This window comes from Hyphomicrobium sp., assembly GCF_003987855.1.
Taxonomy (GTDB): domain Bacteria; phylum Pseudomonadota; class Alphaproteobacteria; order Rhizobiales; family Hyphomicrobiaceae; genus Hyphomicrobium_B.
In genome coordinates, this window is record NZ_RXIZ01000022.1 from 101,939 (window position 1) to 142,601 (window position 40,663).

General features: G+C 59.1%; 37 protein-coding genes. 14 read left to right on the plus strand and 23 right to left on the minus strand.

The genetic code is table 11. The features are described 5' to 3' along the window. From EKK30_RS17830 to coxB, 12 genes are all read right to left on the minus strand, one after another. Positions 1–2,982: EAL domain-containing protein (locus EKK30_RS17830; protein WP_290987044.1), on the minus strand; the 2,982-nt coding region annotated here is incomplete at its 3' end. After that, positions 2,982–3,590 carry a GNAT family protein gene (locus tag EKK30_RS17835; protein ID WP_290987046.1) on the minus strand — a complete coding sequence of 203 codons (609 nt, stop codon included), beginning with the start codon at positions 3,588–3,590 and terminating at the stop codon, positions 2,982–2,984. The genes EKK30_RS17830 and EKK30_RS17835, both read right to left, overlap by 1 nt. Positions 3,591–3,598: 8 nt before the next feature. Beyond that, the gene (locus EKK30_RS17840; RefSeq protein WP_290987048.1) at positions 3,599–4,900 is read right to left on the minus strand and encodes a pitrilysin family protein; all 1,302 of its coding nucleotides are present in this window, start codon (positions 4,898–4,900) and stop codon (positions 3,599–3,601) included. Beyond that, positions 4,897–6,300: a threonine synthase gene (thrC, locus tag EKK30_RS17845; RefSeq protein ID WP_290987049.1), complete on the minus strand. Its 1,404-nt coding sequence runs from the start codon at positions 6,298–6,300 to the stop codon at positions 4,897–4,899. Before thrC ends, EKK30_RS17840 begins: the two co-directional genes overlap by 4 nt. An 86-nt stretch (positions 6,301–6,386) precedes the next feature. Next, the gene (locus EKK30_RS17850; RefSeq protein WP_290987050.1) at positions 6,387–7,181 is read right to left on the minus strand and encodes an SURF1 family protein; all 795 of its coding nucleotides are present in this window, start codon (positions 7,179–7,181) and stop codon (positions 6,387–6,389) included. A gap of 2 nt (positions 7,182–7,183) precedes the next feature. Beyond that, the gene (locus tag EKK30_RS17855; protein ID WP_290987052.1) at positions 7,184–7,558 is read right to left on the minus strand and encodes a DUF983 domain-containing protein; all 375 of its coding nucleotides are present in this window, start codon (positions 7,556–7,558) and stop codon (positions 7,184–7,186) included. Between the two features lie 125 nt (positions 7,559–7,683). After that, on the minus strand, positions 7,684–8,622 hold the full coding sequence (locus tag EKK30_RS17860; RefSeq protein WP_290987054.1) for a cytochrome c oxidase subunit 3: 939 nt from the start codon (positions 8,620–8,622) through the stop codon (positions 7,684–7,686). Positions 8,623–8,736: 114 nt separating this feature from the next. Further along, positions 8,737–9,357: a cytochrome c oxidase assembly protein gene (locus tag EKK30_RS17865; RefSeq protein WP_290987057.1), complete on the minus strand. Its 621-nt coding sequence runs from the start codon at positions 9,355–9,357 to the stop codon at positions 8,737–8,739. Continuing rightward, a complete protein-coding gene (locus tag EKK30_RS17870) occupies positions 9,357–9,521 on the minus strand; it encodes a protein CoxF (RefSeq protein WP_290987060.1) in 165 nt (54 codons plus the stop codon). The genes EKK30_RS17865 and EKK30_RS17870 overlap by 1 nt, the downstream gene beginning before the upstream one ends. A 6-nt stretch (positions 9,522–9,527) precedes the next feature. After that, on the minus strand, positions 9,528–10,451 hold the full coding sequence (locus EKK30_RS17875) for a heme o synthase (RefSeq protein WP_290987062.1): 924 nt from the start codon (positions 10,449–10,451) through the stop codon (positions 9,528–9,530). An 84-nt stretch (positions 10,452–10,535) separates the two neighbouring features. Beyond that, complete coding sequence (ctaD, locus tag EKK30_RS17880; RefSeq protein ID WP_290987063.1) at positions 10,536–12,161, minus strand: cytochrome c oxidase subunit I; 1,626 nt, start codon at positions 12,159–12,161, stop codon at positions 10,536–10,538. Between the two features lie 81 nt (positions 12,162–12,242). Beyond that, entirely contained in the window at positions 12,243–13,226 is a 984-nt protein-coding gene (gene coxB / locus EKK30_RS17885) for a cytochrome c oxidase subunit II (protein ID WP_290987065.1), read from the minus strand. Between the two features lie 384 nt (positions 13,227–13,610). Here coxB and EKK30_RS17890 point away from each other — a divergent pair, with 384 nt between their 5' ends. Further along, entirely contained in the window at positions 13,611–14,219 is a 609-nt protein-coding gene (locus tag EKK30_RS17890) for an invasion associated locus B family protein (RefSeq protein WP_290987066.1), read from the plus strand. A gap of 11 nt (positions 14,220–14,230) precedes the next feature. On the opposite strand, the gene EKK30_RS17895 is transcribed toward EKK30_RS17890, so the two are convergent. Then, positions 14,231–14,653, minus strand: coding sequence for a hypothetical protein (locus EKK30_RS17895; protein WP_290987068.1), 423 nt, complete (start codon positions 14,651–14,653; stop codon positions 14,231–14,233). Positions 14,654–15,018: 365 nt separating this feature from the next. Between EKK30_RS17895 and bcsS the strand changes: the two genes are divergently transcribed. From bcsS to EKK30_RS17920, 5 genes are all read left to right on the plus strand, one after another. Then, positions 15,019–15,816: a cellulose biosynthesis protein BcsS gene (gene bcsS / locus EKK30_RS17900; protein WP_290987069.1), complete on the plus strand. Its 798-nt coding sequence runs from the start codon at positions 15,019–15,021 to the stop codon at positions 15,814–15,816. Positions 15,817–16,579: 763 nt separating this feature from the next. Next, positions 16,580–17,242, plus strand: coding sequence for a TetR/AcrR family transcriptional regulator (locus EKK30_RS17905; protein WP_290987072.1), 663 nt, complete (start codon positions 16,580–16,582; stop codon positions 17,240–17,242). After that, the gene (locus EKK30_RS17910) at positions 17,239–18,453 is read left to right on the plus strand and encodes an efflux RND transporter periplasmic adaptor subunit (protein WP_290987074.1); all 1,215 of its coding nucleotides are present in this window, start codon (positions 17,239–17,241) and stop codon (positions 18,451–18,453) included. The genes EKK30_RS17905 and EKK30_RS17910 overlap by 4 nt, the downstream gene beginning before the upstream one ends. After that, positions 18,453–21,581: an efflux RND transporter permease subunit gene (locus EKK30_RS17915; RefSeq protein ID WP_290987076.1), complete on the plus strand. Its 3,129-nt coding sequence runs from the start codon at positions 18,453–18,455 to the stop codon at positions 21,579–21,581. Before EKK30_RS17910 ends, EKK30_RS17915 begins: the two co-directional genes overlap by 1 nt. A 90-nt stretch (positions 21,582–21,671) precedes the next feature. Next, positions 21,672–22,745 (plus strand): tellurite resistance TerB family protein, encoded by a 1,074-nt coding sequence (locus EKK30_RS17920; protein ID WP_290987078.1) that lies wholly within the window; start codon positions 21,672–21,674, stop codon positions 22,743–22,745. A gap of 77 nt (positions 22,746–22,822) precedes the next feature. Here EKK30_RS17920 and EKK30_RS17925 read toward each other — a convergent pair whose 3' ends face one another. The 3 genes from EKK30_RS17925 to EKK30_RS17935 are packed head-to-tail and all read right to left on the minus strand — an operon-like array spanning position 22,823 to position 25,804. Continuing rightward, positions 22,823–23,932, minus strand: a complete 1,110-nt coding sequence (locus EKK30_RS17925; protein WP_290987080.1) for an efflux RND transporter periplasmic adaptor subunit — start codon at positions 23,930–23,932, stop codon at positions 22,823–22,825. After that, a complete protein-coding gene (locus EKK30_RS17930) occupies positions 23,925–24,677 on the minus strand; it encodes an ABC transporter ATP-binding protein (protein ID WP_290987082.1) in 753 nt (250 codons plus the stop codon). The genes EKK30_RS17925 and EKK30_RS17930 overlap by 8 nt, the downstream gene beginning before the upstream one ends. Then, complete coding sequence (locus tag EKK30_RS17935; protein WP_290987085.1) at positions 24,674–25,804, minus strand: ABC transporter permease; 1,131 nt, start codon at positions 25,802–25,804, stop codon at positions 24,674–24,676. The genes EKK30_RS17930 and EKK30_RS17935 overlap by 4 nt, the downstream gene beginning before the upstream one ends. A gap of 273 nt (positions 25,805–26,077) precedes the next feature. On the opposite strand from EKK30_RS17935, the gene EKK30_RS17940 reads away from it, so the two are divergent. Further along, a complete protein-coding gene (locus tag EKK30_RS17940; protein ID WP_290987087.1) occupies positions 26,078–26,803 on the plus strand; it encodes a DUF2147 domain-containing protein in 726 nt (241 codons plus the stop codon). On the opposite strand, the gene EKK30_RS17945 is transcribed toward EKK30_RS17940, so the two are convergent. Continuing rightward, the gene (locus tag EKK30_RS17945; protein WP_290987089.1) at positions 26,772–27,662 is read right to left on the minus strand and encodes an alpha/beta fold hydrolase; all 891 of its coding nucleotides are present in this window, start codon (positions 27,660–27,662) and stop codon (positions 26,772–26,774) included. The genes EKK30_RS17940 and EKK30_RS17945 overlap by 32 nt on opposite strands. Positions 27,663–28,118: 456 nt before the next feature. Between EKK30_RS17945 and EKK30_RS17950 the strand changes: the two genes are divergently transcribed. The 3 genes from EKK30_RS17950 to EKK30_RS17960 all read left to right on the plus strand — a co-directional run bounded on the left by EKK30_RS17950 (position 28,119) and on the right by EKK30_RS17960 (position 30,600). After that, positions 28,119–29,930 (plus strand): hypothetical protein, encoded by a 1,812-nt coding sequence (locus EKK30_RS17950; protein ID WP_290987091.1) that lies wholly within the window; start codon positions 28,119–28,121, stop codon positions 29,928–29,930. 150 nt (positions 29,931–30,080) lie between these two features. Continuing rightward, complete coding sequence (locus EKK30_RS17955) at positions 30,081–30,257, plus strand: hypothetical protein (protein ID WP_290987094.1); 177 nt, start codon at positions 30,081–30,083, stop codon at positions 30,255–30,257. A 130-nt stretch (positions 30,258–30,387) separates the two neighbouring features. Continuing rightward, the gene (locus tag EKK30_RS17960) at positions 30,388–30,600 is read left to right on the plus strand and encodes a hypothetical protein (RefSeq protein WP_290987097.1); all 213 of its coding nucleotides are present in this window, start codon (positions 30,388–30,390) and stop codon (positions 30,598–30,600) included. On the opposite strand, the gene pabB is transcribed toward EKK30_RS17960, so the two are convergent. Further along, on the minus strand, positions 30,571–32,478 hold the full coding sequence (pabB, locus tag EKK30_RS17965; protein WP_290987099.1) for an aminodeoxychorismate synthase component I: 1,908 nt from the start codon (positions 32,476–32,478) through the stop codon (positions 30,571–30,573). The genes EKK30_RS17960 and pabB overlap by 30 nt on opposite strands. Positions 32,479–32,589: 111 nt before the next feature. Continuing rightward, positions 32,590–32,814, minus strand: a complete 225-nt coding sequence (locus EKK30_RS17970; protein ID WP_290987101.1) for a 2TM domain-containing protein — start codon at positions 32,812–32,814, stop codon at positions 32,590–32,592. 209 nt (positions 32,815–33,023) lie between these two features. Between EKK30_RS17970 and EKK30_RS17975 the strand changes: the two genes are divergently transcribed. Then, positions 33,024–33,221 (plus strand): hypothetical protein, encoded by a 198-nt coding sequence (locus tag EKK30_RS17975; protein WP_290987104.1) that lies wholly within the window; start codon positions 33,024–33,026, stop codon positions 33,219–33,221. Between the two features lie 393 nt (positions 33,222–33,614). Here EKK30_RS17975 and EKK30_RS17980 read toward each other — a convergent pair whose 3' ends face one another. Further along, the gene (locus tag EKK30_RS17980; RefSeq protein ID WP_290987107.1) at positions 33,615–34,862 is read right to left on the minus strand and encodes a DUF763 domain-containing protein; all 1,248 of its coding nucleotides are present in this window, start codon (positions 34,860–34,862) and stop codon (positions 33,615–33,617) included. Positions 34,863–36,450: 1,588 nt separating this feature from the next. Here EKK30_RS17980 and EKK30_RS17985 point away from each other — a divergent pair. Next, a complete protein-coding gene (locus EKK30_RS17985; RefSeq protein WP_290987110.1) occupies positions 36,451–36,993 on the plus strand; it encodes a hypothetical protein in 543 nt (180 codons plus the stop codon). Positions 36,994–37,017: 24 nt separating this feature from the next. On the opposite strand, the gene EKK30_RS17990 is transcribed toward EKK30_RS17985, so the two are convergent. After that, positions 37,018–37,245 carry a hypothetical protein gene (locus EKK30_RS17990; RefSeq protein ID WP_290987113.1) on the minus strand — a complete coding sequence of 76 codons (228 nt, stop codon included), beginning with the start codon at positions 37,243–37,245 and terminating at the stop codon, positions 37,018–37,020. A gap of 269 nt (positions 37,246–37,514) precedes the next feature. On the opposite strand from EKK30_RS17990, the gene EKK30_RS17995 reads away from it, so the two are divergent. After that, positions 37,515–37,772, plus strand: coding sequence for a hypothetical protein (locus tag EKK30_RS17995; RefSeq protein ID WP_290987116.1), 258 nt, complete (start codon positions 37,515–37,517; stop codon positions 37,770–37,772). Positions 37,773–37,860: 88 nt separating this feature from the next. On the opposite strand, the gene EKK30_RS18000 is transcribed toward EKK30_RS17995, so the two are convergent. Further along, positions 37,861–38,103, minus strand: coding sequence for a hypothetical protein (locus tag EKK30_RS18000; RefSeq protein ID WP_290987118.1), 243 nt, complete (start codon positions 38,101–38,103; stop codon positions 37,861–37,863). 698 nt (positions 38,104–38,801) lie between these two features. Between EKK30_RS18000 and EKK30_RS18005 the strand changes: the two genes are divergently transcribed. After that, positions 38,802–39,002, plus strand: a complete 201-nt coding sequence (locus tag EKK30_RS18005) for a hypothetical protein (RefSeq protein WP_290987120.1) — start codon at positions 38,802–38,804, stop codon at positions 39,000–39,002. 579 nt (positions 39,003–39,581) lie between these two features. Here EKK30_RS18005 and chrA read toward each other — a convergent pair. Next, positions 39,582–40,663 (minus strand): chromate efflux transporter (chrA, locus tag EKK30_RS18010; protein ID WP_290987123.1); only part of this gene is annotated, 1,082 nt, incomplete at its 5' end.

Genomic DNA, 40,663 nt, shown 5'->3' on the forward strand with positions numbered 1-40,663 from the left:
TGCGGGCTTCTTTGGGTCCTTCGAAATTGACTTGGGTTTTGGCCGGAAAAAGCCGCGCGGCTGAAGCTTGCGCTCGGACCGGCGAACCATTTTCAGAAGCTGCGAGACGGCACGTTCGGGAATGGGCTCGCCGAAGTGATAGCCCTGCGCGTATTCGCAACCGATAGAACGCAGAAAAACGGCTTCATCAGCTCGTTCGACCCCTTCGGCCGTAATGGTCATCGAAAGCTCGTGGGCGAGCGCCACCATGGAGCGCATGATCGCGGCGCCGCTTCCGGTCCCGCAACCGCGCACAAGTCCACCATTGATCTTGATCGTATCGAATGGAAACCGGTGCAGATAGGCGAGGGATGAAAAGCCGGTGCCAAAATCGTCAAGGGTCAGTTCGACGCCCGACCCGCTGAGGACCTTCAAAACCTCGACCGCCTGTTCGGGATTATCCATCAGCAAGCTCTCGGAAATTTCCAAGCGCATCGTGCCTTGCGGAGCAATATTGCGGCCAAGAACGTGGCGCACTTCCTGAACGGATTCCGGACGGAAGAACTGTCGGCCCGAGACGTTGACGGAGACAAAGATGGGTCGCTCTGAGCGGGGAAGCTCCAAAGCCCACCGAGCGACGTCCTTGGCAGCTTTTACCAAGAGATAAGAGCAGAGCTTGATCAGCAGCTCGGTGTCGGCGGTTTCGCCCAGTTGGGCCAGCGGATTTATGAGACCAAGATTTGGATGCTCCCAGCGCAGCTGCGCCTCGAAACCGGCGAGTTCCTTGGTCGGGAGGTAGACGATCGGTTGGTATAAGACCTTAAGGTGGTTCTTCTCGATCGCGCGCGCGAGATCCGCTTCAATCTGTTCGTCAGCTTCACGATCACGCCGCATCGACGGATCGAAGACTTCAATGCGATCGGAACCGCTCTGCTTGGCCCGATACATCGCGAGTTCTGCATCCTTCAGGAGATCGCTATCGGCGGCTTGGGTTCCTTCCCAGACCGCGACTCCCATCGAGCCCGTCAAAATCACTTCCTGATTGGCGAGCGGGATCGGCGCACGGAGCGACCGGCGTACGCGCTCGGCAAGGGCCGGCAGGTTGCGGGCTTCTCGCTCTCCAGTGAATAGCATTGCAAACTGGTCGCCGCCTACGCGGGCAACGGTATCCTGTGGGCCAAGATGGCGCTGGAGGCGACGCGCGACCGTCAACAATAGGCTGTCGCCACGGACGAGCCCGAAGGAAGCATTCACGCTCTTGAACTTATCAAGGTCGATGAAGATGACAGCGGGCTTCACGGTGTTGTCGGACTTGGCCCGAACGACAACATTCTTCAGGCGGTCGATGAAGAGTTCGCGATTGGGAAGACCGGTCAGGCGGCAATGGACGGCGTCGTGCAGCAGACGCTCGTGTGCACGCTTCGAGTCCGACACGTCGCGCATCAGTCCGACGCAGCGAAGGGTCCGGCCATCGGCATTCGGGACGCTTGCGGCTTCCAGCTCGAACCAACGCCAGCTGTTATCGGAATGCCGCAAGCGGAAATCGCTCTTGATGCGAATGCCGGAGCGCTCCTGCGCCGACATCAGCGTTACCCGGAAGCGTTCCTTATCCGTTGGGTGGACATGCTTGAGGAAGTCCTCGACCTTCGACGACAACTCACCCGGCATCAACGAAAGCGCCATCTCGACTTCGGATCCGACCTTGATCTCGTCGCGGCGGATGTTCCATTCCCAAATTGTCGATCCGGAAGCGGCAAGAGCAAGTGATCGGCTTTGCAGCTCGTTCGGGGCGCCGGAATAAACCGCGTCGGCGGATCGGAACGCGAACTGGGTGACGGTGAAACCCATCAGGATGACTACGAGGACCAAGCCCGCAACGAGACTTGCAACCACGACGTCGCCCGACATGCGGCCGGTAAGCGTCATGCCGGTCGCGAATACCCAGACGAGAAACAGCAGCCACGTGGGCACCAGTGACAAAGCACGATCCTGGCCCTTGAACGCCAGGAACACGATAAACAGCCCACCCACGCTACCGATCGCCAGAAAAGACAGGCGCGCGAACGTCGCTGCGAGACGCGGGTCGATGACGGCCACGGCGATCAACGTCAGCTGCGCAACGATCCAAACGCCGATCATCATGCGAACGATGCCGTGCCAAAGGCCCAGCCGCAGGAATGTCGAAAGGAAGATGACGAAGCTCGACGCCATGGCAGCTTCGCCCGCGGCGCGATAGACCGCGTTGTCCTCGGGCCGCAAATTGAAAAGTTTATGGAAGAAGCCGAAATCTACGCAGAGATAGTTCAGCACCGTCCAGGCGACGAGGGCCGCAGCAGGAAAAATGAGCTTGTGGTTTGCCGCGAAAATGGACGTCAAAAAAATCGCAAGCAGGCCTGTCAACCCAAGCATCGCGCCATTGAAGAGCTGGCGGTCGCGACTTTTAATTTCGTAGTCGATCGGCTGCCATAGGTACATGCGCGCATAGCGATCGCCAGCCAGCTCGGCCACATACGTAATCGTCTGCCCGGGCTCCAGCGTGATGCGGAAAACGTCTGCCTTATCGCTCTTAATGCGTTCCGGAACGAACCCCACGGAAGGCGTCACGCTTTCGATGCGGCGCGCGTCCAAGTCGGGCCAGACGGTGCCGGACCCCACAATCGTATAGCGATCGGCCGTTAAAAGGCGTTCGAGCGATTTGTCCGTCTTGTTGGTTAGCGCGAAGACCATCCAATTCGGGCTGGTGCCGGGAACAGAGGCCCGAACTGTCATACGGCCAGAGACGCCATCCGATCCGGCCGCGGTCTCAACCTGCAAGCTGTCGCCTCGGCCTTCATAGGCTTCGCCAAGGGTGGTGATTTCAATGCGTTCTTGGTCAGCGCCAACGGGGATCGGCGTCAACGCCTCGGCACGGCCCGCGAGTGACACGAGGCAAGCCGCGACGATACCCACAAGCCCTAGCCAGGCTCGTGTTCGCGTCCCCCTGCCCTTCCCCCAGGCTGCCATCAGCCCCCCTGTTCCAACCTCACTGCGGCCAGCCCCTCGGCCAAGCACGCGTAGAGGATGTGGTCCTCCCATCGGCCGTTGATCTTCAGGTATCCCCGGGCCATGCCTTCGCGCTCGAACCCGACGGTCTCGAGTACCCGCATAGAAGCGAAGTTGTTCAACATCGTGGCGGCCTCGATGCGGTGGAGCCGCAGGGCGTTGAAGGCCATTGGCAGAAGCATACCGACAGCCTCCCGCATGTGCCCACGGCCAGCATAGGGTGCACCCATCCAATAGCCTAAAGACGCCGTCTGCGCCGATCCACGCCGCACGTTCGAGAGGGTAATTCCGCCAATCAGTGCCCCAGTGGCGTTCTCGAAGATGAAGTAGGGGTAAGAGACATCGTTGTGGATATCTTTGGCATAGGCTCTCAGGCGGCGGCGGTACATGGTGCGGGATAAATCGTCCGGCGACCACGTCGGCTCCCACGGCGTCAGATGGGCGCGACTCAGCGCTCGGAGTTCAGCCCAGGCGGTGTAATCCGCGACCACAGGCTGGCGTAAAGTCAGCGCGCGACCGCTTACGACCTCGAAATCCTCGTCGGGACGGATTGAGCGGAGAAATGCCATACCGCCGCTTACCTCGCTGCCTTGCCAACGGCGACCGGGGCTTCAATCGGCGCGAACCGCGAGGCTATGCGCGAGGCTTGTGCCGAGGACTTGCGGCCTGAGCCAATGACCGCGACCGAGGGCGCCTCCGTGGTCAACTGTCGTGCAAACGCTTTGATCCTTGCGGCGTCGACAGCGTCGACCTGTTCGATCAACTCGGCGATGGGAATGAGGCGGTCATGGGTGAGAAGCTGACGGGCCATTTGCTCGGCATTTGCTGCAGAGCTTTCGAGGGCCATCAGGAGCCCGGCCTTCAGCTGCGCCTTGGAGCGTTGCAGTTCTGGCTCGGTCGGCCCCGCTTCTGCGATTTCAGTCAATTGCGCTGCAACGACCTCGGCCAGTTCGTCGACAAGTTCCGGGGATGTGGCTGCATGGACCGACAGCATTCCAGTGTCCCTTAATCCCCAGATGGAAGAGTCGATCGAGTAACAAAGGCCTCGTTCTTCTCTGATCTCTTGAAACAGCCGCGACGACATTCCGCCGCCAAACAATCCCGAAAAGACCTGCGCAGTGTAGAAATCCGGTTCAAGATAGGACGGTCCCGGAAACCCGATGAGTAAATGACTTTGCTCAAAGGGCTTGTTCGAACCGGCAAAGCCTCCCCGGTAATACGCAGCCGATTCACTTCCCCGTTCACGATGAGTGAGCCCACCGAATAGGGCCTCAACGTGGCGAACTATGGATTGATGGTGTACTGCGCCCGCAGCGGAAACGACAATTGCATCAGGGAGATAGTGCTGATCGAGGTACCACTTGAAGTCGGCCGCCTGAAAGCTTCCAACGCTCGCCTTGGTACCTAGGATGGGGCGGCCAAGAGACTGGCCTGGAAATGCGACACCCTGCATGAGATCGAAAGCCATGTCGTCCGGGTTGTCATCCGAGGCGGCAATCTCTTGCTGAATGACTACCCGCTCGCGCTCGATATCGTCGGCGGCAAACTTCGAATTCAGTAGGATGTCGGCGATGAGTTCCAAAGCAACCTGATCATCGCCTTTCAAAACGCGAGCGAAATAGGCGGTGGTATCCAAGCCGGTCGAAGCGTTGAGGTCGCCGCCGACGCTTTCGATTTCGTCGGCAATCTGACGGGCGGAGCGCTCCTTTGTGCCCTTGAACGCCATGTGCTCGAGAAAGTGAGCGAGACCGTGCTGGTCATCGCGTTCATGACGCGCGCCTACCGCCACCCAGACGCCGAGCGATACCGTTTCGAGACGCGGGATGTGCTGGGTAACGACGCGGATCCCATTCCGAAGAGTCGTGATCTCCGTCGTCATCGCGACACCCCCGAAGCAGCGCGAGTGTGATGAAGGACGAACTCTTCAACCGCGGCGAGGCTGTTGGGTAGCACATCGAAACGCTCGTTATCCGTCATCAGGTGCTCGAACCCTGGCGGCAGAGGAGGACGCTTATTGGTGATCGCTTCGATGGCGTCCGGGAATTTCGCCGGATGGGCGGTAGAAAGGACGACGGTATGCTCGTCTGCCACCTGTTCAGCGGCGACGAATGCGCAGGCGGTATGGGGATCGAGTTGATAGCCGTATCGCTCCTCGGTGGATCGAATGCAATCGGCTACGTCCGGTTCGGTGGCGCAGACAGCTGCAAAATCCTTTTGGAGGACCTGCGTGAGGTCACCCAGTTCAAAAGACCCCTTGGTGGCGAGTGCCCCCATCAAGTCGCAGACGCGACCTGCATCGCGGCCGGACGCTTCGAACAGATAGCGTTCGAAGTTCGATGAAATTTGAATGTCCATGGATGGAGACGACGTCGCGATAACGTCGCGCATGGCGTACACGCCGGTCGATACGGCGCGAGGCAAAATATCGTTTTCATTCGATGCGATGATGAGCTTGTGGACCGGAAGCCCCATGCGCTTGGCGACGTAGCCTGCGAAGATGTCGCCGAAGTTTCCGGTCGGAACGGCGAAAGACAACTGTTTCGATGCGGCGACGCCAAGCCGGGATACGGCATAGAAATAGTATGTCACTTGCGCGACGATGCGCGCCCAATTGATCGAATTGACGCCCGATAGTTCGACGCGATCGCGAAAGCCATGGTCGTTGAACATCCCTTTGACCAGCGCCTGGCAATCGTCAAAGGTGCCTCGGATCGCGAGGGCGTGGACGTTCTTCTCGGCCGGCGTCGTCATCATCTTCCGCTGCACATCGGACACTCTGCCTTCCGGATACAGGATGAAGACGTCCACTCGCTTCGAGGTGCGGAAAGCTTCGATCGCAGCTCCGCCCGTGTCGCCGGACGTCGCGCCGACTATCGTCGCCCGTCGGCCTCTCTTGGTGAGTACGTGATCCATCAAACGGGCGAGCAATTGCATCGCCACGTCCTTGAATGCGAGCGTCGGACCGTGGAAAAGCTCGAGGATCGTCAGTCCCGGCTTCAGCGTCTTGAGCGGTGTGACCTCGGGCGTGTTGAATACGGCGTAGGCATCGCTCGCCATTCGCGCGAGCTCTGCGCGCGAAATTTCATCGCCCGTGAAAGGGTGGATGACGTCGACGGCGATTTCGGCGAACGATTTCGTCGAAAACGAAGCGATCGTCTCTGGCGAGAGAACGGGCCAGATGTCGGGGACGTAGAGGCCGCCGTCCCGCGCCAGCCCCGCGAGCACAACATCCTCAAATCCATGTCTTTCGGCTTCGCCACGCGTTGAGATGTAGTTCAAATTCGTTCTCGATCCTAAAGCCCGAGCATGGCGGGCCCTCAAGTTGTTCTGACGAAACTAATACCAACGCAGGGAGTATCGTCCAATTACTCGTCAACGGATGGAGTTTCGCCATCCCTCAAGGCCGCTAACCGCTGTCGAGCGAAGACGACGAAAACGCCAATCAGGGTCAACGCAAGCCCATACCATGTTACAACGTACTGAAGATGGTTATTGGGCAAATTGATTTCCGTAGTCCCGCCCTTCGGCCAGCCCCCGGGGTTGGGGGGTGAGGCGTCAGCGTCAAGCGAGAAAGGCGCGAAAGCCTGGCCCTTTTCAGCGTTGAACTGGAGTTCGGAAGGTGGCCCTTGAGGTCCCCACTGCATGGCGTCCAGGTCGCGCCAATACAGCCGATTTCCGGCGAAATCGTTCTCGGGCAAGAACCAGGTCTTCTGAGGCGGCAGCCGGACCAATCCCGTGACCGTCACCACCCCGGGCACCTGCCCCTCTGTCCGCTTGGACGGGTCCTTCAGCGCGTCAGGGACCCAACCGCGATTGACAAATATCGGCGGCAGACCGCCTTGCGGTATCAGGAGGGTGTAAATATCCCACCCCTGGGACGTGTCCTTTGGATCGTAAACGTGCCGTTCGCGGCCGTAGTCGAAGGTGCCCGTGACGCGCATGTGGGTGTATTCTACGTCACCTGATTTGACGTACTCGGACAGAACGGCGGGGTAGGACACCGGCTCGGCATTTCGGCGCGTTTCAATCCGGGCGATGAGGCCCTCTTTCCACTCCTTGCGGTGCCACTGCCAATTGCCGAGAGCAATCAGGACCGGCAGCAGGGCAATCGTCATGAGCCCTGGGAAGATGAGCCCGGCGGCGCGCCAGCGCGCAAACATGATTACTCCTTGGAGAGACGGGCTTCCTCAGCCTTGTTCTTGTACTGCAGAGCGATCAGCAGCGCCTTCAGGAAACGCAAGAGAAAAACCGCAAGAAGCGGGGTGAGAATGCCCCAAAGCATCACGTGCACCCACCATGGCACGCCGAACTCGAATTCCGCGACCAGAGCGCCACCGATGCAGAGAAAGCCTAGAATGAAGATGGCGAACACTGCCGGTCCGTCACCGGTATCGACGAACTTGTAATCGAGGCCGCAGGCGTCGCATCGATCGCGCATATTGAGCACGTTGACGAAGAGCTTTCCCTGACCGCAGCGCGGGCATCGGCACCGAAGTCCGGCAATGAGCGGCGAGACGGTTTGAGCTGATGACTGCAAGGCGATCTCGATCTCATGTGGCGCCAGCGACGGCGGTCTAGAAAACTTCAAAAGTCGTGATGGTCAAACAGCAAGAGGCGGCTCTAGGCCGCCCCTTGCGTAAATCATCGTTGCGCACCTGCGCGTCACTCTGCGCCCGGAACGATCGGACCTGCGCCCCACACGTAGATGCAAGCGAAAAGGAACAACCAGACGACGTCGACGAAGTGCCAGTACCAGGCGGCAGCTTCGAAGCCGAAGTGCTGCTGTGGCGTGAACGCACCGCGCATTGCGCGCACAAGGCAGACCAAGAGGAAGATCGTGCCGATCATCACGTGCGCGCCGTGGAAGCCGGTCGCCATGAAGAACGTCGATCCGTAAGAGTGCCCAGCGAAGCTGAAGCCGGCGTGGCTGTACTCAAGTGCCTGGCAGAACGTGAATGTCATGCCGAGAAGCACCGTCAGCACGAGGCCGATAACGAGGCCACGACGGTCGTTCTTCAGAAGCGCGTGATGCGCCCAGGTCACCGTGCAGCCGGACGTCAACAGGATCAGCGTGTTGACGAGCGGCAGCCCCCAAGGATTGAAGGTGTGTTTGAAGAAGCCCGGGATCGTAGCGTCGGTCGCTTCGACGGGCACCGGAGGCCACTTACCACCGAACACCTGATCGCGCGTCGTCGTGCCAACCACCGATGCCGCGTTGTTCATCAAATCGTGGACGCCGGCGGGGAACAGGGCGAAGTCGAAGTAGGCCCAGAACCAAGCGACGAAAAACATCACTTCCGACGCGATGAAGAGGATCATGCCATAGCGGAGATGAAGCTGGACGACCGGGGTCTGATAGCCCTGGTTTGCTTCGCGGATGACGTCGATCCACCAGGCCCAAGCGGTTGCTACGACGGCCGTTGCGCCGATGGCGAAGAGCCAGGGGCCCTTCATTCCAAGTACGCCCAAGCCGTCGACATGCGTGCGCATCCAGACGATGGCGCCGACCGCCATGATAAGCGCCGACAATGACGCCGCCAGGGGCCAGGGACTCGGATTCAAAAGGTGATAGTCATGGTGCTTTGCGTGCGTATCCGCCATTTCCGTCTCCGTCCCCTTCAGGCCCGTTCTTGCTTGATTTCCAGCTCGGCTTATCGGTGCTAGCCGCGTCTGCCACGCCTTCCATTCGGTGTTTGAACCATCTTCCTATTAATTTCAGCCCCCGCTCTTCGCCGGCTTATCGGTCACGTCCGCGGTCGCGGCCGGCCGGTCTACCGGGTAGAAGATGTAAGACAATGTAACCTCGGTCAGCGGCGCGGTATCCTGATCATCGACCATCTTGGGATCGATGAAAAACGTCACAGGCATTTCCACCGTCTGGTGCGGTTTGAGCGTCTGCTCGGTGAAGCAGAAGCACTGAATCTTATTGAAGTAGGCGCCGAACACTTCCGGCGTCACATTGAACGACGCGTGGCCCGTTACGGACTTATCCGAATTGTTCGTAGCTCTAAAAAACGCCAGGCCCGTCTCGCCGATCTTGACGTCCATCTTGGTGACATCAGGCTCGAATGTCCAAGGCAGGCCTTGCGCCACGTTGGAGTCGAAACGGACCGTGATCGTCCGATCAAGAACCTTATGCGACGCGGCGCTCGCTCGCTGCGTGGTTCCGCCGTAGCCTGTGGCCTTGCAGAACATCGTGTAGAGGGTCGGAGACGCTGCGGTGATCGCCGTCATCACGCCGAGACCGAAGAGGCACGCAAAAACCGCGCGCCGGTTGTTGCGAGAGGATTGCGATCGTCTGGCCTCGTCGGGTTGCACGGTGCGATCCTTATCCATCAGCCCATGCCGTTCACGACGTTACCGCCAAGCCGTACAAACGTGGCGATGTAGAATGCGATGACCATGAAGCCCAGCGCCAAACCGATGGCAATCGACCGCCGCCGCCGGATCCGCTCGGCGCGATGATCGATGCGCTCTGGATGTCTAGGTTCTTCCGTCACGCTGCCTCACGCAAGAATTCGGCTGATAACGGCTTCGCCCAGAAGGACCGCGAACAGCAAATAGAGATAAAGGATCGAAAACCAGAAGAGCTGCCGCGCAGCCGTATCAGCTTCCCGTCCTTCGGTCGTAATGTAGACGCGCACGGCGAGGGCGAGGAAAGCTGCCCCCAAGACTGCCGAGCAAATGAGGTAGGTCACGCCACCAAGGCCAACGAAATAGGGCGCCACAGCGAGCGGTACGAGCAGCACAGAATAAATGAGGATCTGGCGCCGCGTCTCCTTGAGACCAGAGACGACCGGTAGCATCGGGACGCCGACGCGTTCGTAGTCGCGGCAGCGATACAGAGACAGCGCCCAGAAATGCGGTGGCGTCCACATGAAGATAATGAGGAAGAGCAACAGGCTGTCCAAGCTGACATCGCCAGTCACCGCCGCCCAGCCGATCATCGGAGGGAACGCACCGGCGGCGCCGCCGATGACGATGTTGTAGGGCGTTCGCCGCTTGAGCCACATCGTGTAGACGAAAAGATAGAAGGCGATCGTAATGGCAAGAAGGACGCCGGCCGTCCAATTGACCAACACGCCGAGGGTCAGCACGGAACAAACAGCGAGAACCCCGCCGAAGCTGAGGGCTTCTTCACCGGTAACCCGACCGCGCGGAAGCGGGCGGGCTGCCGTCCGTGCCATACGGGCGTCAATGTCAGCGTCGTACCACATGTTGAGCGCACCGGAGGCGCCTGCGCCAATGGCGATCGTGATGATCGCGATCGTTCCGAGGATAGGATTGATGGGCCCCGGAGCAGCGAACATGGCTGCGAGCGCGGTGAAGACGACAAGCGTCATCACCCGCGGCTTCATGAGCTGAATGAAATCGCCGACGCTCGGTTCGAACGTCAGGTCGCTTTCGCTGATTTCACTCTGGATGCTCATGTGCCCGATGCCGGTTTGTATTTGATTTTATTGTTGTGGAAGCTGCGGACCGAAAAGGCTCGGTCCGCAGTAGGGCATTGCCGATCAGTGATGATCCGTCGAGGCGATGCGCGGCAGCGTCTCATAGGAATGGAAAGCTGGCGGTGACGGCAGCGTCCACTCGAGGGTCGTTGCACCCACGCCCCAAGGATTGCTCGCAGCCTTCTCCTTACGGATGAAGTAGGCGTAGAACATTCCGAAGAGGAACACGAGCAAGCCGGCCGTCGTGATGTACGACCCGATCGTCGAAACACGGTTCCAGTAGGTGAAAGCCTCCGGATAATCGGCGTAATGGCGCGGCATGCCGGCAAGACCGAGGAAGTGCTGCGGGAAGAACAGCACGTTGGCGCCGATGAAGGTCAGCCAGAAGTGCAGCTTGCCCAGGAACTCACTGTACATGTAGCCGGACATCTTCGGGAACCAGTAGTACCAGCCCGCGAAAATGGAGAACACGGCGCCGAGTGACAGCACGTAGTGGAAGTGAGCCACGACGTAGTAGGTGTTGTGCAGCTCGCGATCGATGCCGGCGTTCGAACACATGACGCCGGTGACGCCGCCGATCGTGAACAGGAAGATGAAGCCCAAGGCCCAGATCATCGGCGTGCGGAACTGGATCGAACCACCCCACATCGTCGCGATCCACGAGAAGATCTTGATGCCGGTGGGCACCGCGATGACCATCGTCGCGAACATGAAGTAGGCCTGCGTATCGACGCTAAGACCCGCCGTGTACATGTGGTGCGCCCAGACGACGAAGCCGACGAGACCAATGGCGACCATAGCGTAGGCCATCCCAAGATAGCCGAAGATGGGCTTGCGCGAGAAGGTCGACACGATGTGGCTGATCATGCCGAAGCCCGGCAGGATCAGAATGTACACTTCCGGGTGACCGAAGAACCAGAACAGATGGGCGTAGAGCAGCGGATCACCGCCACCGGCCGGATCATAGAAGGTGGTGCCGAAGTTGCGGTCCGTCAGCAACATCGTGATGGCGCCGGCAAGAACCGGAAGCGACAGAAGAAGAAGGAACGCCGTCACCAAAACTGACCAGGCGAAAAGCGGCATCTTATGCAGCGTCATGCCCGGAGCGCGCATGTTGAAAATGGTCGTGATGAAGTTGATCGCGCCAAGGATCGAGGATGCGCCCGCGATGTGCAGTGAGAGGATGGCGAAATCGACGGCAGGCCCTGGATGGCCAATCTTACTCGATAGCGGGGCGACAACGATCCAGCCCGTGCCCACACCATTCGCGTCAGCCGTACCGGGCACGAACAGCGAGATGATCAGAAGCGTGAACGCGATCGGCAGAAGCCAGAACGAGATGTTGTTCATGCGTGGGAACGCCATATCCGGCGCACCGATCATTAGAGGCACGAACCAGTTGCCGAAGCCGCCGACCATCGCGGGCATAACCATGAAGAACACCATGATCAGGCCGTGCGCGGTGACGAATACGTTGTAGACGCCTTCGTTCGCGAAATACTGCAGACCCGGCTCACGGAGCTCAAGCCGCATCATCAGCGAGAGGAAGGCGCCGACACAGCCCGCGAAAATCGCGAACAGCAGATAAAGAGTTCCGATGTCCTTGTGGTTGGTCGAAAAGAACCAGCGCTTGAAGAATGGCGGGGCGTGATCGTGGTCGTCCCCCGCTACATGTGCCGTGCTTCCCATATCGTAAAGCCCTTGTCCCGGTAGTTTTTCCGATGTTCTTTTTTTGTCGCTTTTACTGCGTGAGGCAGCAGGCGCCGTGATTTACTGCGCCTGCGCTACCGACTGCTCAATGACGGCTTGGCTTGCGGTGTCGGCGTCGAGAATTTCCTGCGCCTTCTTTCCGTCCTTAGCCTTCAGAGCGCCCATCCATACATCATACACAGGCTGCTCGACGACGCGGACAACGATCGGCATCGCAGAATGCAGCTTACCGCATAAGACCATGCACTGACCAAAGAAAGAGCCGATTTTGGTAGGCTTGAACCACACGGCTGCCGTGCGGCCTGGAACGGCCTGCTGCTTGGCCCCGAACGACGGCACAGCCCATTGGTGGATGACGTCGTTGGATGTGACGAGAACCACAACGTTCTTGTTAACAGGAACCGCGATTTCGCGATCGACCGACAGTCGGCGGATCTTCTTGTCCTCCTTCCAGAGGGGAAGAGAGTCGGTATAGAGCGCGTTGTGAAGCTCGGCACCCTCGAGAGCGCCATACTTTTTATCGAAAGCTTCCTCGCCCAACTTAGCGCGCAGCAAATCCTCGTCGTTGATGATGTTCGAGGTGACCGTCACCTTATCATCGACGTACTCGTGCTCCCAGAACCAGGCGTCGCCGATCGCCTTGATGGTCACATCAGCCTTCGGGAAGGTGTACTGATTGAACAGCAGGTGGAAGGAGGGAAGGGCGATCGCCACCAGGATCAGGATCGGCACGATCGTCCAAGCAACTTCCAGCAACGTATGGTGGGTCGTGCGCGAAGGGGTCGGATTGCTCTTCTCATTGAAGCGGAACATCACCCAGACCATCAACACGAGCACGAAAAGCACGATGACCGTAATGATGATGTTGACCAAATCGAAGAGGCGGCTGATCTCATCCATCAAAGGCGTTGCGGAGAGCTGCAAACCCAGCTGCCCCTGCGAGGGCTGGCCTAGCCCTGCGAGCGCCGGTGTTACGCCACCGAGAGCAATCGCCAAACACGCGGCCGCCATAACGGCAACCGCGCCAAACATCCTCTTCGACATTCCTTCGCTCCCAGTTCGTCGCACCAGATCTTGCCTGACGCGACAGCCTCCCTTGATTTGTCCGCCGGCGAGCGAACAATCCCCGTTTCGTTATTGCCCGGCCTCGAAACCGGGAACGATCCGAACGTGCTCGGACCGTATGCCTCATCGTTTTGTTAAGGCGGGTTGATAAAAAGCACAATCCGCTCAAGCGTCTCAAGTCAACTTTTCTGCGTCATTTATTCGCGAAATTCGTGCGCGACGTCAGCGAATCAACGACTTTGGTCGAGCCGCTCTCACCTCCGGCGACGACAGAATTCGGCCGAAATCCTAGTCGAGGTAGCGCAGGCTTTCCCGTCACCCTTTCCGACAACTGGGCGCCGCCCGCGAAACAAGGACACTGGCTTGTCGCTGCAAAATAGCGGGTTCCCGAGCGGATCCCTCATCCTGACGCGGCTGTTGGAGGCGGTTTTCCCCCGCAATTGGCCAATCGTGTCGCGTGCGCTGGTGTTGGCACTGTTCGCAGTTGCACATCTCGGTCTGATGGTGTCTCTCGCGGGAGGTGCGCATGCGGTGGACGCGCCGGAGGGGACTGTCAAAGCCCAGCACGGCGATTGGCAGGTCGTGTGCAAAGAGCCGCCACCGGGCGCCAAGAATGGCGTCTGCGCGCTCGTTCAGAGCGTTACTGCCGAAGACAAGAACAACATCGGCCTAACGGTCTATTTCCAGAAATTCTCGAACGGCACCCGCGTTCTTCGGGTCTTCGCGCCGCTCGGCGTGCTGCTCCCGCCAGGCCTTGGCCTGAAGATCGATGACAAAGACGTAGGCCATGCTCCCTTTCTACGCTGCCACAGCTTTGCCTGTTATGCTCAGGTCGTCGTCGAAGACTCGCTCATTCAACAGCTGAAGACCGGCAAAACGGCGATCTTCATCATCTTCCAAACCGAGGAGGCGGGAATCGGCATTCCGATTTCGCTCAAGGGGTTCGCCGAGGCGCTTGACGAGCTGAAATAAGCAAAGCGCCGTCAGGCAACCCAGCGTTCAAGCGGTGCAACCTCACCGCGATCGAGCAGGATCAGAGTATCTCGCGCAGGCTTCTTGGGTAGCTGAAGCACCTCAGGATTTGTCGCCGATTCAGCCGCGGTTTCCACGACCGCAGCCATGCGGGGAGCCACCTCGGCATATTGCTGGATCATCGTCGACCAAAGCAGCGCGTTGGCATTCAGGAAGTCGTTCGGAGTGGTCGGGCGCATCCATTGATAGGCCCATTGAACAACCGCGCGGGTCTGCTTCGCCTGCAATCCTGCGAGTTCAAGCTGTGTTCTGCCAATTGCTTTCAGGGTCGGCTGCCACAAGCATGACGTCATGTCAGCAGCTTCGAACATATACTGGAACGCTGAATAGTATAGGGAAGTATTCCTGTCGGATACCTCAACCGTTTCTTCCATTTCTGTCCTCCCAACTCTGAGCAATGGCGGACTAATTCGAGAGTTCGCTTATTTTTGGGCGCTCAGACACAAATGCCAGCGCCATATTGTTCGTTAGTACCACGGCTCGACTGCACCCGCAGTTCACAGATGTGTGGGGCTGCGTAACACATCCATCACGTCCGCGTTTTGCGAACGGTCAACTGTCTGGTTCGGCGGCGAAGGCGATGGCACGCGCGCAGCCACTTACTTGAGATCTTCTGATCGTTCCCTTTTGTTCTTCTTGACGAAAACGGAGACCGCGGCGTTATGTGCGTCCAGTCTAATACTTTAGTAGTGTTCGCATGCGTTGGGGGCCTCGTCGACGAACAGGCGTTTTTTGGTGGATGGCCCCTTTCGCCGTGGTCGCCGCCATCACCTCGACGTCTGCCGCGTCTGACGAAATTGGCGGACGTCCATCAACCTATGGTTGGCGCGAAGTTTCCGGCGGCGTGGACGCTGCTCGCGATCAGTGGCTGTTTTATTCGGGCGCTACGATCGCGCCGTTCAGTCGCGATATCTACAGTGACGGCTGGCGGCTTCGGTTCGGCGGTGGTTATGGCCAATACGGCTACGACGCGATCGGTCCGCACACGAATTGCGGAGACGCCACTCAAAATGACATCTGTACTGAAACAGACCGGCGAACGCGGCATTTCAGGGTTTCGCACTCCTATGCCGAAGCGCTTCTCGGATATTATCTGCAGCTTGGACAGTTGACCGCGAAGGCGTTCGCCGGCGCTGCGATGACGACCAATCATCATCTCAACGGCCAAGATGCTTCGCACGATGACGACGGAACAGAATTCGGGGTCAAAGGCGCGCTTGAGCTATGGCTTACGCTGAACGATCAATCCTGGACCTCATTAGATCTCAGCTACTCGACGGCCAGGAATGAATCGGCGTCGCGGTGGCGCGCGGGGTGGAGAATAACGCCTTCCCTGTCGGTCGGCCCAGAACTGCGCTATGACAAGAACATCGAGAGCGGTGATGGCGCGTGGAACGGGCGAAGCGGACTCTTTGCTCGTTACGAATGGCAGGGCGGGGAAATCTCTGCCGCAGGCGGAGCTGCATGGTGGGTCGATGATTGGGAACCAAAAGATCCCTCTGCGTACGGCACGCTCAATGTTCTATTTCAGTATTGAGCGTGGTCGCTGTGCTTGGTCAGGGCCTGGCCGCATGCGTCTGCTCGCTTCCCGGTCATTATTGTGGAACATCATGCTCAAGGTCTCAGGCGCGACTTGCTTCGTCTATGTTGCGAATTTGCTCATAGCCACCGGCCCGCGAGCCGACACATGCGCGCCGTCGCCCGTCAGTACCCGCGGTGAAGAATCCCGATTTGAATGGACCGCGAAAGCGAAGACCCGCGCGAACTGGCGGGCGAAAGTGAGGGCTATACCTTCTCTCGGTCCCGACTACGCCAACTGGGCGCGTGCGGAGAACACCGAAGAGCGTTGTCTTTCCGGCCCGAATGGCACCGTTTGCACATTCACAGGAACGCCTTGTCGACCGTAGTGCTCACGGAGGCGGAAAAGATTCCGCTTCGCCTTCTTGAAATCTCAAGCTCGGAGACCAAGCTCTGTCACGTCTAGTTGAGCCGAGTTGGTGCAATTTGCTGAGTTGCTGATAGCCCTCTGGCCATGATCGAGCGCGGAATCCGCCCGGCCCCAAGGCTCGGGCGGTTAAGAGAGGAGCGGTGGGCTGCGGGACCTACCGCTCCTCTTTAGACATTCTTTGAACCAGCTGATCCTATTGTAATTTCCGCTCGTGCGATGGCGCTCGACGTGCCGAGGCGCAACCGCCAGCTGAGCGTGAAAAATTTCCAAAACGAACAATCATTCGCCTTGACTGCACCGCAATCCGAGCCCAAACAGAACGCTCATTCGTTTTTATGGAACCTCGGACCGCATGCCGAAGCTTCGTCCAGACACACAGCGCGCCCGACGGGAAAACATCCTTGATGCGGCGCTCACGTGCTTTACGCGCGGCGGATTCCACGCGACGACGATGCAGATGATCTGCCAGGAGGCCGGCGTCTCACCCGGCGCTCTCTATGTCTACTTCGACAGCAAGGAAGCTTTGATCGCTGGGTTGTGCGAACGGGATCGCGCGGAATTCGCGGAACGGTTTGCAGCGCTGGCGCAAGCACCAGATTTCCTCGAGGCGTTAGGTCAGCTTGGACAACACTATTTCGTAGACGAGCCCGCGGAGAAGCAGCGCTTCGCGGTGGAAATGGGGATCGAATCGACGCGCAATCCGCGCATCGCAGAAATCTTCATGAGCGTCGATCGCTTTTGCAACGATAGCTTCGAAGCGCTGTTCCTTCGATTGGAAGCGGAGGGGCGCATCGCGCCGATCGTCGACATTCCCACGTTGGTCAAGGTGTTCAATGTTTTCGGCGACGGCATGTTCTGGCGCCGCGCGATCGATCCCGATGCCGACATTGCGGCTGTTCTGCCCATCGTCGTCAATCTCGTCAGCGGCCTTCTCAATCCGCAGAAGCCATCGCCCAAGCGCGAGACGAAGGCGCAATCGAAGTTGAAGAGCCCTATTCGGGAGGCTCGCCAATGAACTTCAAGACTTTCCTGTTCGGTGTGCTTGCCGTCGGTGCCGTTTCGGGCGGCGCTTATTTATACCTCGAGAAGAGGCATACCGCTGAGATCCAAGCTGCGCGCCTCGAGGAGGCCAAGCCGATAGCGGCGCCCGCGGTGACCGTGATGAAGGTCACCACGGAGAATTTCGTCGAAACCGCTGCCGTTTCCGGCTCGCTCGTCCCACGGGAAGAAATTCTCGTTTCGCCGGAGGTCGATGGCTTGCGCGTTCTGGAGCTTCTTGCCGACGAAGGCGACAAAGTGAAGAAGGGCCAGGTTCTCGCTCGCCTCGTGGCAGAGCAGCTTGATGCGCAGCTCGCGCAGAACGACGCCAACCTCGCGCGCTCAACCGCTGCGATCGCTCAGGCAGAGAGCCAGATCGTTCAAGCCGAAGCCCAGGCGAAGGAGGCCGCCGCGCAACTGGACCGGGCCGTTCCGCTCAAACAATCCGGGTATCTTTCCGGCTCTATGTACGATCAGCGTGAGAGTGCGGCGCGCACGACCCAGGCGCAGCTGCTTGCCGCGCGAGATGGCCTCAAGGCGGCGAACGCCGAGAAAGCGCAAGTCGAAGCGCAACGTCGCGAACTGCAATGGCGGCGAAGCAATACCGACGTTACGTCGCCCGAGGATGGCGTCATCAGCAGGCGGACCGCGCGTATTGGAGCGATGGCTGCGGCAAATGGCGAGCCGATGTTCCGCATCATTGAGAAAGGCGAGATCGAGCTCGACGCCGAGATCGTCGAAACCGAAATGAAAAATGTTCGCGTAGGTCAAAAAGCAATCGTGACCGTGCCACAGGTCGGCGACTTCGAGGGAAAAGTTCGGCTAGTTTCGCCAGAGGTCGACAAAACGGCGCGCCTCGGCCGGGTGAAGATCTTTCTCGGTATCAATCCCGTCCTGCGCATCGGGTCTTACGCGCGCGGCCGCATCGAGACCGCCTCAAGTCGCGGTCTTGCGGTTCCTTCGTCGGCGGTTGCATTCGACCATGACCTGGCATCAGTCCAAGTCGTGAGTGACAACAAAGTGCACAGACGGGTTGTAAAGGTCGGTCTCGTCACGAACGATCTCATAGAGATCAAGGACGGTGTCTCCGAGGGCGATCTCGTGGTCACGCGCGCAGGGACCTTTCTGCGTGATGGCGACGTCGTACGCCCAGTGCTGCCCGAGCCGCGCCTCAGCGAGGTCAAGTGATGCGCATCAACATCTCGGCATGGTCCATCCGCCGTCCAGTTCCTGCGATCGTGCTGTTCGCGGTGTTGATGCTGCTCGGAACGCTGAGCTTCAAGTCGCTTCCAGTGACGCGCTTCCCAAACATCGATGTCCCGATCGTCTCGATCAAGGTCACCCAATCCGGGGCCGCTCCCGCGGAACTTGAGACGCAGGTTACGAAGGTGGTGGAGGATTCTGTCGCCAACCTGATCGGCGTCAAGCACATCACCTCCACGCTCACCGATGGCCTATCAACGACGATCCTGGAGTTCCGTCTCGGGACCGATACGGACCGCGCCTTGAATGACGTGCGAGATGCCGTCGCCGAGGTGCGGGCCAACCTTCCACGTACCATCGATGAACCGATCATCGAGCGGATCGACGTCGAAGGCCAAGCCATCCTCTCGTTCGCAGCCACTTCGCCGGCGATGACGCTGGAAGAGCTGTCGTGGTTCGTGGACGACGTCATCAAGCGCAAGCTCCAGGCGACGAAGGGCGTCGGCCGCGTCGAGCGCTATGGTGGCGTGGATCGCGAAATTCGCGTCAACCTCGATCCAGACAAGCTTCTGGCTTATGGGATCACGGCGGCGCAGGTGAATGCGCAAGTTCGCGCGACCAACGTCGATCTTGGGTCCGGCCGCGGCGAGGTGGGCAGCCAGGAACAAGCAATCCGCACGCTCGCGGGCGCCAGACAAGTTGATGCGCTGGCAGACGCTAAAATCATTCTCGCCGGCGGCCGCGAAGTTCGGCTGCGCGATCTTGGACGGGTTGTTGACGACGCCAGCGAGCAACGCTCGTTCGCTCGCCTCGACGAAAAACCTGTTGTGTCATTCTCCGTGTTTCGCACCAAAGGTTCGAGCGAGCTGTCCGTCTCGGATGCCGTCAATCGGTCCCTCAAGGAGCTCGAGGCCCAGCATCCCGATGTCCACCTGACGAAGATCGATGACGCGGTTGCCTACACACGCGGCAACTACGTGGCGGCTATGGAGACCCTGCTGGAGGGTGCCGCGCTCGCTGTTCTTGTGGTGCTTGTCTTTCTAAGGAACTGGCGAGCGACAATGATCGCGGCGATCGCGCTGCCTCTCGCCGCGGTACCGACGTTCTGGGCGATGAGCGCACTTGGCTTCTCGCTCAATCTCGTCAGCCTTCTCGGCATCACGTTGGCGACCGGCATTTTGGTCGACGACGCGATCGTCGAAATCGAGAACATCGTGCGCCATATGCACATGGGGAAATCGCCGTATCGTGCCGCGCTTGAAGCTGCGGACGAGATCGGTCTTGCCGTTATCGCCATCACGCTAACGATTGTCGCGATTTTTGCGCCTGTCTCGTTCATGGGCGGCATTGCGGGTCAATACTTCCGCCAGTTCGGACTGACGGTTGCCGTCGCCGTGCTTGTGTCGCTTCTGGTAGCCCGACTCATCACTCCGATGATGGCTGCCTATCTGTTGCGACCTATCCCAGAAGAGGATCACCCGGATGGCGTGATCATGCGCTTCTATACGCGCTTCCTGCGTATGACCCTGCGCCATCGCTATCTGACGCTCGTCACAGGCGTCGCGCTCTTTTCGGCGTCCGTTTATGCCACGACGCTTCTGCCTACTGGCTTCCTTCCGGATGAGGATACATCGCGCGTGGTCGTGGCGGTAGAATTGCCGCCCGGCACTCAGCTGGCGGAAACTCTGGATAAGACCGACGAAGTAGCAAAAAGCCTGAAGAGCATTCCAGAAGTCGAAAAGGTTTTCGTCCTGGGCGGTACGAGCCCGACGGGGCAGCTGGAAGTTCGCCGGGCGTCTCTCTACGTTGAACTCGTTCCGAAGGATCAGAGAAAGCTCACGCAGAAGCAGCTGAAGTCGATCATTGCTGCAAAGATCGGCGATATCCCGGATGCGCGCGCGTGGTACGTCAACGAGCGCGGCGAGCGCGAGCTTTCGTTTTCGATGCTGTCGAGGGACGGCGACGATCTCAATGCCGCCATCGGCAAGGTCGAAGGCGCTTTGCGCGGCGTGCCGGGGTTTCGCAACGTGGCCGCGTCAGGTTCCACCGACCGTCCCGAAATTCGCGTCGTCCCGCGGCTCGATGTTGCGGCCCGGCTTGGAATAGCGCCGGATCAGATCGCGGAAGCCATTCGGGTTGCCACCATTGGAGACGCCGGATTCAACCTTGCGAAATATACGATTGGCGACCGGCAAGTTCCGATCCGCGTGCAGCTTGAAGAAAACATGCGAAGCGATCTGAAAAAGATCGAACAGCTGCGTTTGACCAACGCTCAAGGCAAGGCGATTCCGTTGACAGCCGTTGCGGAGGTTTCGCTCGGTCGCGGGCCGGCATCCATCGAACGGTTTGACCGGTTGCGCCGGGCTGTTGTTGGCGTCGATCTCGACCGAGGCATGCCATTGAGCGTTGCGCGCGAGCGGTTTCTCAAGGTCATAGAAGATCAGAACTTGCCCAAGTCCGTGACGCTTCAGCCTTCCGGCGATGCGGAAGTGCAAGATGAGGTCGCGGACGGATTTATCACGGCGATGGGCACGGGCATCCTCATCGTGTTCGGCCTCCTCGTGCTTCTCTTCGGTAGCGTCTTCCAGCCGGTGACGATCCTGCTTTCTCTACCGCTCTCGTTCGGCGGCGTCGCGATAAGTCTGCTCATCACAAACAACCCTATCAGTATGCCCGTTTACATCGGACTCTTGATGCTCATGGGCATCGTGACGAAGAACGCGATCATGCTCGTGGATTTTGCGATCGAGAAGATCGCGGCGGGCGTTGATCGCGCCACCGCGATCATCGATGCAGGGCGCAAACGCGCCCGACCCATCATCATGACCACCTTGGCAATGGCGGCGGGTATGCTTCCCAGCGCGTTCGCATTAGGCGACGGCGGCGAGTTTCGCGCGCCGATGGCAATTGCGGTTATCGGCGGCCTCCTGGTTTCGACGCTGCTTTCACTCGTCTTCGTGCCGTCCTTCTTTACCGTGATGGACGATGTGGGGAACTTGATGCAGCGGATATTTGGCCGGTTCGTTGGTCCCACGGACGAGCCTGACGCGGAAAGTAACTCCACCCAAGCGGGTGAACATTCATCTCGGCCCTTACCGGTCGCGGCAGAATAAAGGCGCCAAGATTCTTGCGGCGTCCGATTGTGCGGGTGGCATCGCATGCCTAAGTTGCAGGCCATTGGCCGCAACAAAAGGACCCCCGCCATGTTCGACGCCAAGTCTATCCTGGAAAATATCGTGCGCGGAGCTTCGCCTTCGGGCGGCCCGGGCGCACCGCAAACAGGTGGCAATCTCGCCGACGTGCTGAACGGCATATTGAAAAACGCCGGCGGCGCTGGATCACAATCCTCAAGTTCTGGCGGGTTCGGCGATATCCTGAGCCAAATCAGCAAGAGCCTCTCTCAGCAGCAAGCGCCGGCAGGTGGCGCAGGTCAGCCCCAAGCTCAGTCCGGCGCCGACCTCGGAGACGTGCTGGCGCAGATCAAGAACAAACTCGGCGAAGCCGGAGGCGCGGTCACGGACGGCGGCAGCATCAGCGACATTCTCGGCAAGATGTTCTCGCAGGCGACACAGGGCGTGAAAGAAGGTTCAGCCCGAGTGGGTGAAGCGACCGGCGCGTCCGACGCGCTCGGCCGGCTCGCCGCTGATCCGCAAGCCGCCGAGGTGATCGCGAAGCTCAAGGACTTTGTCCAAAACAATCCATATACCGCGGGAGCCGCGGCAGGTGGGCTGGGGGGCTTGGTCCTCGGTACGCGGACGGGCCGGTCACTGGCAGCGAGCGCAGCGCGGGTCGGCGCGTTGGCCATGATCGGAGGATTGGCCTACAAAGCGCTACAGAACTATCAAGCCGGCCGGCCGCTCGTCACGGGCGCTGCATCCGCGGAACCGCCGCCTGCCGGTTCCGGCTTCGAGCCATCCGCGGTCAGCAACGAGTCAGCCGTTCGCTATATCCAGGCAATGATCGCAGCCGCGCATGCGGACGGACGTATCGACCCCGACGAGCGTGAAAAGATTATCGGCAGCTTGAAACAGACAGGCTTCGACAGTGAAGCAGAAGCTTTCGTCGCCAAGGAACTCAATAGCCCGATCTCGGTAAGGGAGCTCGGGCAGTCTGTGACCAGTCCGCAAGAAGCCGTCCAGCTCTACACAGCGGCGCGGATTGCGGTGGCAGACAATTCTCCGGCAGAGAAGGAGTTTCTAGCGGCACTTGCCGAGGCACTGCGGCTCGATCCCAAGCTCGCGGCTCACATCGATGCGACGGCGGCCGCGGCTGCGTGACGAATTCGACGAAGCTCGAAAAGAAAAGGGCGCCAGCAATGCTGCCGCCCTTTTTTGTCGAATAGGTAGGTCGAAAATCAGTTGGTTTTGGCAGTTGAGGTCGTGACGTTGTTGGCCGCCTGATTATCGAGCTTGAAGAACGTGTCAACGCGCATGCCGGTAAACAGCGGCGGGCGACCGTCCAAAGCAATCATGACCTCGACCACCTCAACGTCGTTAGGCCGGCGGGGACCGCGCGATGCGATGCGAGGTGCTCCGAGCGATTGTGAGATGGACGTAACCGTGCCCTCGAAGGTCTTATCGGGGAACGCATCGGCTTTTACGACGACGCGCTGGCCGACGTGAACCTTTGCCGCGTCTCGTTCTTCGACTTCGGCACGTAGCCGCAAACTCGACATGTCGCCGAACACCACCACGGCGCTGTCCGGAGATGGAACGGCCGTTTCGCCGACGCGTGCGAGAACGTTCAGCACGGTGCCATCAGCAGGCGCGCGAATGCGTGTGCGCTCGAGAGCAAGCTCGGAAGACGTCAAATCGGAACGGGCAAGGGCGAGGGAGGATTCCAGACGCTGCTCAAGCGGCATGCCCGGAAGCTTCTCGACCTGTGCCAGCTTATCCTTGGCGGCGGCCAGCGCGGTCTGCTTGTCGGCCAGATCTTTCCGAGCTTTCTCAACCGCATCCTCGGGACCGGCCGCAGTCTTCCATGCCCGGTATGCCTTATCGAAGGCTTCATGAGCTCCGAACACAGCTTCCTGCGCCTTGAACACGGCATCGTCAGCATTGCGCCGATCAAGTGCCGGGCCGGTCACCGGCTCATCGGCGCGCTCGCGTTCGCGTACACCTTCTTCGGCGGCCGCCGCGTAGATCTTGTTGTAGTAATCGCCGTCATCGAGCCGGATCAAAAGATCGCCAGCCTTCACAACGTCGTTGGTCTTGGCAAGAATCTCCGCGATCTTGCCGCCTACCTCGCTGGCTATTCGGACCTCGCCGTCCTTTGGTTCGACGCGCGCCGTCGCCGAGGCGGCCCATTGCGGAGCGGGGGGCGCAGTATCAGCGTGGGCCGAGGCCGACACGCCGCTGAAAAGCCCCTCACTACTCGTGAGCGTGTTGACGCCGAAACTTCCCACGAGCGCTATCGCGCCGGCCACCAGGATCGCCGAGATCGCAGGATCAATCTTTTTAGGCATGCAGCTTTCGCCTCTTCGTAAGGTCGGTAATTTCGGGGGAATCGATACCCTCCGGCCGGCGCTCTTCGCCGACGATCTTGCCGTCTTCAATTCTTACGACACGGTCGGCGTATCCCAAGGTCCGCGGATCGTGCGTCACAGCTAACACGCTGCGATTCTGTTCCTTGGCGATGCGGGACAGAAGCCCCATGACCGCGTGACCGTTTTCGCTATCCAGCGCCGCCGTCGGCTCGTCCGCGAGCACCAGGGAGGGAGAACTTGCGATCGCTCGTGCAACGGCCACGCGTTGCTGCTCACCACCGGACAGGTTGCGCGGATAGTTGGTCAAACGGTGACCGAGACCGACTTCACGCAACGCCTCTTCAGCACGGCTCGTAGCTGCAAAGCCTTTTACGCCGCGGACGTCCAAAGCAATGCGTACGTTCTCGAGCGCGCTGAGCGTAGGAAACAAATTGTAGGACTGGAAAATAAAGCCGATGTGATCGCGTCTGACCTTCGCGAGTTCTTCTGCGGGAAGGTTGTCGACCACAGTGTCCGCGATTTGCAGGCTGCCCGAGGTCGGCTTCAAGATACAGCCGAGGATCGACAACAGCGTTGTCTTGCCAGACCCGGACGGCCCCATCAGCAAAGTCAGTTCGCCCGGAACCAGGTCAAGAGACACGCCCTTGACGGCGACAACCAGTCCGGCGCCGCTTCCCAGTTCTTTGACGATATTCTCCGCTCGCAAGACGGGTGTCGTGGTCATCTGGAAAACACCGTGGCCGGATCTATCTTCGTGACCTTGACGATGGCCGAAAGCGCCGAGATCGCGCACATGAATAAAGTAAGTGCGAAAAGCCAGAATGCCAAACCGGGCGTCATTACCAACGGCAACGATGAATTCCTGCTCAGGTAAAGTATGACTAACGCGATCGCCATTCCAAGGATATAGCCCATGATCGCGCTCAGCGCGGCTTGGGCGAGGATCACCTTGTAAATATAGCCCCTGGAAGACCCGAGTGCGCGCAAGGTCGCGAACTCGTGAATGTGGTCCTTGGTACTGGAATAAAGCGTCTGGGCAACGATAACGGTTCCGACAAGGCTGCCGAGGATAGCACCGCCGATCAGTGCGAGACCGGCGCCGGTTCGGAACAGCCATTGTTTGAGGCTGCGGCTCTCGAATTCGTCTTTCGTCAGCACGTCGGCGGAATCGAGGCGCTGCGCCAAGTCTTTCTGCACTTCGCTGATGTTGGCGCCCGGCGCCAGCTTCACCAATAGGAACGTCGACTTGTCATCGTCCGCGCCCAGAAGCTGGCGCGCGCGGTTGAGGGTCGTATAAGCGTACGGCGACTGCGTGAAGGAGCGGATGCCTTCGGTCAGGGCGCGGATCTTCACGCGGCCGTTGGCTACCTGAGCAGTGTCGCCGAGGCCGTCAATGCCCAGTTCGTTGAGATACGTCTGGTCGACAGCGATGGCGTCGGGAGCCTTGATGTCTTCGACCGTGCCCCTCGTCAATGCCCACGGGACAAGCCCCTGGTCATCGGCGTCGGCGCCCACGAGAACGACTCGCGAGGATCCACCCGACGGCTTGCGCCACTCAGCAAACGCCACGACGATCGGAACGACACTTTCGACGCCTGGGGTCGCCAGCGCCTGATGACGCTCGCGATCTCCGAGCAGCAAGCCGCCGTCCTCGAAACTCTTTGCACCATAGGTCGTGACAATGAGGTCGGCGTTGGAGCGGGCGATATTCGCAGTGATCATCCGGCTCGAACCAAGATAAAGCCCGAGTTGCACGGCCACCAAAACAATCGAGAAAAGAATGCCGACCAGCGTGACTGCGAGGCGAACGCGATCGTGCAGTAGATTTCGAAGCGCAAGAGTAAAGACCATGTGGCTGCAGTTCTCTCAAAGTTTTTCGAAACGGGCCAACGGACCCTGCGCTCGGCGCTCCCGCACAGTACAAATGGAGCGTCTCCGAAGGGTCCTATAACCTTATTGTGTCGCGGCTACCACCGCGAAACGCCCCTTTTGTCCGCGGCACGTTCCGCACGCGTCGGAAAGTCCGACCAACCTCGAAGTGCCTCAGAATTGATGAAGGCTTAGCGAGGGTTTAACAAATTGGTTCCAATGTTTCGCCTTCTTCGCGGCATAGGAGATTGAAAGTTGGGCTTTCATCTGCGGTTTATTGTCATGCGTTGCATCAATACTTCCAGACGTTCGAGCGCTGCCTTCGCCGCGGCCGGTTTGCTTCTCGGTACTTCCTTCGCCGCGGCTCCGGCTTTTGCGGATCCGAAGGAAGTCGGTGTCTGGTACGACGACACGGGCAAAGGCGCGGTCAAGATCGAGATCTGCACGCCGACGACGCTCTGCGCGAAAATCTATTGGCTCAAGGAGCCGATGGCTGACAACGGCAAGCCGAAGATCGATCGGTTCAATCCCGAGCCCGCCATGCGGAATCGTCCAATCTGCGGACTTCCGATCATGGGCGACCTCGTCAAGGTCGACAGCGGCTTTGATAACGGCTGGGTCTACGATCCCAAAGAAGGCAAATCTTATAGCGTCGCGTTAGACTTGGTGGATCAGGACACTTTGAAAGTGACCGGCTACAAAGGCATGCGCTTCCTGGGCAAATCCTTCATCTGGACCCGCGCCCCCGCTGACCTACCGTCGTGCGACAAAGATCAAGCGTCGCTTCCTGGCGCCGTACCGGCCCCCGTACCTGCCGTGCGTAAGAAGCAGGCTACTGCGGCGAGCGCGACGACGAAGAAAGCTAAAAACGACGTCGGCGCCTCCAAGCTTGGAGCCGCCGACGTTGCGAAGTCATCGCACAAGAAGAAATCGGAAAAAGCGACGGCTGCTACTCAGCAGCCCCCAGTTGCTTCGAACTAGTCGAAGCTGCTTTCTGGACGGAGACTTTGTCGGCCTGACGCGCAAGCAGACGGTCGACAAATTCCATTGTCCGGTCAACAACATAGCCGCGCTGACGGTCCAGCGTCACCAGGTGGTAGCTGTCGTCAAGCACTGAGACTTCAACCAAGCCACCGAGACGGCGCTGGAGCGCCATGGTGTTCTTGATGTCGCTCTGGTCATCGTGACGGGGGTGGAAGATCAACGTGTGAAGTTTGACCAGCGACAGCATTGGGCGAACGTTCCTGACTAGCGACAGGAACTCATAAACCGTGCCACCGCCCCGCTCAGTGATATCGGCCGGGAGGTTGTCCGAACCGCGCATCGATTCGAGTGCGAAGTTACGAACACGCTCGTCCTTGATGCCGTAAGGAGCCGGCGTGCGGAACTTGAAGAGCCGCGCCGTCCACTTGTCGGTGACGAGATGGAAGAGCTTGATGGTCTTCGGAATGGCCCAGCCGTTCACGGACAGGGTCGGAGCGAAGAGCATCAAACCGCAGGCTTGATCCTGCCGGTAAGCTGCGAGCCTCAAGGCCAGGATAGATCCCGCCGAAGCACCGCCAATGATGATGTTATCGCAAACCGACCGCATGTGATCGAAAGCGGCTGCGACGGACTTGTACCAGTCCTGCCAAGTCGACAATCCGGAGATGTCGGTGCCGAACGTCAGCCCCGGGACGACCGGACAATAAACAGTCATACCCTTGCGTGAGAGCGCATGCGCGACTGCTTTCATCTCAAGCGGCGAACCCCCAAGAGAATGGATCAGAAGCACACCCGAACGGCCGCCGGGGATGTACAGACTTCCACGAGGGGCCTGAAATTTTTCTTTGTTTTTCATTACCTACGTTGAACTCGTTATTTCCCTGCCGCAGGCTCTTACGACGCGGCTGCTTCAGATGCTAACGCAACTTTGTCGCGTCGCCGTAGATTTGAGCTTCTTTGCAGATTCCCGTAGTTGAGACGTGGATTGTGAAGCTATTACGAAGTTACTGAAAACACCATACGTTTTGACATCTGGTTACTGCTGTTTGGTTAAGCTGGACGTCATGCCGCGCCTCTTCTTTGATAATGTGTTGCTGCATTGCAGCACACGATTGCGGACCGGCTGAATTTTCCCGTGAAGATAGTAGTTTCCTCTCACATCATCATATGACGTCTGAGATCCCCCTATGACGCTCAAATTTAGGCCGAAAGCCACTGTTCCCACGCAATCTTAAGCATATACTCCTCGCCAATTTACCGGCCGCAGGTTCGCATAACGCTGCTTGCCGGATTTGGTTAGGGCTGGGCTGCAGTGGCATTTTCGTTCCGTTCGCCTTTTACGTTACTGACTGCAGCAGCTGTAATTTCAGGCCAGATCGTCTCCCTCTCGGCATTTGCGCAGCCAATCAGCCGCGCAGAGTACGAAGCTTGCCAAGCCAAAGACGACAACGCGCTAAGGACGGCAGTCGTTGCCATTGCGACTGATGCCCTCACCAACGGCACGAGGTCCCTCGACTATCGCGCGCTTGTCGCCGAGCAGTGGCGGGTACGAAATCTCGACCAGATCATCGATACTAGGGTCGATATTGCGATTAGCGATGTCACCAACGAGACAAGCTGGTCGGACAGGCTCCAGTCTCTCGCTTACAGCGAAAAGGCTCAGCAGCTCGCGACGATGGTCGCAGAGAGGGTGTACCGCTCAGACGCGGTGAAGACAGGCATCGAGGAGCTGGCCGCGGGCGTCGCAAAAGAGGTCGGCAAGACCATCGAATTTGCCAGTTCGGACGCGGCTCAGCCTTTACTTGATTGCCTCAAGGCCTACGTCGGGCCCAGGTACGGCTCCGCCGTCGCCAGTGCGCTTGCCGGGGACGCCAGCAAGGGCGTTATCGTCGATCCGAGCAAGGGCTCCGGCAACGTTTCAGCGGGCTCAGTCTTGAATGAGACTAGCGGTGGTCTCGCAGGCGCGACAATTCTCATCGTGCGCCGCCAGCTTGCAAATTTGGCTTCCCGTGTCGGTCAACGCATCGTTGGCAGCGTCCTGTCCCGCTTGGTTTCGGTCGTTGCCGGCGGCGTCGGCCTAGTGCTGATCGCCAAGGATCTGTGGGACTTCCGAAACGGCGTGCTGCCGATCATCGCCCAAGAGATGAAGGCGCCTGCAACGAAAGACAAAGTGAAGGATGAGCTCGCCATCACGCTAAATCAGCAGATGAACGACCACGTCAAGGAGATTGCCGAGGCGGCGGCGGATCAGGTCATCGAGGTATGGCAATCATTTCGTCGGGCTCACGCGCTGGTGTTGCGGCTCGCTGAGCAAAACGGCGAATTCCGTGCTTTCCTCGATGGCGTCAAGCCCGAGGCCCTCCCGCGCCTCGACGAGGTCGTATCGATCCTCATGGCGTCCGAGGGTGAAGGCGCCATACTGAAAAGGCTGCAGGACGGTTCGCTCAATGCGGCCGTTCACCTGATGCCCGAGAAGGGAATGGAGATCGCGCGCGATCTTAAATCGATACAAGCGGGTCTGGACTGGTCGGCGCTGGCAGGCGATCAGCTTCCCACTGTCGTCAATTACGAGTTGCACAAGCGAATCGAGCCGAAGGATCTCACACGCGCGTCTCTCGATCGCATCCTTGCGCTACAAGACCGAACAGCGATCATCAAAATTGCCAGCGTGCCGGCCAGCGCTCGCGATCTTCTCTTCACGCTCAACTCTAACGACCTCAATGCTCTGCTGAGATCGCTCTCCGACGACGAGCTTGAGGCCCTTGCAGGCTATCTTTCAGGATTGAAGCCCGGAGCCCGCGAGAAGGTCTTGCAACTCGTCGCTGCCGAGCCCGTCAAGATGCAAGTCTTGGCGTCCAAGCGTGTCCGCGAACGAATCATCGGGAGCCGGGACCAATCGGCGGCGGTGGACATGATGCTTGCTCCCAATCTTGGGCTTTCGACCGGCGCGCTCGTCAGGGATGCGACGTTGGCATGGGAAGGCCGAGTCGACCCGTTTCTGCTTTGGGACAAACACCCGGCTGCCGCCTCGCTGGCCGGAATTCTCGGGCTCATAATGCTCTTCTGGGTCGGCCGGCTGTTTCGGCCGCGAAGGATTTCCGGGCCACAGCCCGGCCGCACCTAGCCACAGTTCCCCAGCTTTCCACATCAATCCGCCCAGCGTCGTCTCGGCTATGACAGCTGGCTGCTATAAGGATTCGCGAATATAGGCCTGCGACCCAGAGGGGGGGTGGATATGCGCGTTCGTTTAAGAGGCGAGGAGGGGACTCACGACATGGGATTGAAGGCACCGGGCATCATTACGTTCATGTTGTCAGTCATTCTGACCGTGATCGTGCTGATGTCGAAATGGTTCGGCGCGGAGATCCCCGGCCTGACCGGCAATGAATCCTGGGCCATGCTGGGGTCGTATACGCTGCTGATGCTCGGCTGCATGGTCAGGGGCATGTAATTGAAGGCAGGTCGGCACTTGACCCGCCGGTCGCCACTGCAGCGGCAGCGTCTGCCCAATTCATGTGCGCTGGTGTCGCGCGGCATCCCGTGATCTGGAGCGTTGCCGTTGGCATAACTATCCAAACGGCATGGCGAAAGAAATATCCGAAGTCTTTGCTCGTCGCGCCCGGCTTTCATCAAAAGCCATCGTGACGGCTATCATGCTGACACTTGCTGCGCTCGTGGCGGTGGCTATCGCCGCGCGGCAAGAGCGGCAGGCTTCGTCGCTGAAGGACCTCGATCCCGTGACCCGCTTGTCGATCGGGACTGGCTCAGGCCTCGTGCCGGTCGTCAACAGATAGCCGTGGCACAAGGGGTTTGGCGCGCACGAGACCTCGGACGGAATTTCCAAGATAGATTGTCTTTGCGGCGTTCACGTCGTCGATGGTCAGACGCGCTTCGAGCGCACGCCCTTCATCGATCAAAGCCGCGCGCAGCGTACCTGGCAACAATCCTGCCGAGAGACGCGGCGTAAGCAGCTGGCCGTCGCGCTCTATGAAGATCGAGGTGCGGCTTCCTTCCGCCAGTTCCCCATCCTCGTTCAGGTAGATGACTTCATCGGCCCCGAGCGTGTCGGCGTAGTGTTTCCATTCGCGGTCATAAAGCTCGCGCCGCGTTGTCTTGTGATACAGAAAGAGGTCGTTGCTGTTGAGGCGAGTGTCGGACACGACATACCGCATGACGGCGTCTGCCGCAGTCTCCGCTTGCGGTGTTGCGGTTGCGGTCACCATTCCATCTTCATCAAGAAGCAGCCGCACGCGCAGTCGCTCGTGAGGCGCCGTCGCGATCGCAGCATCAAGCGCGTCGCGCACTTTGACGGCGTCGTAGGCGAAACCAAAATACGCAGCTGACGCAGCGAGGCGAGCCAGGTGATAGCCCTTCAGCCAAAGCCCCTCGCCGGGAACATACAGCATCGTCTCGATCAACTCGAAGCGGCGCACCGGGTCCGTGAGGAATTTCATTTTGAGAAGGCATTCGGCGTATTCCTTCGCGCCATCAGAATCGGCCACCACGCCGGATCCGATGCCCATCTCTCCTGAGCCTTTCCGGTCGATGATTGCTGTTCGAATCGCGACGTTGAACTGAGCGCTCCCATCGGGGGAATAGCGGCCGATCGCGCCGCAGTACACGCCCCGCGGTTCCGTCTCCAGTTCGCGAATGAGTTCCATCGCGCGGATCTTGGGTGCCCCCGTAATCGACCCGGGCGGGAAGATCGCCTTCAAAATATCGACAATGCCCACGCCGTCCTTCAGATGCGCCTGAACGCCGGACGTCATCTGGTGAAGAGTTTTGAATGTCTCGACGGTAAAGAGGTCGGTGACATTCACGGAGCCAAGATCAGCGATGCGGCCGAGATCGTTTCGCATGAGGTCGACGATCATCAGGTTTTCCGCCCTGTTCTTCACGTCTTTTGAGAGGGCCGTGCGGACTTCTGCTTCTCCTTCAGGAGTGCCGGCTCGAGGCGCCGTCCCCTTCATCGGCCGCGTCTCGATGAGACGGTCGTGCTGGTTTATGAAAAGTTCGGGTGACGCGGACAAGATGGTCGCATCCCCAGTGTCAACGAGGGCCGCATAGGCGACGCGCTGCTTCAAGCGGAGATCGCGATAGAGCGCGAGCGGCGAGCCTTCTAAATTGAACTTGGCCTTGAAGGTCAGGTTGAGCTGATAGATGTCGCCGCTTCTGATGTTCTTCTGCACCTGTTCAAAGCGCTGAACATAAGCGTCTCTATCCCAGCTGCGGGCGAGTTCGCCTAACGTCGGATTCCCGATCGCTTCGTCCGTGAGCCAGCCTTGGACCTCGGCACCCGATAATTGTCGGGGCGCTGTATAAAGGCCGAACCAAAGCAACGGGACCTTGCGATTCGGCGGCAGAAGATGAGCAAGCTTGGGCTCGAGCAGATAGCCAAGCTCATACGAGAAAAATCCCGCCGCGTGGAGACCGCCAGAAACACCCGCCTGGAGCGCAGAAAGGGCGGCGCCCACCTCTTCCGGCGCATCGGCCCGGATGATCTGCGTCGGCTTTTCGAACAGCTCGGAGACGGCATCGATGTTCGTGCTGTTGTCGAGCAGCACGAAACCTTCCGCGAGAGCTGGCGACTTCGGCTTCGCGCCGCCGTCAGAGGCCGCGCCGTTCGGTGTCGCGGAAGGAGCGGCGGCGAATTTGGGTGAACTTGACTGCATGGGCCGCTTCTAACGCGGCGAAGGCGGGATTTCCATAAGCTGTTCGCAGAGAGAGTGCCTCTGTTGATGCAGCAAGCGGTCGCGCCGCGATCTCCACCCAGAACCGATCCATCAGCGACGCCGGAATTGCTCCGGGGGCGGGCGACGCAGAGGCCGCGGGCCTTTTGAAGCGGCATAGCCGTGAGCAGCGAGGCCGATGCCCCAGCCCAAAAGGGGCCAGAAGAACCAAAGGTGCTCCGGATGCATTAGGTTGACGACGAGGAGGATGCCATTGACGACCAGATAGGCCAGAAAATGGTATCTGAATCCCTGGTCTTGCCAGAGCTTGTTTATCATATCCGTGTCCATCCCATCGCTTGAGCTGGCGAAGGCCATCATTCGCCGCCATGTATCTTACCTCTACAGGGCGCGACAATTCACGGGTAGCCCCGCACACCGTTAATATTCTGCCGCACGCTTACAATGTAGGGATCCAGCGGCGAGGTTCTGCGTTGATCCTCGTCATACCCTCGGGCCAGACTGCCCGAGATGTCCTGGAGGCGCCGGTGAACAAAGAAAAATCCAAGGCCGAAATCGACAAGCAGCTCAATGAAGCTCTCGAAGAGACGTTTCCAGGTAGTGACGCTATTGCAGTAGATCGCCAGAGCGGCGACGTGGTCCGGCCCCTCGGCCGCAAGCCACCGATCATCGACAAGCAATTGGTAGAAAAACTTGCCGAAGAGGCGAAGGCAAAGAAGAACTGACAGTACGAATGTTGGAGCGGTTCGGCTCGATTACCGGGCTGAGGTCCCGGAGGCAGTGATCGTTTGTGAGCTCGGCTGCGATGAATGACTTCCGCCGCGGCCAAAAAATACGGAGCCTGCCAGCACGACACCGATCAGGAGAACGATCGCACTCGCCCAGCAGGAATTGACAGTCGGGCGTGGCGGTATGAAATCGCCCGAATGTGACGCAAAGCGAGGATCGATATCGACATCCATGCGCTTTTTCCTCCCACTCAGTCCGCGGTGTTGATCCTAACCGGGCAGCGAGGAGAAGGTTTCCCCGCCGTCAACCAGACCACGTCCATGCGAAGGTACTCTTCTGCAGGATATCCGCTTCTTGCAGCCTAGGATAGCTTTTTGCTCCGGCGCGCATTACGAGCCGGTCGCTAATTTGGTTTCTTCCTCCCAACCGAAGACCGAACGCCCTCCAAGTTCGTGAGAAAGCGCGCGCTCGCGGGCAACATGGCTCGCGAAGGACGGCCCATCAGCGGCCACTTCCAAGCGCCTCGCCTGCTCGTCCAAGCGCTTCAAGGCAGAAAGCATTTCGGTATTTCCGAGCTTTGCCTTTTGCATCGCAACTTTGAGAACCGAAATCGTCTCATCGTAGACCTTAACCGGCACCGGAAAGGGATGCCGATCCTTGCCGCCCAGCGCCAGTGAAAAGCGTCCAGGATCCTGAAAGCGATACGGTGCGCCGTGCACAACCTCGGCGACCATCGCGAGTGATTGCACGGTTCTAGCGCCGACCCCCGGCGTAAGTAGCAGGTCGGGGAAATCTGCCGGCCCCTGCTCGGCGGCGGCCGCAAGCGTTCCATGAAGCCGGCGGATGAAGACGTCGCTCGAACGAACGTCGTGGTGGGCAGGCATCACCAAGTGCGGCAGTGAAAGCTGAAATTGATCTTTCGGCTCTTCACCCGATTGAGCCATAACTTCCTTGACGATACGGTCAGGCCCGAGAGTTGCCAGCAAATCAAGCTGGGCTGAACGCGAATGGCTCGCGCGCTGGTCTGTCAGGTTGACGATCTCTCCCTGCGCCGGCCCTTCAATAGCCGCGTGGGGTTGATCGACAAAACTCGAAAGCGCCTCCGAATGCCAGTGGTAGCGTCGCGCCTGCCGTTTGTCGCCATTCATACCTTGCTGGACCACGGTCCAATGCCCCTCACGGGTCACGAAGAAGCCGTGCAAATAAAGATCGAAACCGTCTTGGACTGCGGCACTATCAACTTTAGCCACTAAGCGGCTTGCACGTACCAACCCATCGGCATCGAGGCCAATACGCTCGCCCAGCGAATTGAGTTCTTCTGGCGTGCGACGCGAGTGACGGCCCCGGCCGCCGCAAACGTAGATTCCGAGTTCGTCGCGGAGTGGTTCAAGACCGCGCTTCAGTGCCCCTATGACACTCGTCGTGATGCCTGACGAGTGCCAGTCCATGCCCATGACCGAGCCGAAGGACTGGAACCAGAAGGGATGGGCCAGCCGGCTCAGCAGCTCGTCACGCCCGTAATGTTCGACGATCGCTTGGCATATAACCGCGCCCAGAGACGACATTCTGCGGGCAAGCCACGGAGGCACGTGGCCAGTATGGAGTGGGAGGTCAGCACTTCCGGAGCGACGAGCCATATACTCTCATCGCATATTCGCAGTCGGACAGTCAAAAAGCAGCGGGCCGAGAGAGACCACCACTCGATGGCCCAACGGCTATTTTCGCTGCTGTGCAAGTTCAGCGGAGGTGTGGCGGGGAAACAGCGTCAACACGGGACGCCTCAAATCGCTCCGCATGTAAGAGTGCGCAATGTTCTCTTTGACCTGCGTTGCTCCAGGCTCAGCAAGTTTGAGATCTCGAAGTGCCCGCGTAAAGGCGGCGTCAAACTTTGCCTTTTTCTCAAGCCGGGACGCGCGTGCTCGGCGCGTGAACTCGCTTAGCTTCATCTACCAGTCCTGTCGAAAGATCCAATTGGAGCACCGGCTAACTGAGGTCCGCCGGTGCTCCATAACGAAAGGGTCGATTGCCCTTTCCAAAAGAGAAAACGCCGCGTCACGCTTGCAGTTCCAGGTGCGCTCTTGTGCGCACCTGTTGTTAGTGGTGTCCGCCGCTGCGGAATGTATGAGCCGCGAAACCTCGGCCCGCGAACATGGACGAGGACGATCCGCGCAAGCCCGGGCGCAAGCCGGTTGGTCCGATCGAACTCATCTGAGTGGACGCTGATAGGGCGGCGGGGCGAATAATTGATGAAGAGCCGGTGGAGCGCATAAAAGTTGATGACGTCGCCGGCGCAGACGAGAGTTGATTGGTCGCGACTGCGCTCGAACTGACGACCGCTGCCGATCCAACGAGCGGGCCCATTGCTGTAGATGACGATCGTCTGATGCTCGCAGTGATGCTGCGCATCAGCCCAGCGCCGCCGAACGACGAACCGGAGCCACTGCCAGGTGTTGTCAGTCGAGCTGGATAGAAGCTTGTTGACGATGACAAACTGGCGGACGAAGCCAGGGGGAATTGCGGCGTGGCAAAGGGTGTCGCGCCCTGGACGGAATTGAGGGAAACGCCGGCAGTCACCGGCGCCAGCCCATCCGCGTTCGGGCTGAGCATTGCCGCTGACGTACTAGCAGGATCTATTGCAAGCCGGAGATTGATGTCCGCCGACGGATCGACGCGATTAGCTTCAATCGGAACCACGTTGAGGGTAGCGGGCACCTCCGAACTCGACTGAGCCGTCGAAACAGTTCGCGATTGTGACTGGCCAGTAATGGGATTGGTTGTATTCGGGGTGAGCGGGCTGCTGTTATTGTTCGACGGTGTGAGGGGGCTGTCGGTGCCCGGCGTTATTTGCGTTTGGGTTTGGGTGGTGGACGTCGCATCTTGTGCAGAGGCCGCCAATGGGGCCAAAAACGCGATCACCGCAACCAGCGCTGTTGAGAAGTTCTTCATAACTAAACGTTCCACTCGAGACTTAGCGCAGATAGGAACGTTGTCCAAAAATTCCTAGTTCCCTCTCGATCGTCTGGGACTGCGCAAGACCTGGCCAATATGCCGATACGTCAGCCAAGCCCCGCTTGGGGGGGCGCCCGTAGGTCTGCATCGCTGACCGCGTTTTTTCTTCCTGCGTCCAAAGCCTTCCCGACAGATAGGGCTTTTCGGAGCCTGCCGGCCTTTCTGTCGCCCTTGTCGACTGGCTGAATTCGATTCGGGGAGCACTGGATTGAAGCGATGGGGCTTATCGCAGCGAGACTAATTTTAGCATTGAGCGTTATTGCGGCGCATACCGCGCCGGTACTGGCCGACGGATCATCCGCAAGCAATGCGACAGAGCCAGGGGCCTTTGCGCTGCCGGCCTTCGTGCCGAAAGCGCGACAGGCCAACTATGCGACTGCTGTAAACGATACGAACTCAGCGGTTGGAGCGCGGCGAGCGGCTGAAGAATTGAGCGCCAAATTTGCGGACGTCACCACCAGTTCGATTTCTCGCGACGAGGCTGCAGCGGAGATCTCGCCTCAAACTGCGCAACCGGCTGTGGAGGCGGACGACTCACGTTCCATCGTCCTCGCGGCGAACCATCCGGACGATCCAAAATTAGTGACGGGCTCGCTTCCGCCCCCCTCGCGACCGAAGCATGTTCCGAAATCCGCGACAAAGGGCGGTACGCTCCGCGATAGTCGTCTGCCCGCTGGCGGCACAGCTGAAAACTTAGCGAGCATCGGCAGGAAAGTGGGTCTTCTGGACCTGATCACCAATCCGGCGCTGTGGCACTGAATTGGCGTCAGAGTGAGACTAGCTTCAATTTACTTCGAGCGAGCAGCAGCTTGTATCCGCACGATGGTGCGTTCCCAGAACTGCCCGAAAGAATTTGCCGTGGTCTCGCTCGCCTTCGTCCGCAAGCGCGCACACGCGCTGCACGACGTCGTCCGTTGAAAGTTCAGGCCGATGCCGGCGTGCTTCGACGAGGATGTCATTGAGGATACGCGCGAGATTCTTCAGCTCGTCAGAAGTGTAGCTGCCCGGCATGAGGATCCCTTGTCCGATATTGCTCGCCAGCTTTGCGCCGCGATGACACGGACCTGAAACTCGATATGGCAAACGCGGTTCCGCAATCGACATCGTGAGTCGCGGGGGCGCCGGTGTGGCGAGACCGCGGCGTAACACTTGTTGCCGCAACCGACATTTCCGCAGCGCAAACGATGGTGAAACTTTACGAGTTTTGAAGACGACCTGCCCCGACGCATGCAAGCATGGTGGTGGTCTGAACTTCTGTTGCTGATGCGGAAGGTGAGCAGATGGGAAATCTGGTTCTTCTAAGTGGTGAGCGCGCTAAGAAAGAGTTGGAAGAGAAACAAAGAATTATCGTGGGTTTGAAAGAGCTTTTGGCTCGGGCAGAATGCGGAGAACTAAAGGCAATCTGTTATGCCAGCGTCGATGCAGATGGTCAGAACGTTACGCTCGGCATCCTTCAAGACGACAAAACGGGGCTGCATGAGCTGATCGGGCTATCGCAGATGCTCAGCGATGCCATACTGCAGGGGGCGCGCGACTAGAATAGCCAGCCTAGAATATTGATCGATCAAAAAATATCTGCGGAATGAGATCAGGTGCGAGACGGAGCCTCGCACCTGATGTGAAAGCTTAGCTGGCCTTCTTGGTCGTGTGCTTAGAAGCAACGTGCTTCTTCGTCGTGTGCTTGGAAGCGACGTGCTTCTTCGTGTGCTTCGATGCGACATGCTTTTTAGCAGCCGGCTTCGAAGCAACGTGCTTGGCAGCGTGATGATGATGGTGATGGACCGGCTTGGTTGCTTCTGCAGCGCTCGCTACACCAGCGCCGAGCATCATTGCAGCTGCGGCCAATGCCACGGTCAGGGACGTTTTCATATTTGGCTCCATAACGAATCTCGCGATGCCTGATGGCTTCGCCGTGGCGTTCTGGTAGCCTCTTCTTCCTGTCATAGAGATGAACAAAGCTGCGAAATCGGAATACGTTTTCGTAAGGAGCATAAGTCGTTACAAGCTGGTGACGACTAGGTTGTAGATCGCCCGTAGTTCAATTATTTCGCGAGCGCCCTTGACCGTGGCAGACCAAATCAGATTGCTTAACTGTCGCCGACAGCAGCGTGTGTGCTGAGTAGTTGTTGTCCCTGGATCTACAGGGTCAACCTCTACCCCAGAGGTTTCATCGGCGGCAGACAGAGCCGCGCCGTCCCCAAATGGTTCTGTCGTGAGCGACAAGCTCAAGAAGAGAGCGGTATTTCCCACCGCTCTCTTCTTACATTACGGAACCGCGTAGCTAGTCGCGCCGTTAGTCCTTCAATGTTCGTTTGGAGGATGGCGCATGACGCCCAATCCGGATCGGCGATATCTAGAAAATTCTGAAGAAGCAGATGCGATTCGCGCAGTCCGGCGCGTGTCGATCATGGGGAGCTTGGCCGCCCTCCTCTTGGGATTTGGGCTTATATCTCTGCTGATTTACGGACCCCTGTCGGACGCCGGGATCAGCGAGCTCACGGCAACCGCGCCAATTACGGTGCCTCATGTGCCGACCCCAAACGCCCCCGCACCGTAACGGAGAACAGATGGCATTTTGGTCAGATAATCGAGGCATCGACGGCATTGTGCAAGCCAGCGACCGGACATTGAACGTCCTAGTGGTGATCTTCCTGGCTGCGTTCGCGCTCGGAACGGTCGCCTACTACTACGGTCAGCTAAATCCGCGTGTTCATGGTGCCGCGCCGACGGCATCCACCACGCCGGTCCCTGCTGCGCCCGCCGGTTAATGTAGGCAATTCGCAACCATTTGCTCCGAGAATTGGCCCACCGTCCGGTTCGCCATCTGGAGCTTCTCCTTGAAATATGTGTTCGCCTGTCTGGTCTGCGCGACCGGGCTAAATGCTGGCGCCGCTGCAGCGGGCCCCTTCGTCCCGGGTGGTATCCACCTCCGCGCGGCGGCTGAACCCGTCCACTGGGTGCGCAAGGGTCCAGGCGGCTACGGCGGGCCGCCGTACGGCATCGAATACTCCCGCTCGTACGGCTATGCCTTCACTTCAGGATATTACCGCTCGGGATATGCAGGCTGCCGAGGCGTTCAACATATGTGTGCGAGCCAATGGGGCTGGGGTGGGTCTAACTATCGCCGATGCCTGTGGTCACACCGCTGGTGCTGAACGCTCAAGGGTGGGTTGCATCGTACTGCGCCACGTTCGTAATCATGATGTAGCGGCCGGCGACGAAACCGATCGCCACAAGAATGCATGCGATTGCAAAAAGTTTGACGTGACGATGCATGGTTCCTCCCGAACTCTGCTCTTCCCCTAGAGCAAATCGGGCCACGCATCCAGTCTTGTCCAAAGGGGCCTTTAGAGAAACGCCGAGGCAGTCCCCGCAATCGCCAATAGAGCGACGATGCTCCAACTCGGCACCTTCCAGATCGTCAGCAAGAGAAAAGCAGCGACCACGAGCGCAAAATCCCGCGAGCCCATGACCGCGCTCGTCCAAACGGGATTGTAAAGTGCAGCGCCAAGAATGCCGACGACCGCAGCGTTCGCTCCGCGCATTGCGGCCTGTGCCCACGGATTGGAGCGAAGATCATCCCAATAGGGAAGCATGCCGTAAACCAGCAGGAGACCAGGTAAGAAAATAGCGACGAGGGCGATCATCGCACCGGCGATCCCGTTCGGCCAATGGACGGCCACAGCCCCTAGATAGGATGCAAAGGAGAAGAGAGGTCCGGGTATCGCTTGAGCCAGCCCGTACCCAGCAAGAAAGTCTCCGTGCCGCACGATCCCAGAATCGACGACCGCATTCTGCAACAGCGGTAAAACCACGTGACCGCCGCCGAACACGAGGGCTCCCGAACGATAGAAAGCGCTGAAAAGCGCCAGGACTTGATTGCTCTTCAGCAACTCGGGAATGAGCAAGAGAAGAATGAAGAGTGCAAGACTGATGGCGCCCTGCGCGCGAGATACCGGGAAGTTCAAACGGCCGTTGAGCGCCGGGGCAGTTCCTCTACACAACCACAAGCCCGCGATGGCCCCGCCTGCGATCGCGCTGACCTGCCCGAAGGATCCGGGCAGAGCCATCACGTTCCAGAGGCAAGCGACAGCGATCGCAACTCTCGTCCGATCCGGCGTCAGCGTTTGCGCCATACCCCAGAGCGCTTGCGCAACGATCGCTACCGCCACGAGCTTGAGACCGTGCAAAAGTCCCACGGCGAAGAGCCCCTGAAACGAAGACGCTCCGAGCGCGAATGCGAGAAGAATGGCTGCTGAGGGCAGTGTGAATCCTATCCACGCTGCGATCCCGCCCCGTAGACTGTTTGCCCGAAGGAGACCGAGAGAAAAGCCGATTTGACTCGATGCCGGACCGGGAAGAAACTGGCAGAGAGCGACCAGATCAGCATAGCTTTCTTCGTCGATCCAGCGCCGCCGCAGCACCAGTT

Coding starts and splice junctions, on each gene's coding strand:
- EKK30_RS17995 (WP_290987116.1), top strand. CDS start 37,515: ATGGGAAATCTGGTTCTTCTAAGTGGTGAGCGCGCTAAGAAAGAGTTG.
- EKK30_RS17960 (WP_290987097.1), top strand. CDS start 30,388: ATGGCGAAAGAAATATCCGAAGTCTTTGCTCGTCGCGCCCGGCTTTCA.
- EKK30_RS17970 (WP_290987101.1), bottom strand. CDS start 32,814: ATGATAAACAAGCTCTGGCAAGACCAGGGATTCAGATACCATTTTCTG.
- EKK30_RS18005 (WP_290987120.1), top strand. CDS start 38,802: ATGGCATTTTGGTCAGATAATCGAGGCATCGACGGCATTGTGCAAGCC.
- EKK30_RS17850 (WP_290987050.1), bottom strand. CDS start 7,181: ATGTTTGCGCGCTGGCGCGCCGCCGGGCTCATCTTCCCAGGGCTCATG.
- EKK30_RS17895 (WP_290987068.1), bottom strand. CDS start 14,653: ATGGAAGAAACGGTTGAGGTATCCGACAGGAATACTTCCCTATACTAT.
- EKK30_RS17915 (WP_290987076.1), top strand. CDS start 18,453: ATGCGCATCAACATCTCGGCATGGTCCATCCGCCGTCCAGTTCCTGCG.
- EKK30_RS17835 (WP_290987046.1), bottom strand. CDS start 3,590: ATGGCATTTCTCCGCTCAATCCGTCCCGACGAGGATTTCGAGGTCGTA.
- bcsS (WP_290987069.1), top strand. CDS start 15,019: ATGGCCCCTTTCGCCGTGGTCGCCGCCATCACCTCGACGTCTGCCGCG.
- EKK30_RS17955 (WP_290987094.1), top strand. CDS start 30,081: ATGGGATTGAAGGCACCGGGCATCATTACGTTCATGTTGTCAGTCATT.
- EKK30_RS17945 (WP_290987089.1), bottom strand. CDS start 27,662: ATGAAAAACAAAGAAAAATTTCAGGCCCCTCGTGGAAGTCTGTACATC.
- EKK30_RS17905 (WP_290987072.1), top strand. CDS start 16,580: ATGCCGAAGCTTCGTCCAGACACACAGCGCGCCCGACGGGAAAACATC.
- EKK30_RS17925 (WP_290987080.1), bottom strand. CDS start 23,932: ATGCCTAAAAAGATTGATCCTGCGATCTCGGCGATCCTGGTGGCCGGC.
- EKK30_RS17920 (WP_290987078.1), top strand. CDS start 21,672: ATGTTCGACGCCAAGTCTATCCTGGAAAATATCGTGCGCGGAGCTTCG.
- EKK30_RS18000 (WP_290987118.1), bottom strand. CDS start 38,103: ATGAAAACGTCCCTGACCGTGGCATTGGCCGCAGCTGCAATGATGCTC.
- ctaD (WP_290987063.1), bottom strand. CDS start 12,161: ATGGGAAGCACGGCACATGTAGCGGGGGACGACCACGATCACGCCCCG.
- EKK30_RS17935 (WP_290987085.1), bottom strand. CDS start 25,804: ATGGTCTTTACTCTTGCGCTTCGAAATCTACTGCACGATCGCGTTCGC.
- EKK30_RS17985 (WP_290987110.1), top strand. CDS start 36,451: ATGGGGCTTATCGCAGCGAGACTAATTTTAGCATTGAGCGTTATTGCG.
- EKK30_RS17875 (WP_290987062.1), bottom strand. CDS start 10,451: ATGAGCATCCAGAGTGAAATCAGCGAAAGCGACCTGACGTTCGAACCG.
- EKK30_RS17980 (WP_290987107.1), bottom strand. CDS start 34,862: ATGGCTCGTCGCTCCGGAAGTGCTGACCTCCCACTCCATACTGGCCAC.
- EKK30_RS17840 (WP_290987048.1), bottom strand. CDS start 4,900: ATGACGACGGAGATCACGACTCTTCGGAATGGGATCCGCGTCGTTACC.
- EKK30_RS17860 (WP_290987054.1), bottom strand. CDS start 8,622: ATGGCGGATACGCACGCAAAGCACCATGACTATCACCTTTTGAATCCG.
- EKK30_RS17930 (WP_290987082.1), bottom strand. CDS start 24,677: ATGACCACGACACCCGTCTTGCGAGCGGAGAATATCGTCAAAGAACTG.
- pabB (WP_290987099.1), bottom strand. CDS start 32,478: ATGCAGTCAAGTTCACCCAAATTCGCCGCCGCTCCTTCCGCGACACCG.
- EKK30_RS17910 (WP_290987074.1), top strand. CDS start 17,239: ATGAACTTCAAGACTTTCCTGTTCGGTGTGCTTGCCGTCGGTGCCGTT.
- EKK30_RS17990 (WP_290987113.1), bottom strand. CDS start 37,245: ATGCCGGGCAGCTACACTTCTGACGAGCTGAAGAATCTCGCGCGTATC.
- EKK30_RS17865 (WP_290987057.1), bottom strand. CDS start 9,357: ATGGATAAGGATCGCACCGTGCAACCCGACGAGGCCAGACGATCGCAA.
- coxB (WP_290987065.1), bottom strand. CDS start 13,226: ATGTCGAAGAGGATGTTTGGCGCGGTTGCCGTTATGGCGGCCGCGTGT.